We start from the raw sequence: 53804 nt of genomic DNA, 5'->3' as shown, positions 1-53804 counted from the left end.
CATCGATCGCCGCCCCGGCCTCCGTCGCTCAGTCCGACAGCACCGCCCGGTACCGACGCCCCGCCGCCCCCTCGGCCTCGATCGCACGGCGGACGCGCGGCGAGAGCCACCCCGGCACGAACCGCTCGTAGACGGGGAGGCGCTCCCGGAGGGGACGCCGGCCTCGTCGGCGATCGACTCGAGTTCCCGGAGGGCTGGCCAGGCGTACTCGGGGTTGATGTAGTCGTCGGTGACCGGCGACACCCCGCCGAGGTCGTCGATCCCGCAGTCGAGCAGGTCGCGGACGGGCGCGAGGTTCGGCGGGACCTGCACGCCCACCTCCTCGGGGAGCGCGACGCGGGCCATCGCGACGGCGCGGCGGAGCGCGTCGAGGGCGGGCGTATCGCCGCGCCAGCGCTCGTTCCCCACGACGGGCTGGACGATGACCTCCTGGACGTGGCCGTAGCGCTCGTGCATCGCGCGGATCGCGAGCAGCGACTCGGCCCGGTCGCGCCACGTCTCGCCGATGCCGACCAGGATCCCGGTGGTGAACGGCACCCCGAGTTCGCCCGCAGTGCGGATGGTGTCGAGCCGCTGGCCGGGGGACTTCCCGCGGGGGCCGGCGTGCGCTCGCACCTCGGCCGTGGTCTCCAGCATGACGCCCATGCTCGCGTTCACGTCCGCGACGAGCCCCATCTGCTCTCGCGTCTGATCGCCGGGGTTCGAGTGCGGGAGGAGCCCCTCCTCCAGGGCGATCTCGCACGCCTCGCGGAGGTAGGAGTGGATCGAGTCGTGACCCCACTCCGCTAGCTGGTCGTGTATCTCGGTGTACCGGTCGTCAGGGTCGTCGCCGAAGGTGAACAGCGCCTCCGTGCAGCCCGCGTCCGCGCCCGTCCGACAGACCTCCCGGACCTCCTCGGGGCGCATGAGCGAGGCCCGCCCCGGCGGGTCGTAGTAGGTGCAGTAGGTGCAGGTGTACCGGCAGGCGGTGGTGAGCGGGAGGAAGACGTTCCGCGCGAACGAGAGCTCGGGGGCGGGGTCGACGTCGGCGGGCGTCGCCGCGAGCAGGCGCTCGACGGCGTCGTCGTCGACGGCGAGGTCGATGCCGTACTCGTCCGCGTCGGGGATCACGACCGGACCTCGCCCGCCGACGGCAAAAAGCCTGTCACTCGCCCTCGCGGCGCACGCCGACGCGTCCCCCGTCGACCGCGAGGACGAACCCCCGGTCGCGGAGCCACTCGCCCGCGACACCCTCGCCGTGCAGGAGGACCTCCACGAGGTCCGCGGGTTCGTCCACGTCCGTTCCGAGCCGGTAGGAGTCTACCGTGACGGGGTGCGCCCCGATCGTCTCGCAGGCGGAGAGGTGGTCGCGATAGGACGCGCCGTGGTAGTCGACGCGGAACTGGGGGTGTCGGGCGAGGAGGGCGTTGGTCCCGCCGCCGCGACCAGGTGCGAGGACCACCTCCCCGGCGGCGTCGAACAGGCGCGCGAGGGCGGCGGGCGTCGCCAGCGCGAGGTCGGCCGCGACGACCGCCACGGGTTCCCCGGCGGCGTCGAGGACGGCGTTCACGGCGTCGGTGAGCGGGCGGGCGTCGACGGCGACGGGGTCGGGGAGATCCGCGTCGAGTGGCTCGGTCGCGAGGACCTCCGGGACGCGTCCGGCCCCCCAGACGGCCGCGAGCACGTCGTCGAGCATGGCGCGGCTGAACGCGACGCGCTCCTCGGGGTCGAGGACGGGCGCGAGGCGGGTCTTCGGGTCGCGGACTCGGTACGGGACGACGACGCGCATTCGGGGGAGAATCGGGCCGGAGTCAGAAGAGCGGTTCGAGTTCGTCCTCCTCGTCGGCGATGAGTTCCTGGAGGTTGGCGTCGCTCCCCGCGCGGATCTCCTCGATGTTCTCGCGGGTCTCGATGGCGACCCGCTGGAGCTCCTTTATCCGCGGGACGTTCGTCACACCCGCGAGCAGGACCACCGCGGCGACGAAGTCGGCGTCGCGGATGGGGTAGTCCCCGCCGCGGACCTCCATGCTCCCGGTCTGCTCCTCGAGCCACTTTCGGCCGCGCTCGATGCCCTTCCGGTTGAGATAGTGAGAGGGGCCGCTCAGGACGAGCAGGGCGCGCTCGGTGCCCTCGATCTCGCAGGGGAGCGTGAGCCGGCCGAGCGCCGCCTTGCGCACGAGGCTGGTGATGCGGTTCGTCGTCTTCGCGGCGTCGAGGTCGTCGCTCGCGCCGTTTCCGCGCAGGCGCGAGAGCAGGCCGGCGTCCTGTCGCTCGATCGTCTCCGAGGCGTAGCCGACGGTGGAGACGCCGCCGCCCGCGAGCGTGTTGATGATCTCGCTCGAATCTACCACCGACTCCGCGACCTCGCCGCCCCGCTCGACCTCGCCCGCGCCGAACAGCAGACCGAAGCGGGTGACGATCTCCTCGTTGATGCCGTCGTAACCCGCCTGGACCGACTCGCCGGAGCGCCGCCAGGCGTCGTTGTCGAAGACGAGCAGGTGGTCGCACTCGCGGACGTAGGTCTCGAACGAGCGCGCCGCGTTGAGCGTGTAGATACCCCCTCGTCCGCGCTCGGGAGGATGCCGAGGGCGTACACGGGTTCGGTGTAGATGCGCTTGAGGTGGCGCGCGAGGACCGGGCCGCCGCCGGAGCCGCTCCCGCCGCCGAGGCCCGCGATGATCAGGAAGGCGTCCACCTCGTGGGCAGGCACGTCGTCCATCGCCGCCACGAGTTCGTCGATGTCCTCCTCGGCGACCTCCGAGCCGAGTTCGTTGTCGGCACCGACGCCGTGGCCCTTCACCCGGGACTGCCCGATGAGCACGCGGTTCTCCTCGGGCACGTTCTCCAGGCCCACCAGGTCCGCCTTCGCCGTGTTCACCGCCAGCGCCGCCCGGACGATGTCCGAGCCGTTCCGACGGTCGTACTCCAGGAACTTGTCGAGGATCTTCCCTCCGGCCTGCCCGAAGCCCACCATGGCCAGTTTCATATCATCGGGAAGAGACTCACCAGAATTATAAGTCTTGCTACGGAGAATGAATCCGTTACGGGAACTAAATCGCTGGTTACGCCGGCTCCCCGCGCCCCTCGACGCCCAGGTACTCGGCGAGGGTGGTGAGGTCGGCCTCGCGCACGCCGAAGGCGGTCACGTCGTTGTCCGCGACGGTGTTGTCCATGCGCAGCGAGCGCGCCTGATCGGGACCCATCGGCCCGCCCACGGCCCCGAGCACGGAGAGGCCGACGTCCGCGAGCGCCATCGGGATCGGGATCGCGGTGAACGAGTGGCCGTCCGCGCGGTGGGCGAGCTTCGCCACCTCCTTCAGCGTGAGCACCTCCGGACCGCCCACCTCGTAGGTCTCCCCGGCGCGCTCGTCGTCCTCGACGGCGTCCGCCAGCATCGGGACGAGGTCGCCCACCCAGATCGGCTGGAACCGCGTCTTTCCCCCGCCGGGCAGCGGCGCGGCCGGGCGCGGCGCGAGCTTCTTCGTGAACGGGACGAACTCGCCGCCGTCCCCGAAGACGACCGAGGGGCGGAAGATCGCGTAGTCGAGCCCCGCGTCGCGGACGACCTCCTCCGCCCGCCCCTTCGCCCGCAGGTAGGCCGTCTCGCCCGCCGGATCGGCGTCGAGCGCGCTCACGTGCACGAGCCGGGGCACGTCGTGGGCCCGCATCGCCTCCACCACGTTCTCCGCGCCGCCGAGGTGCACCTCGAAGTGCGCCTCGTTCCCCCCGTCGGGCCGGAACAGCGGCGAGAGCGCGACGAGGTAGACGACGGCGTCCCGCCCCTCGAAGGCCCCCTCGATCGAGTCGTAGTCGGTGACGTCGCCCGCGTACGTCTCGACCTCCGCGGGGAGGTCGGGATCGTCGGGCGAGCGCGACAGCGTGGTGACGTCGTGACCGCGCTCCACGAGTTCGCGACAGAGCGCCGTCCCGATGAAGCCGGTTCCGCCGACGACGAGGACGTTCATACCGTACCTGTCGTCCCGCGAGAACGTAAAGCTAGTGCGCCGCCGGTAGAAGTCCGGCAACTCAAGACCCCTCGCCGGAAACTCGGGGTATGCTCATCACGCTGGAGGGGATCGACGGCTCCGGCAAGACCACCGCGTGGGAGGCGCTGCGCGACGTCTACCCCGACGCGGTGTTCACCCGCGAGCCGACGACGTCATGGTACGGCGAGGCCGTCCGCCGCTCGCTCGCCGACGACGACGCCGACCCCCTCGCCGACCTGTTCCTCTTCACGGCGGACCACGCCGACCACCTCTCGCGCGTCGTCCGGCCGGCGCTTGACGAGGGGCGACTCGTCGTCTCGGATCGCTACTCCGACTCGCGCTACGCCTACCAGGGCGCGGCGCTCTCCGGCGTCGTCGAGCGGCCCGTCGAGTACATCCGCGGGATCCACGGCCCCTTCACCCGGCCGCCCGACGCGACGATCTACCTCGACGTTGACCCCCGGGTGGGCGCGGAGCGGGCGGGCGCGAACGACAAGTTCGAACACGCGGGCTACCTCGCCGCGGTACAGGAGAACTACGAGCGACTCATCGGGTACGAGCCCGAGCGGTTCGTCCGCGTCGACGGCGAGCGGCCGCCCGAGGAGGTCCTGGAGAGCGTCGAGTCGGCCGTCGAGCGGATCCTGGACGCGGGAGAGGGGAGCGCCCGGGAAAACTAGCCAAATCAGCGCGGACTAGCGCGGATCGATCGTCCGCGGCCCGCGGACGTTGTCGGCGGTGAAGAATGCGGCACCGAGCAGCGTCGTGAGCGCGACGGCGACGGCGGCGTCGGGGGGAGCGATCGCCCCGGCGCCGACGGCGGTGTTCCACAGTGTGCCGGAGAGTAGAAACGACAGGAGCGTCACTTCCACGATCTCGAGGAGGTGGGTGCGAATCATGGGGATGCCTCGTTCGCCTGGAGGGAGGCGTCGGCCGCACTTGTGTCGTTCGAACCGCGACGCGATTCGCGGGCGTCGTCACCGTCGCGGGCTGTCCTCGCGGGCGTACTCGGCCGGTAGCTCGACCTCGTCGGGGGCTGGCATCCAGAAGTAGTCGAAGGCGGCCCCGAGCGCGAGCGGGAGGACGACGGCGACGGCGACGACGGCGTTCGTCGAGCCGAGGTTGAACCCGAGGCCGAGGACGCCGCTGAGAAAGAGCGTCGCGAGGACCAGCACGACCGGCGTGATGAGGAGCGTGAAGACGATGGGGCCCCACTGGGTGTCGAGGCGGACGCGGAAGAAGCGCGTCAGGAGGGCGGCGGCCGCCGCGTTCACCCCGAGGACGAACAGCAGGCCGACCACGTCGATGACCGAAACCATACCGCTCGTAGGGGCGGGAACCCCTTTGTGGTGTCGCTCCCGGGGGCGTTGCGGTGCCCCGCCCCGCCCGACCACCGGCGACACCGCGTGCACGCACCGGGTCATCGACGAGCGGGGTCTCTCCGACACGCGGTTCGGCGTCGACGAGGTCGAGGCGATGCTCGCCGACACGGTCCACGCTGGGCGACCGGTCGTCACTCGACGAACGTGCCGAGCCGTCCCTCGATGATCTGGATCAGGACGGTCGCGAACGCCGTGTCGGCGCTCCAGATGGCCATCTCCTCCGGCGCGCTCGTCTCGCCCGTCCCGCCGACGCTGAGCAGGATCGCCCGGCCGTCGACGATGAGCAGTCGCCCGCCCTGCCCCTCCCAGTCGCGCAGGTCGGGCACGTGGGCCGTGGTGACCGACCCCTCGAACCGGTCGAGCACGTCCCGCGAGGCGCTCACGGCGGAGACGGCGACGCCCCGGTCGGCCGCCTCGGCGAGCGCCGCGACGAGTCGCTCGTCGGCGAGCGAGGGGTCGCCGGTCGCGAGGAGCACGCTCGACCGCGCCTCCGCGACGAGCCGTTCGATGCGCGTCGAGACGGTGTCGAACCCCTCGACCGTCCAGACGCCGTCGCGCTCCTCGGTCGGTTCGACCTCCTCGCGGACGCGCTCGAGGTGGTCGAACGCCGTGTCGAGGTCGCGCTCGAACCGACCGCGCAGCTGTGTGCGCGCCTCCTCCAGATCGACTGCGCGGTACTGGATCGGCGAGGACTGACGGCTCGCGACGAGCCCGCGACGTTCGAGGCGGTCGGCCGCGCCGTACACCTGCGAGCGCGGAACGTCCACGACGCGGGCGACGTCGCTCGCCGACCCGACGCCGAGCGAGACGAGCGCGATGAACACCTTCGCCTCGTACGTAGAGAGGCCGAGGCGCTCTAACGCCTCGACGGCCGCCTGCTGGTCCATAGCCTCCTCTGATCCCCCGTCGGCTTATCCTCCACGATGCGTCTCGGGCGGCGTGGGTCAAACGGCGTCGGTCGGCGCGTGTCGATCCGCCATCCGCCGCACCTCCGCGGCGTAGCGCTCGCGCGTCTCCGGGTCGGCGACCGTCGCGGTGTCGTCGAGCGCCACGTCGAGGGCGGCGCGCGTCTCGCGGTGATCGCCGGTGAAACTCGTCAGCGCGCGCTCCTTGCGGAACTCGCGCGACCCGTCGGGCGTCGCGTAGGTGAGGATGATGAGGTTCTGCTCGTCGTCGGAGTAGGTCCGCTCGACCAGCCACACTCGGACCGCGTCCTCGCCATCGCCCGGATCTGCGACCATACCCCCGGTACTCCCACGCGACCCCTGAACCTGTCGCCGGTCGGCAGGAACCACCGGGAGGGGTAAGGTTATTGTAGCGTGTTCTCATACACGGGACCATGCGGTTTGTTATCGTAGGTGCTGGGCGGGTCGGTCGCCGGACCGCCCGCGTGTTAGAGGAGGAGGGTCACGACGTGACGGTCATCGAGGTGAACCCGGCGACCATCGACCGCGTCCGATCCGAGGGGTTCGACGTCGTCGAGGGCGACGGCTCGAACGAGAACGACCTGCTGGCTGTCGGACTGGAGGACGTGGACGCCCTCGGCGCGCTCTCGGGGGACGTGACGGTGAACCTCATCGCCTGCATGATCGCGTCGGCCCACGGCTGTCGGACCGTGCTGCGCGTGGACAGCGACTACCGCGAGTACGTCCTCGGGAAGTACGCCTCGGACGTGGACGAGGTGATCTACCCCGAACGCCTCGGGGCCATCGCGGCGAAGAACGCCCTCATGGGCGGGAGCGTCCGCGCCATCGCCGACGTGGCCCAGAACGTCCAGCTCCTCGAACTCACCGTCAGCGAGGACGCGCCGATGCGCGGGTACTCCCTCTCGGAACTCGAACTCCCCGCGAACGCGCGCCTCCTCGGATTCGGCAAGAAGGGGGAGTCGGTGGGCCTCCCCGACGCCGACGACTCGCTCGAGCTCGGCGATCGGGTCATCGTCATCGCCGAGTTCGACTCGCTGTCCGACGTGCGCCACCTCATCGTCGGCGACGCGCCGACCGCGACCGCCTGAGGTCGGACGGGACGGGGGAGCCGGGATCAGAGCGGCATCGGACCGCCGGCGTCGCCGCCGTCCCCGCCCCCGCCGGACTGCTGGGCGCGCGCGAGTAACTCCGAGACGGGCGGGCGGTAGGTGTACCCCGGGACGATCCCCTCGACGTAGGTCCCCTCGGCGTACTCGGCGAGCGCCTTCGCCACGTCGGGCGCACGCTCGGCGTCCTCGAACTCGAAGACGAACGTCGCCACGGCCTCCCCCTCGACCGCCTCGACGGTCAGCTCCTCCAGTTCGACGTCCGCCCGGACCGCACCGGGGGCGTCCTCGAGTCGGATCTCGTACGTCTCGAACCACCCCCGCCGAAGGTTCGGCCCGACGGCCTCCTCGACGGCGGCGTCGAGGGTCGGCGCGCGCACGGTGAGCACGTAGCGAAGCGCCCGGTCGTCCGTCCCGGCGGACCTGTCTGACTCCTCCGGGCCGAGGTCCTCGACGGTGACGCGCCCGTCGAAGGCGATCGTCTCGATCACGTACTCCCCGTCCGCCGCGGCGTAGGCGTCGTGGGCGTCGAACGCCCCCCGCGCCCGCTCCGGTAGCTCGTCGGTCATCACTCCGGCTAGGCGAAGCGACGGGAAAAGGCCAGCGCGTCGGCGTGACCGCTCGTGTTCGATGATGCCGGAGAGGTAGTCCGGTCTGCGATTCCCGCGAAAGCCCTCTCGCGGTGACTGGTCGAACCACCGCGGTGGGTGGGAGAGGAGGGGACGAGCCGCTGGCGTCGAATACTCGTTCGGATACGGTATAGAGCGTCGGCAGCGACAGCGAGGCTGCCTCGACAGCCCCCGCCGTCTCGACTCGGGCGACTCGCCGCGGTCCTCGGACTGCGTCCCGCGCTGCTTACGTCGGCGGCCGTCGCCGAGACGACGGCCCCTTTCAGTTCCGCCGCTCGTGACCGTACTCGCGACGCGGATGCGGGAGGGAGGATTTGAACCGAAACCGGACGGTCGCCCTCACCCCGCTCGGGCGCTGCGACCGGCAGGGTTCAAATCCACCTCGATCTATCCGCGCCGCTCGTGACCGTACTCGCGACGCGGATGCGGGAGGGAGGATTTGAACCCCCGAACCCCTACGGGAACGGATCTTAAGTCCGCCGCCTTTGGCCAGACTCAGCCACTCCCGCGCGAATCGACAGAGACGCCGGAGCGCCTAAAAGGCCACCCAAACGCCGCCGGACGCTCACCAGTCGACGCTGAGCGTCCCGTCGCCGTCCGGGTCCGGCGCGATCTCCTCGTTCGTCCGGCGGTCGACGACGTGGATGACGCCGCGGTCCTTCTTCGCCGGGCAGACCTCGGCCGCGCGGACGTTGTGTTCCAGTTCGTCCTCGCCGAAGAAGTAGGTCAGGGGCCTGGCGATGCCGCTCAGCAGGTCCATCTCCCAGTTGGCAGAGACCTCGGCGCACCGCCCCGCGGCGATGCACTTGTTCGCCTCGAAGACGATCTTGTAGGGCTTCTCCTCGACGGGCGGGGCGTCTCGCTCCCCGATCTCGCTCGGGTCGACGGGTCCGTCCTCGGCCATTGCCCGACGTTGCGCGCGCCGGACATTGGGGTTGTCGGTGTCCGCGCGCGACCACGGTTGTCAGAGCGGGCGGCTCAGCGCGCGTCCGCCAGCGGGACGAACGACCCCTCGCTCGCGGTCATCCACGCGGTGGTGATCTCCTCGGCCGTCGCGTCGGCCGGGTAGAGCGTGCACTCGTCGGGGGCGTCGGCGCGGCGCTCGACGCGGTGGAGCATCGTGCGCTCGCCGCGACGGGCGCGCAACTCCTCGACGATGCTCGGCGCATCACCGTCGGCGAAGTCGTTCCGGGACATGGTGAGCGGGACGCGACGAAACGCGCCTCCTAACCGAGAAGCTAGATCTATAGAACATAAGTCTTCTCAATAGCCCTCGCCGGAGGTACGGGGAGCGTCGGACGTGTCGGAGGTATCGGTGTGGGGGTTCCGGATGCGCTCCGAGCGGATCGTTACCTACCGGAAGATCTGGACGGACTCGATGACGGCCTCCTCCTGCGGGCGGTCCTGCCCGTCGGTCGGGAGCGAACCGATCTCGCGGACGACGTCCATGCCGTCGACGACCTGCCCGAACACCGAGTGCTTGCCGTCGAGGTGCGGCGTGGCGTCGAGCGTGATGAAGAACTGCGAGCCGTTGGTGTTCGGCCCGGCGTTGGCCATGGAGAGTTTCCCCGGCGCGTCGTGGGTCAGTTCGTCGTGGAACTCGTCGTCGAACTGGTAGCCCGGACCGCCACGGCCGGTCCCGGTCGGGTCGCCCCCCTGGATCATGAAGCCCTCGATGACGCGGTGGAAGGACACGTCCTGGTAGAGCGGATCAGTCCGCGTCTCGCCGGTCTCCGGGTCCTCCCACTCCCGCGAACCGGTGGCGAGGCCGACGAAGTTCTCCACCGTTCGCGGCGCGCGCCCCTCGAACAGCTCCAGTCGGACGTCGCCGCGGTTCGTCTTGAGAACGGCCTCCGGGTTGTCGTCGTCTGCCTTCTCGTGCATACGCCCGAGAGTGCCCCCGTCCCCAAAACCCTACTGGACGCCGGGCGGGAGACGACGGCGGGCGTCGCGTCCCCCTCTCGGCGGCTCCGGCCGAAGGAGACACGCTCAAATACGTGCGGTCGAGAGTGACGGACGATCCCATGTCGCTCACCGGACTCCTCCGTCGCGTCAGTCGGTTCGCGAGCACGTACTTCGTGATCTGGGTGCTCCTGTTCTCCGGCGTCGCCGTCGTCGAACCGTCGCCGTTCACGCCGGTCCTTCGGTACATCGCGCCGCTGCTCGGCGTCATCATGCTCGGGATGGGACTGACGCTCCAGCCCGTCGACTTCCGGCGACTCGTCGAGCGCCCGCGGGACGTGGCGGTCGGCGCGCTCGCCCAGTGGCTCGTCATGCCGGTCGCCGCCTACGGCCTGTACCTTGCGCTCGACCTCCCGCCGGCGGTTGGCGTCGGGCTCATTCTCGTGGGGGCCGCGCCGGGCGGCACCGCGTCGAACGTGATGACCTACCTCGGCGACGGCGACGTGGCGCTCTCGGTCGCCATCACCACCGTCACGACGCTCGCCGCGCCGCTGGTCATGCCCGCCTGGGTCGTCCTCCTGCTCGGCGAGCAGCTACAGGTGACGTTCCTCGACATGTTCCTGAGCATCGTCCAGATCGTGCTCGTGCCCGTGCTGCTCGGGTTCGCGATCCGCTGGCTTCTCGATCGCTTCGCCCCACGCGCGGCCGAGGTCGGCCTCGACGTGTTCCCGGCGGTGAGCGTGGCGGTCATCGTCGCCATCGTCGCCGGGCTGGTGGGCGCGAACGTCGAGACGATCCTCGCGGCGGGCGGCCTCGTCGCCCTCGCAGTGGTCGCGCACAACGCGATCGGCCTCGGCGGCGGCTACGCCGCCGGTCGGATCGCACGGATGCCGACCGAGCGCGTCCGGACGTGCGTCTTCGAGGTCGGGCTACAGAACAGCGGGCTCGCCGCGGCGCTCGCGGCGACGTTCTTCGGGGCCGAGGCGGCGCTCATCCCCGCGCTGTTCTCCGTCTGGCACAACGTCACCGGCCCGGCGCTGGCGAGCCTCTTCACGTGGCGCGACGAGCACCGGACGGGCGTCGACGCGGCGCGGGCGTCCGGCGCGACCGACGACTGAGAGGAGCGAGACCGAAACTCAGAACGCGCGCAGATCCTCGAGCCGCGCCTCGGCGCTCCCGTCCTCGATGACCGCGCGCGCCGCCTCCAGTCCCTCCTCCAGCGTCTCCGCGTCCCGGCGGGCGAAGATCCGCACGGCGGCGTTGACGGCGATCGCGTCCGCGAAGCGGTCCGTCCGCTCGCCGGCGAGCACCGCCTCGGTGATGTGCGCGGAGTCCGCGGCCACGTCGTCCACGGCGAGGTCATCGCCCGTGAAGTCCATGCCGTACTCCGCGGTCCGGACGTCGAAGTCGCTCAGCTCCCCGCCGTCCCACACGGCGACCTTGGTCGAGCCGGGTCGGATGTCGTCGTAGCCCTCCATTCCCTGGAACATGACGACCCGCGAGGGATCGTAGCGCTCGCTCGCCTCGAACGTGTCGATGATCCGCTTGGCGTAGGGCAGGTGATAGAAGCTCCCGAGATGGACGTCGGCGCGCGCGGGGTTCGCCAGCGTCTCTATGGTGTTGACGAACGTGCGCACGCCCATCTGGTCGCGGCGGTCCTCCAGCCCGGCGACGCCGGGGTTGAAGTTCGGCTGGTAGTAGAAGCCGAACCCCACCTCGTCGGTCATGTCGGCGGACTCGGCCGGCGAGCGGTCCGTCTCGACGCCGAGCTCGTCGAGGACGTGCCGGTACGCCGTCGCCCGCTGCGTGGGGACGCGGTCGCCGGAGTGGACGACGACCGGCGTGCCGGCCGCGGCCGCGACGAGGCCCGCCCCGACGCCGAGCAGCGCGGAGGTGTGCTTGCCGTCGTAGTTCGCGCCGCAGTCCACGGGGTCGCAGTCCGGTTCGGCGAACTCGACTGACTCCTCCGCCATCACGTCGACGTACGCCGCGAGCTCCTCGGGCGTGTTGCGCTTCCACCGGTTCGCCAGCCAGAACGCCCCGAGGGTGGTCGGGTCGGGTTCGAGCGCGAGGATGCGCCGAAACGCCTCCCGGGCCTGGTCGCGGGTCATGTCGTCCGCGGACTTGTGCCCGCTGCCGACGACCTCCGTCATCAGCCGCTTCAGCGGCCAGTCGCCGAAGGACCGCGTCGCTTTCGCCATGCGAGGGGGTCGGACCGCGCCGGGGAAAAACGTCCCGTTCGCGGCTCGACGCCGATTCAGGTCCGTGCGCAGGACGCGGGGAGCGACCGACCGCCCGACGCGATCGTCCCCGCGCCGTCACGGACGACCGCGACCGCGACCGCGACCGCGACCGACGGCCTGCGACCGCGAGGCCTGGGCGTCGAGCTGTCGCGAGATCAACTGACTCACCTCCTGCGGGTCGGTGACGTTGTGGAAGACGATCTCCGTCCCGCCGGAGCCTGCGGTGTCGATGTGGACGTCGCCGTAGGAGAGCAGCCGCTGCAGGAACGACTGCTCGTAGGTCGTATTCTGGACGCGATCCATGCGGAGGCTGGTGACCTGCCGCGAGAGGAGCCCGCGCTTCTCGTACACCTCGTTGCTCGTGATGACGTACCGCGTGCTCCGGTGACGGAAGTACGTCACGAGGGCGACGGCGATACCGGCGAGGAGCAGCCCGATCCCGATCAGCGACCACGGTTCGGGGAGGAGCGCGAACGAGACGGGGCCGAGCAGGAAGAGCACGGCCCCCGCGACGAGCGACAGCGCCGCGGGGTAGAGACTCGGGTGTCCGCTCCAGACTACCTGCTCGTTCGGACCGAGCGTGACCCAGTCCGGGACGTCACGTGCGGATGACATGCTCGCCGGGAGGTACGTCGCCGACGCATATCCATCTACCCCCGCTCGCCGTGTGCGCGTGATGCCGTCCCGTCCTCGCCCCTCCCGGAAACCGACAGCGTGTAAGTCCCGCCCTCCGTACCCCGACCAATGAGCGCACTGGAGGACGACTGGCGCGCCGACCTCGACGCCGTCGACGCGCGGCTCGTCGACGACTACCAGAGCGGCTTCCCCGTCGAGCCGCGGCCCTTCCGCGCCGTCGGCGAGGCGCTCGGCGTGAGCGAGACCGAGGCGCTCGCCCGCGTCGAGCGCCTCCGCGAGCGCGGGGTCTTCCGTCGGTTCGGCGCGGTCCTCAACCCGCCGGTCATCGGCAGCTCGACGCTCGCCGCCGTGCGAGCGCCGGAGGACCGCTTCGAGGAGATCGCCGGGGTGATCAACGGCTACCGCCAGGTGAACCACAACTACCGCCGCGACCACGAGTGGAACGTGTGGTTCGTCGTCACCGCCGGGTCGCGGGCGACACGCGACCGCATCCTCGCGGAGATCGAGGAGCGGACCGGCTGTGCGGTGTTGAACCTCCCGATGCTCACCGACTACTACATCGACCTCGAGTTCCCGGTCGTCAACGAGGACCGATTCGCCCGGGAGGCGCGAGCGGCGCGCGAGGTCCCGGCGGACGGGGAAGTCCCCCACGACGGGGCGGAAAACGCCCCGAACGGGCGAGCGGCGGAGGCGACGACGGTGACCGCGACGCGCATCTCCGAGGAGGCGACCGCCGACCTCACCGACCTCGACCGGCGGCTGCTGCTCGAGATCCAGTCGGGGTTCCCGCTCTCGCTCACCCCCTACGCGGACGTCGCGGACGCCATCGACGCCGACACGGGCGAGGTCGTCGCCGCCGTCCGCCGCCTGCTCGACGCCGGCTGCGTCAAGCGGGTCGGGTGCGTCGTCAACCACGTCGTCACCGGCTTCGACGCGAACTGCATGGTCGTCTGGGACGTGCCCGACGACGAACTCGACGCCCGCGGCGGGCGCGTCGGCGGGCTGCCGTACGTCACGCTCTGCTACCACCGCCCGCGCCGGCCCGAGCACGGCTGGCCGTACAACCTCTTCACGATGATCCACGGGCGCGACCCCGAGACGGTGGACGCGAAGATCGACGAACTCGCCGCCGACTACCTCCCCTTCGACCACGAGCGGCTCTACTCGACAGCGACGCTGAAGCAGACGGGCGCGCAGTACGAAGAACTGGTCGGGGAGTGAGCGTCAGAACCGGCGTCGCTGGCTCGTTCCGGCGTCTTCGGTCCCTCCGGAACCGAGGGCGGTTCCGGACGCCCGCGAGACGCGAAGCGTCCGACAGTGCGGATTTCTTACCGACTCCGCGCCGGGAAAGTCGGTTTCACTTGCTGGGGAGGACATCGGGGACGGTCACCGAGGCGGCGAGCGCGACCCGCCCGTCGCGCGCCGCGACGTAGCCGACGACGGCGACGCTCCCGATGAGCACGGCCGCGACCCCGACCAGGCCGGCCTCGGGGCCGAACGACCCCCCGGTGAGCACGTCGGGGCCGATCTCCTGCACGCGGACGAGCGACGGCGAGACGCGGTTGCCGCTCACCGGGAAGCCGTAGATCGGCCCGAGAAAGAAGTTCCAGGAGACGTGCGCCCCGATGGGGATGGCGAGTTCGCCGGTCAGGACGTAGCCGAGGGCGAGCCAGACGCCGGCCAGCGAGACCCCGAGGACGCTCACGACCGTCGCGCCGGGGTTGGCGGCGTGGAGCGCGCCGAACAGCCCCGAGGTGAGGAGGACGGCGACCGCGACGGCCCCCCGGTGGCCGAGGTACCCGCGCAGCCCCTCGGCGACGTTCGTCAGCTGGTACCCTCGCGAGAGTACCTCCTCGTAGACGCCGACGGCGACGAACATGGCGAGCGACGAGACGAACCCGGTGAGCAGCGCCGGGGAGGGGCTCGCGACATCGGTGACGACGACGAGACCGGAGACGACCTGCGCGGCGAAGACGAGCGTCTGGAGCCCCGCGCCGAGCGCGAGGCCGAACCCGCAGTCGAGCCACCACTGGCGGTCGATGTGCAGGCCGAGGTCGTCGAGCGGCCGGCGGTCGAACAGCCGCGCCGCGACGGGGACGGAGACGCCGACCGCGAACGCCATCACGAGGGTGTTGAGCGCGATCGGCGTCGCCCGGCCGACGAGCGGCGAGACGGCGACGAAGCCGACGACGGCGATCGCGAGGAGGAGACCGGTCTGCAGGAGGAGTCGCCACGGGGCGCGGAGGCGGCCTTCGCGGGGGTTTCGTAGGAGGCGCACGGATCGGGCGGGGGAGTTCGGTGAGGTGGGATAGGGTAGGGTGTTCGATCGGGTGCGGTGGGGCGCTATCGCCCGACGACCATGACCATCGGACCGATGAACACGAGCGCGAGGCCGATGGCGCGGTAGATGAAGTCGTTGTCCATCAGGCTGAGCGGCGTGAGCACGAGCAGGAGGCCGATCAGCACGATGTGCGCTCCGACGATCGTCTTGCTCTTCATCGGCAGGGTAGCCAGCAGTCCGACGACCAGCAGGAGGAGGAACACCTGCCCGATGTTGTACTGCAGCAGGAAGCTGTCGATGACCTGCAGTGGGAGCGTGAGCATTCTTACGTACCACTCGTTTCGTGTCGAATTTCAACTTTGCGTTACTCAATCGCCCCCGATGTCGAGCGGACGGATGAATAGAACGAACAGGACCACGACGGTCGTCCCGTAGCCGAGCGCCCAGACGATCCGCCCGAGGCCCGGAGCGCCGAGGGTCGTGAGCGCGTAGTCCGCGACGCCGGGAACGACGACGCCGAGCGTGGCGACGGCGGCCCCGAGCTTCATGCGATCGGAGACGAGCCCCGACTCCTCGGCGGACTCGGGGTCGGTCGAGTCGGTCGCGTGGTCGGCCATGGACGGCCTACGCGGCGCGCGCCCCTGAACCCCTCGGTCCGAACCGACCGGCCTTTGACGCTCCTCGAGAAGCACACCACGTGAACGTCGGACATCTCTACGCCGTCCTCGCCGCCCTCCTGTTCGGCGCGTACCTCGTCCTCTACAAGCGCTACTTCGGCACGTATCCGACGATGCCGTACATGGTTGGCGTGTACGGGTCGGCGCTGGCGTGGTACCTGCCGATCGGGGTGATCACGTGGCCGGACGGGCGGGCGCTCGCCGGGACGGTGACGTCGCCTGAAGCCCTCGGGGCGCTCGTCGCGGCGGCGCTGCTCACCGGCGTGGCCGTCGCAGTCTCCCTGCTCGCCGTCAACCGCGGGGAGGTCTCGTACGTCGCTCCGCTGAACAAACTCGTCCCCCTGTTCGTCCTCCCCATCGAGGTGCTCGCGCTCGGCCAGCACCTCGGTCCGCTACAGGTCGTCGGCGTTCTCGTCGCCACCGCGGGCGTCTACCTGGCTAACTACCACTCCGGCGCGCTCCTCGCGCCGTTTCGCCGCGCGCTCACCTACCCTCCCGCACAGCTAGCGCTGTTCGGTGCGGCGCTGTTCGGCGTCGTCGACGTGACGAAACGGGTCCTCCTGCAGGAACTCGCGCTCCCCGTCCCGCTGGTCGTCTGGCTCGGTCTGCTCGGTATCCTCGCCGTCTCGTTGCCGCTCGGCCGACGGCGCTTCGACGCGCTCCCCCGACGAGCGTATCCGGGGATCGTCGCGATGGGACTGCTCGTCGCCGTCGTGAATCACACCACCGCGCTCGCGTTTCAGACGATTCCCGCGAGCGTCGCCTCGCCCATCATCAACGCGCAGGCCGTCGTCGCCGTCGTCCTCGGCGGCCTGCTCCTCGACGAGGGGGCGTTCCCGCAGCGCCTCGCCGCCAGCGTCCTCGCGGCGGTGGGCGTCGGCCTCGTCGCGCTCACCTGACGCGCTCTAAACCTCTCGCTCTCACGATCGAACGATCGATGTCGAGATATTTGCCCCGTCCGAACGAAAACACGCGACGAGAGGGGAATCCAGCCGTCCATCTATATGTCCCCCGGCGAAGATAGTTCCGGTTATGTCAGACGGAGATATCGATGAGACGGTGCGGCGCTATCATCTACGAACTGTCGCATCTGCGGCGTTCTCCGACGGGCGAGCGGCGCACGGGCTCCGAGTGAGACGCCATCCTCCCTCCGGGGAGCCGACGGCGGCGAGCGCGAGCGTCGGGAGGCGGTCGGAGCGACGCGCGTGATGTACGACCTCACGCATCCGATCGAGTCCGGCATGCCGACGTACCCCGGCGATCCCATCGTCGAGAGCTGGCCGAACGCGACGATCGGGGCGGACGGCTATCGCGTGACGGCCTTCGGGATGAGCACCCACACGGGGACCCACATCGACGCCCCGCGCCACATCGAACCGGAGGGAAGGGCACTCTCCGCGTACCCGGTCGACCGCTTCCGCTTCGACGCCCGACTCGTGGACTGCGCCGTCGGCCCGAAGGAGTCCATCGAGGAGGGGTGCGTCCCCGACACCGACGCCGACCTCCTCCTGTTTCACACCGGCTGGAGCGACTACTGGGGCGAGGACGTCTACTACGACTACCCGCACCTCTCGCCGTCGGCGGCCGAGCGCTGCGCCGAGCTCGGCTGCGACGTCGGCATCGACACGCCGAGCGTCGACCCCATGGGGGCGGACCTCCTCGCCCACCACGAGCTGTTTCGCGCCGACCACCTCATCATCGAGAACCTGACGAACCTCGGGGCGCTCCCCGAACGCGTCACCGTCTACGCGCTCCCGCTCCCGCTCGCCGGTGCGGACGGCGCGCCGGCCCGCGTCGTCGCCCACGAGTGAGCCGCGGTCCGACGGTTTATATGCGATCGAGCGGGTAGACCCACCAGCGTGAACGACTCCGCCGAGCCCGGGTACGACGCCGACCAGCGGACGGTCCCGCGGTCCGACCTCGACGCCGCCTGGGGCGATCTCTTCCCGTTCGATCCCTACCCCCAGCAGGTCGACGGCGTCGAGCGGGCGCGCGAAGTGATGGGCGACGGCGGCTACCTCCTGCTGGAGGGGGCCTGCGGCACGGGCAAGACGCTCATCGCGCTCGTCGCGGGGCTCCAGGCGGTGCGCGACGGCGTCGGCGAGCGCGTGTTCGCCGTCACGCCCGTCAAGCAGCAGCTCAAGCAGTTCGTCACCGAGGTGCGCACGCTCAACGCCGAGCGCGACGAACCGTTCGCCGGGCTCGTGCTCGTCGGCAAGCGCGACCTCCTCCCCTACGCCCGCACGGACGCCCTCCCGACCGACCGCGGCGTCCACGACGCCGCCTCGGACATGCGCGAACTGACGGCGCGGCTCGTGAGCCGGGAGTCCGAGATGCCCCTCGACGTGTCGCCGGGGGCGCTCGACGGCCGTATCAACGTCTGCGGGGCTGACGGCTGCGATCGGCTCTCCTACTCCGAGGCGCGCTGTCCCGAGCACCGCGGCGAGCGCGACGAGGAGGCCCCGTGGTACGACCCGCTGCGCGCCGAGGTGCTCTGTCGGCTGGTCGAGGACCTCCCCGGCGAGCGCCTGGAGACGGCGGGCGCGACCGCGCCCTACCCGGCGGAGCCGCCCCACACCCGCGACGTGCTCGTCGACGCCGACGAGGCCGACCCCCTGGCCGACGAGTCGGGTCGCTTCGACCCGTTCTACGCCCGGTTCTTCGCCGACGAGGGGTGGGTCGGCTTCGACTTCACCGCGGGCGAGCGCCACGTCCTCGACGCGGAGGCGGTCGCGCGCGCCGCCGTCGGCCGCGGGACCTGCCCCCACGAGGCGATGGCGGCGCTGATGGCCGAGGCGGACGTGCTGATCGGCAACTACAACCACGCGTTCGACCCGAAGACGCGCCGCCTGACCCGCGAGAAGGCGGGCGTCCTCGACGACGGGACGCTCCTCGTGGTCGACGAGGCGCACATGCTGGAAGAGCGCGTGCGCGACCTCCTCTCGGAGACGCTCTCGCTGCACGCGATCCGCACCGCCCACCGCGACGTCGCGCTCGTCCGCGAGTACCTCTCCGGGACGGGTGGCGCGCCGGGCGCGGACCCCGAGACGCACCGGCGACACGCCCGGCGGACGATGTCCGAATTCTCCGGCGTCGACGAGCGGGACCTTCGGACCGCACAGTCGTTCCTGGAGTGGCTCGCGGCCGCCATCGACGACGAGGTCTCCGACTACCTCCGGGAGGAGTACGGCGACTGGCAGCGCGCGTTCCGCGAGGGGTCGCTCCCCGACGACGACCACGAGCTACCGCTCCGGGACCCCGAGACGGTCGAGGTGGACCGACTGACCGAGGCCGCGGGCGAGGAGTTCCCCGACGACGTCTGGTTGCGGCTGCGCGACGTCGGACGGGTCGCCGCCGCCGTCCACGAGAACGACGGACAGACGGACCGGACCCCCGTCTGCGACGCCGTCGGCACCCTCCTGTGGCGCTGGGGGACCGCCGGGCACGCGACGTACTTCCGGGAGATCGAACTGGAGTACGCGGAGAAGGCCGTCGAGGACACCACCCTCCCCGACTGGGCGAGCGCGTACAACGCCGCGCTCTCGCTCTACAACTGCATCCCGCAGGACCCCCTCGCCCGGACCTTCGACGACCTCGCCGGGGGCGTGCTCATGTCGGCGACGCTCGAACCCTTCGACGTCTACCGGCGGGTCAGCGGCCTCGACCTGCTCGCCGAGGGATCGGAGGACCGCGACCCGCGGCGCGTCGAGACCGCGAGCTACGGCCTCGCCTTCCCCGAGTCGAACCGGGCGAGCTGGGTCGTTGACCTGCCGCCCTTCACCTACCGCGAGCGCGGCCCGCCGGTCACCGACTACGACGAGATGACCCCCACCCGCCGGGCGTACGCGAGCGCGCTGGTCTGCCTCGCCCGGGGGCGGGGCAACGTCCTGCTCTGTCTGCCCTCCTACCGCGAGGCGGAGTGGGCGGTCGAGTACCTCCGCGAGCACGTCTCGAAGCCCGTCCTCCGGGACCGCTCGTCGGACAGCGCCGAGACCGACGCCATGCTCTCGCGGTTCTTCCAGGACGACGGCATCCACCGCGTGCTGGTCACGAGCGCGCGCGGCACCGTCACGGAGGGCGTCGACTACCGCGGCCACCGCCTCCACTGCGCCGCGGCCGTCGGCGTTCCGTACGCGAACACCGCCGCGCCCCGGATGCGGGCGGTGACCAACGCCTACGATCGGACCTTCGCCGACGGGTTCGAGACCGCCGTGCAGGTCCCCGCCGTCCGCAAGGCGCGCCAGGCGTTCGGGCGCGTCCTCCGCGGCCACGACGAGACGGGCGTGCGCGTCCTGCTCGACCGCCGCTACCTCCCCGACGCGCCGCGGTCGGTGAACGGCCTGCTGGGCGAGGCGGAGCGCGCGGAGTTCACTAGGGTGAGCCCCGACATGCTCGACCTCGGGCTCGCTCAGTTCTGGGACTCGAACGCCTGAATCGCCGCCCGCCAGTCGTCGGGCAGCGGCCGCGGCTCCCCGGTCTCGGGGTCGACGCTCACCTGCACCGTCTCGCCCGTGAGCGCGACGCCCTCGTCGGTGCGCACCCGGTAGGCGAAGGTGAAACTCGACGCCCCGAGGTCGCTCACGCGGACGTCCACCCGGGCCGTCTGCCCGAGGTGGATCGGCGCGCGGTAGTCGGCCTCGACGTGCACGAGCACCATCTGCGGCCCCGCGTCGATGCCGACGACCTCCTGGAGGTACTCGATGCGCCCCTGCTCGAGGTAGGTGCTGTAGACGGAGTTGTTGACGTGGTTCAGCGTGTCGAGGTCGCGGTAGCGGACCGGGATCTCGATCGTGAAGGGGAAGTCGTCGCCGTCGCTGTCGTCCATGGCGGCATCGAGGGGCGCGGACCCATTGCGGTTGCGGTCGCCCGAGTCGACGGTTCGGGCCGCTCCGACCGCGAGCCGCAGAAACGTTCGCCCGTCGAGAACCGGCGTCGGGGGCCGTTCGCCTACCCGTGCGCCCGACGGATCGCCCCACTCTAACGGCGCGCGCTCGGGGGAGAACGCGAGGTGCGAGTCGCACTCCCGGTCCTCGCCGTCGGTCGTGATGACCGCCTCGATCGACGCGGCGGGGTGCCCGAGGAGGTAACCGGCGTGCCAGTGGCGGCCGTCGGCAGGCGGACGAGGAGGGCGTAGGTGCCCCTCCCGTTCACGCGTCGCCGGCCTCCTCCCCGCTCCCGGCACCCTCCCCGTCGTCATCGAAGCCCAGCGCGACGGAGTTGATGCAGAAGCGCTTGCCCGTGGGTTCGGGCCCGTCGTCGAAGACGTGCCCGAGGTGACCGCCGCAGTTCGCACAGACGACCTCGGTTCGGACCATGCCGTGGCTCGTGTCGCGGCGGAGTTCGATCGCGTCCTCGTCCGCGTCGTAGAAGGAGGGCCACCCGGAGCCCTCGCGGTCGAACTTCGTCTCCGAGTCGAACAGCGCCGCGCCGCAGCCGGCACAGACGTACGTGCCCTCGTCGTCCTTGCCGATGAACTCGCCGGTGAACTTCGGCTCAGTCCCCTGCTCTCGCAGCACGCGGTACTCCTCGTCGGTCAGCACCTCGCGCCACTCCTCGTCGCTCCGGGGCAGGTCGCGCGTCTCGCGTTCGGACATAGGTGGCCGTAGGTACCGGGCGAATAAAGACCCAGTGCCCGACGGCGACGCGCCGTACGCAATCGTTCCTGCGCGAGGAGGCGGCGCGGAGCGCCCGTGAGAAGAGACCGAGGCACGGAGCGCCGAGGGAGTAGGGTGGGGTAGTTTACCCCTTGATGTTCGCCACGGGGCGCATCCGCGCGACCTTCGTCCCGATGCCGAGGCGGTCGCTGACGCGGACGACCTCGTCCACGTCCTTGTACGCGCCGGGGGCCTCCTCGGCGACGGTCGCGCCGGAGCGGGCCTTGACGTAGACGCCCTCGCCCCGGAGGCGCTGTTTGAGGTCGCCCGCGGTGTAGTCCTTCTTCGCCTGGGTGCGCGACTTCAGGCGGCCCGCGCCGTGGGCGGTCGAGCCGAAGGAGAGCTCCATCGAGCGCTCGCCGCCCGCGAGGACGTAGGAGTGCGTGCCCATGCTCCCCGGCAGGAGGACGGGCTGGCCCGCGTCGCGGTAGGCGGGGGGGACCTGCGGGTGTCCGGCGGGGAAGGCCCGCGTCGCGCCCTTGCGGTGGACGAGCAGGTCCTTCCGCTCGCCGTCGACCTCGTGGGTCTCCTCCTTTGCGATGTTGTGACAGACGTCATAGACGAGTTCGACGCTCTCCTCGGCGGTCCCGAACAGCTCGCGGAACGCCCGTCGGACGGCCTGGGTCATCGCCTGCCGGTTGGCCCACGCGAAGTTGGCCGCGCCGTACATCGCCCGGCGGTAGTCCTCGGCCGCGTCGTCCCCGATGGGCGCGTAGACGAGCTGACGGTCCGGCAGGGAGTCGACGAGGTCGGGGTACTCCCGCTCGAATCGGCGGATGTACTCCTGGCAGACCTGGTGGCCGAGCCCGCGGGACCCCGAGTGGATCATCACGACGACCCCGTCCTCGCGGAGGCCGTAGGCGGCGGCGGTAGCGTCGTCGTACACGTCGGTGACGCGCTGGACCTCGAGGAAGTGGTTACCCGAGCCGAGCGAGCCGACCTGCTTCACGCCGCGTTTCTTCGCGTTCTCGGGGACCGCGTCGGGATCGCCCGGGAGGCGGCCCCCCTCCTCGCAGTGCTCGAGGTCGGCCTCGGTCGCGTGGCCCTCCTCCAGCATCCACTCCATGCCGCGTTCGAGGATGCCATCCACGTCGTCGCGGTCGGTCCGGACGTACCCGCCCTTCCCGAGGCCGCAGGGGACGAGGTCGTAGAGGCGCTCGACGAGGTCCTCCTCGCTGCCGCGCACGTCCCCGTAGTCGAGCGGCGTGCGGAGGACGCGGACGCCGCAGTTGATGTCGAAGCCGATCCCGCCGGGGGAGATCGCCCCACCGTCCATGTCGACGGCGGCGACACCCCCGATGGGGAAGCCGTAGCCCAGGTGGCCGTCCGGGAGGACGACCGAGTACTTCTGGATGCCGGGCAGGGTGGCGACGTTGCGCACCTGCTCCAGGGTCTGTCCCTCCTCGCGCATCTTCTCGAGCAGCGGCTCGGAGGCGTACACGCGCGCCGGGACGCGCATGTCGCCGGAGCGCGGGATCTCGTAGACGTCTTCGGCGACTTCGGTGATTTCCATACCGACTAGTAGTCGGTCGAGGGGCAAAAAGTACCGCGAGAGCGGTCAGATGTCGAGGGTGGCTTCGAGGACCCACTCGGACGATCGATCCGCGGCTCGCGATGCGTCGTCCCCCGACGCGTCGCTCGCCCGTTCCGTCGAGCGCGTCGGAACGCGCTCGACGCGCATCTCGCTGTACGTCGGGCTCTTGACGTCGAACAGCGGTTCGCCGATGGGGCCCGCGAGGACCGTCGCCCGGAGCGCGTAGCCGTCGCCGGCCCCGCGCTCCTCGATCTCGACGCCCTCCGCGCGCGACACCGCCACCCCCTCTAGCTCCTGCAGGAGGACGAGTTCCGCGAGGTAGTCGAACAGGAGCGCCTGGCGGTCCTCCGACTCGACCTCGATCTCGAACCGCCGGGAGTCGTCGCCGCCTCCCTCCGAGATGGCGGCGAACGCGCGGGTCGACTCGGCGAACGCCTCCTCGAGCGTCGCGCCGGTCGCCCGGAAGCGCGCGTCGGCCGGGTGGCTGAGCAGTTCGAAGCTCACGGGGAGTCCTCCGGGAGGGTCATGTGCGACGATCGGCGGCGGGAGGGAAAGGGTTTATCGACGCGGACGGATCGCCGTCCGCGGGCGTCAGAGGTACTCGCCGAGATAGGGGCGGATCTCGTCGCGAGTGATGGTCTCGCCGCGCTCGACGTAGTAGGAGGCGCACGCGTTGCCGAGCGCGAGCGCCGACCGCAGGTCCCACCCGACCGCCAGCCCGTGGGCGAACCCGGCGGTGAATCGGTCGCCGCCGCCGGTCTCCCGCACGGTCCCCTCCGTGTCGAGGTTGGCGACGTGGACCACCTCGTCGGGCGACGCCGCCGTCGCCGCCGCGACGTCGTGGCAGACCACGCCCGCGAGGTCGGCGCGCTCGCGCACGGCGGCGAGGCCCTCGGCGAGGTCGGCGTCCCGCGCGCCGACCGCCGCGGCGAGGGCGTTCGTCTCGGCGCGGTTGGCGCAGAGGACGACGCGCGTCCACCCCGACGCGAGCGCGGCGAGGGCGTCGAGGAGGTCGAGGAGCGCGCCGTCGCTGCTCCCGGTGACGTCCCCGGGATCGAGCACGAACACGTCGGCCACGAGGTGGTCCGCGGCGGCGCGCAGCGCGTCGTCCATCCCCGGAATCGACACCCAGTTGCCGCAGCAGACCACGTCCGCGCCGAACGCGCCGTCGAGATCGGCGACCGCGCGCAGGTCCTCGAACGTCCAGTCCGCGAGGTCGCGCGACTCCTCGGAGAGGACGACGTCGCCCTCCTCGAACTCGCAGACGGAGACGCGCGCGGGGTCGCCCATCGAGACGGTGGCGAACGGAAACGCCGAGAGCGTCGGGTGATCGAGGTGGCCGTAGAGCGTCACGTCGTCGGAGAGCGCGTGGGCCTGTACGGCCATGTTGACGGCCTGACCGCCGGGCTCGGCCTCCCGCGGATCGAGACGGAACGCCTTCGACGCGCCCGCCTCGATGCGCCCGCCGAAGGTGGCGCGGTCGTCGATCGCGGTGTCAGCGCCCACGCGCACCCGGCAGCGCCTGTCGACGCTCCCGTCCGGGAACGCCGTGACGCTGACCGGGCTGTTCGCGTCGAGCGCGTCGGGGAGCGCCTCGTAGGTCGCTCGCGACGTGGAGTCCATGGCCGGCACTACGAGGGGCGGCGTAATTACTGTGCCAGTCGATGTCGCAGATCGGCGGATCGCCCGTCAGTCCCGCGAGTAGCTGGCGATGCGCCCCCACGTGGACTTCTTGCCCCACAGCCCCGAGCGCATGCACTCGCACTCGACGATCTGGGAGTTGTCGACGAACAGGTTCACGTTCGGGCCGAAGTTCTTGATGTACCACTCGAACACCTCCGGGTCGGCGGCCTCGAAGACGCAGTTCTCGACGCCGACCTCGTTGGCGATCGCGAACGCCACGTCCGTGCGCCACTCCCGGACGCGCTCGGTGATGCCCTCGGACTCGACCATGATCTTGTACGCGCCGGCCTCCAGGTGGCGGTGGGCCTCCTCGATGGCGCTCGCGGGGTCGATCGCGGCCTCGCTCTCCAGTTCCTCGACGCTCGACGCCCCGCCCGCGCCGAACTGGACGTTGATCTCGGGCTTCGCCTTCAGGCCGTGGTCCTGGACCATCTCGGTGAGCGCCACCATGTCGTCGACGTCGATGGCGAGGAAGCCCGAGGACACCTCGACGATGTCGAAGCCGAGTTCGCCCGCCTCCTCGACGTAGTCCTCCACCCTGTCGCGGTCCGCGATCAGGACGTGCTCGATGAACCCGCCCGTCGAGACCTCCACGTCGAACTCGTGGCAGGTGTCGATCAGCTCCCGGACGGCCTCCTCCGGCATCAGGGCGAACGAGCCGCCCGAGAACTTGTAGATGTCCACGTACCGCCCCATCGTCTCGAGGATGTCGCGGAGCTCGCGCGGCCCCATGGGATCGTAGTACGGCCCGCGGATCTCGGTGATCCCACGCTCGCGGGGTTTCTCCGGTCGATCGTTCACGCGCAGGAAGTCGAAGGCTCGGTCGGCCATGCGTGTGGCATCACCGGGATGTCGGTTAATCCTTTGTCACGAAATGCGGTACGTGAGCGGATCGTGAGAGTCCCGCCGGACGACGCGGAGGGACCGATCCCGACCGTCGTGATGGCACACGGGTTCTCCACCGTCAGGGAGAGCCTCGACGGTGGCTACTTCGACGCCTACGTCGAGGCCTTCGACGAGGCGAGCGGCGTGAGCCGAGCCCGGGCGCTCAGTCGACGAGCGCAACCAGGTCCGCCACGTCGTATTCTTCGAGCGAGCGCACGGCGTCCACGATCTCCCGCCGGCGGTCCTCGTCGTAGCGCCCGCGGGTCATCGCCTCGAACTTCTCCTCGATCTGCTCCCACGACATGGGGTTGTTCGGGTGGCCGTTGAAGTCGGCCTTCTCGACGTGGTAGCTCGTCCCGTCCTCGAGTTCGACGTCGATGACGGCGGGCATCTCGCCGTTCTCGAAGCGCTCGGTGAGCTCCGGGTCCTCCTCGACCTCGACGGTGCGCAGGAGCGTCTGCACGTCGTCGCTCCGGATGCGCTCCGGTTCGTAGGCCTCGTTGGTCATCTCGCGGTCGATGAGCGCCGCCGCGAGCATGTACGGCAGGGAGTGGTCGGCCTGGGCCTTCGTCTCCACCTCGTAGCGCGAGCCCTCGCCGCCGCCGATGATGAGCTTCGCGCCCGCGAACGTGTCGAGGTGGATCGAGTCGACGGCCCCCGGGTCGATGTCGTGCCCCGCCGCGAGTTCGATGATGCCCTCGACGGCGGACTGGGCGTACGTCTCGGCCACGTAGCGCTTCGTCATCGTGTCGAAGACGCGCGAACAGCCGGGGTCGAGGTCCACCTCGAAGTCGCCCGAGACGGTCTGCTTCCAGCCCTTCTGTCCCTCGAAGAGGTCCGTCGGCCCCTCCATGCCGTGTTTCGCGAGGTAGACCGAGTAGACGGCGTTGCGGGCGGCGTTGGCGCTGGCGACGCCCTTCCACTCGTTGATCCCCCCGGTCCGCGTCACCCGGAGGGCGTTGTGCGCCGTCCCGGCGATGCCGACGGCGTTGCGCACTTGCTCCTCGTCGAGGTCGGCGATCGCGCCCGCGCCGCAGGCGGCCGAGATGACGGTGTGGGTGACGTGGTCCCAGCCCCTGTCGCGGACGGGGGCGTTCCAGGCGAGTTCCCCCTGCACCTCGTAGGCCACCCCGATAGCCTCGATGAGGTCGCGCCCGCTCGCGCCGCGCGCCTCGCCGCAGGCGACGACGCCCGCGATGTTGTCGCTGGGATGGGGGGTCTCGCCGGGGGCGAGGAAGGAGTCCATGAAGTCGAGGTAACGGGTCAGCGTCGTGTTCAGCATGGCGGCGTCCGGCGGCGATCCGCGTCGGTCCGAACCCCAGAAGCGACACGGGCCGTCCGCGTTCAGCTCCTCGACGGTGGCGCGGACTCGCTCGGGCGGCTCCGCGTCCATCGCGCCGACGGCGATACCGACCGAGTCGAGGACGCGTTTCTTCAGCTCCTCGATCGCGTCCTCTGACAGCGCGTCGTACTCGACCTCTCGGGCGAACGTCGCGAGATCAGTCGTCGTGACCATACGCGCCGTACGCGGGCACGAGGGAAAGTCGTACGCCGACCGGTACGGGGCGGAGAGCGTTCGGGAGGGGAGACGGTACCGAGGTGCTCACTCGCCGTCGTAGATGAAGACGTCGCCGTCGCCGTGGACGACGATCTCGAGCCCCCGATACGAGAAGGCGACGTAGTCGATGACGGGCGTTTCGCTCGATTGGGTGGTGAGCAACTGCTCCAGGGCGTCCCACTCGGCGACGCTCGCGAGCGGGGGTTCGAGGAGCATCGGGTCCTCGTCGAGCACCTCGCTGATCGCGACGGTGACCGTAGCCAGTAGGGATCCAGCATCGGTAGCGTCATACCGCGCCCGGTTCAGCGCCTCCCGGTCCGACGGCCCGATGTCGTCTCCCGAACCCGTACCTTGCGACATACGCCTCGTCCTTCGTGGCCACGACAGTAAAACCAACGTAATAATTACGGTTTATACGATATGCTCTCGAAAAAGATACAGTTAGGTATTGAATGATAACGTTTCGGATCATATAATATAGTTGAGAAAATTTAAGGGAAGGGGCGAGAAATGACGGTTGGATGAGCGAGAGGACGCGGTGGGCGGTCCGGTGCACGGTGTGCGACTTCCGCGGACGCGCACCCACGCGTGCGCTCGCCAACCGGCTCGCCGAGATACACCAGTCGGCGTCCGGACACGACGTCGACGTCGCCCGCGACCGGGGGCACTGACGGCACCGAACCGGTGTCCGCGCCGTGGGCCCCGAGAGTCGGAACGAACCGTCGGACTCCGCGGCGCTCACGATCGATCGGGGGTCGCACACACCGTCGCCGTCGTCAGGGCCTTCACCGCGCGACGGAACCGCTGGGAGGCGGCGTTGTCGGAGACGCCGAGTCGCTTCGCCAGGTCCGCGAGCGTCCTCTCCCGGGGGACCTCGAGGAAGCCGATCTCCAGCGCGGTAGCGAGTACTTCCCGTTGACCGGCGGTCAACCCGTAATCGGACGCCTCCCCGTCGCCTCGCTCCTCGTACACGCGGTGGACCTCGAACCGAAATCCCCGTTCGGAGCAGAAGCCGAAGAATCGATCGAGGGATCGCTGCGTGGGAAACAGGACGCGAAACTCCCACCCCTCGCGGGTCGCCGTGAGATCACGGATGATGCCCCCCTCCTCGACGATCAGGGGGTAGACGCTGGCCCGTAGCCCCTCGCCGCGCAGTTCCGTCAGGTAGAGGCGACGTCCGCCGATCTCGACGATCCGCGAGGGGGCGGCGACCGTCGGGTCGTCCGCGAGCGCCGCCTCGAACGCGTCCAGATCGTCACCCTCGGCCCAGACGAGAACTCGGACGCGTCCCCCGTCGACGGCGTCGGACCGTTCCCACTGAACCGTGGTCTCGGGGACCCGGTCCAGGGCGTCTCTCAGGATCGGATGGTCGAGCGCGAACTCCACGATGATCATCGACTCGAACTGGCGGTCCACACCGAGTAAGAGTGATCGACGGCGGCGAGTACTGTCACCCGGCGGCGACGGCGGAACGACCGCGGCTCGCGTCCGTCGCCGCCGGCCGAGCGTGACGCGGTGGAGGTGTACTCTCGGCCCTCGCACCGCGGTCAGCGGCGCGCTTCGCATCCCCACGATGCGTGAGTCGACCGCGTGCCCCGTCCGATCGCCGCGAACGGCGTCTCGCCGTCCGGTTTCGGGGGAGGCGGTCCCCGATCGCACGGGTGAGCGTCCGGCCGACCCGTCGGAGGATCGGACCGCTATCGCCTGAAACCGCCCCTTCGCGCTCGAAGGTGTTTATTACGACGTGTCGTTGGAGAGCGACGGATCACGGACAGAGACATAGGGTGTGCTCGGTATCGCTCATTCGAATCCAATCCGGCACGCGTTTTTCCTCCCGTCCATACCACTACTCCTCGGTTAATATAACCATTATAAAGCTATTTTATAATCCGAAAAGACACCCTAATCGACCATGGAATTTACCAGACGGAGGCTGATGGAAACGTCGGTGGCTGCCGCGCTCGGTGCGAGCGTGGTCGGAGTGGCGAGCGCCGAGCACAGCGAGGAGGTGGAGGAGACGGACACGCCGGGCGCTCCGAGCGTCAAGGGGAGCATGAAACGGTTCTCGACGACGGCGTACGGTGCCGAGGTGACGGGTCCGTTCGTGTTCGAGGACGGCGGACTTCTGTACAGCCTCCAGCACCCGAGCGAGGACAACCCGGAACCATTCGACAGGGCGGGCGTCGGCTACTTCAGCGGCTTCCGGTTCGACCTGGACGGCGACAACGACGACTTCACCGAGGTGTCGACGCCACAGACCAGGGACGAACAGGGAGTCGTCCGCTCCGGCAACGGCGAGTACGTGCTGCTGGCGCAGGGGCGAGAGCCGATAAACGGCGGCGCGGAGCGCCTCGGCGTGACACAGACGCCCGACGGCACTGACATCACGCAGGAGAACTTCGCGGGGACCCAGTACGGAGGCGCCGCGACCAACCCCGACTGCAACCAGTTCGTCGCCACCAACGACGAGGGCACCGAGGGCTATCTGTTCACGAACTGGGAGAACAGCCCCGGAAACGTCTCCCGGATCCCGATACGGCAGACCGACGACGGCGAGTGGGAGGCCGACCTGGAGAACGCGCTCAACCTCGCCAACACCGAGCCGCTTCGTTCCCTCGGCGGCACGCGCATCAACTGCTACGGCAACCTCACGCCGTGGGGGACGATGGTCTCCTCCGAGGAGAACTACGCCCATCCGCGCGTCTCGCTCACGCACACGGTGGGCGACATCGAGGAGGCCGGAACCGGAAAGGGCCTCCTCGCCGCCTGCCAGTTCTGGAACCGCCCGAATCCGAGCGAGATCGCGGACGCCATCGAGGAGTACTACGACGACCCGTTCGAACCCCAGGGGTTCTGGGCGCTGACGGGCGTCGAGTTCCTCGCGTACTACCTCGGGGCGGAACCGGTCGACCAGGCCGACGACGGGACGAACGACACGACCCCGATCGGCGACGTCTACCCGAACCCGTACCGCTACGGCTACCACGTCGACTTCCGCGAGCCGGCAGCCGACACGCCGCAGCCGATCAAGTACTACGTGATGGGGCGGGCCTCCTGGGAGGCCCCGGACTTTCTGGGCGACGAGCGGACCGTCTACGGCTGCTCGGACGGCGACAGCAAGGGGATCTACAAGTTCGTCGCCGACGAGCCCATCCCGAGCTACGACGATCCGATGGACGTGGAGGGGACCCTCTACGCGCCGAAGATCACCAACGACGAGGCGTCCGTCGCGGACTCCGGCGAGCGCAACTCCCCCGCGGACGTGAACCTCGAGATCGAGTGGATCGAGCTGGGCCACGCGAGCAACGCGGAGGCCGAGCGGTGGATCGCCACGTACGACGACGTCACCCAGGTGCACTACCTGGAGACCCACGCCGAGACCGACTGGCGGGAGGATCTCGGCGCGGCGCTGGAGGAAGCCGACCGTGAGGTCATCGAGAACGGTAATCAGAACTACGTCACGAACGAGGAGATCCTCGAGTGGGCCGAGCAGTGGGAGGAGAACGGTCCGCGGGGCGTCGACGAGGAGCTCCGCAAGGTGCCGTTCCTCGAGACTCGCGCGGCCGCGAAGGAGATCGGCGCGTCGATCGAGTTCAACAAGGCCGAGGGCGTCGACAGCGTCGACGGCGCCGGTCCCGGCGACTTCGTCTACTTCGGCATCTCCGAGTTCAACGACGACATGGCCGACGACACGGGCGACGTCCGGATGGACCGCGTCGACGGCGGCGTGGTCTACCGCGCCGAACTGGAGCCGGACTACAACGTCTCGACGCTCGAACCGGTCATCGTCGGCCCCGACTTCACCGACCCGCCCGCGGACGCCGACGACGCGCTCCGCAACGTCGACAACGTCTACGTGATGGACGACGGCCGCGTCCTCTGCTGTGAGGACGGCTTCGGCGGCCCCGCGCGGTCGTACCCCAACGACGGGCTGTACGTCTACCAGCCGAACGTCCTCGTCGACGTCGACTCGGTGGCCGTGGCCCGCGGCGGCACCGCGCGTACGGACCTGCGCGTTTCGTCCCTGCCGGCCGGCCTCTCCGGCGGCCGGATCACCGTCTCCGTCTCCGACCCCGCGGTGGCGGCGATCACCGACGTCTCCTTCCCCGACGCCCTGACGCCCACGGAGAGCACCGTCTCCGAGGACGGCTCGTCCGCGACGCTCCGCTTCGCCGACGCCGGCGAGAACGTCCAGCCCGGCGCGATGGACGTCGTCGTCGCGTCGCTCGAGGTCCGCGCCCGCGGGGCGGGGACGGCAGCCCTCGACGTCGACGTCCATCGGCTGGACGACGAGAACGGCGACGCCATCGACGCCGAGGGGCGAACCGGCACGGTCACCACCGGCCCGCCGGCGGTCGAGGGCGGGAACGCACCCGCCGACCCCGACGGCGACGGCCGCTACGAGGACGTCGACGGGGACGGGGACGTCGACCGCGACGACGTCGTCGCGCTGTTCGAGAACTTCGACGCCGACGGCGTCCGCGGGAACGACGCCGCGTACGACTTCAACGGGAACGGCCGCCTCGACTTCGACGACCTCGTCAGCCTCTCCGAGGACCTCGGCTGAGGCGGGCCGGCGTCACTCAACGAACCACACGACACATGTCACGATCCGACCATCCGACCGAGAACGGGCGGAGCGAATCGACGTTCCGCGAGTACATCCTCGGCGTGCGAGTCGTCGAGTGCGAATCACCGTCCGGCGACGTCGTCTATCGGTTCGAAGCGCCCGAACACGAGGGGCGCACGTTCGAGGACCCCGACCTCGCGGAGCTCTACGCCGACGTCTACTTCGACGTCAACGGCTTCGAGGAGGCCGGCACGGGGGAGCGTGGCGTCCCCCCGACGATCATCCAGGCCGGGCGGGACACGCTGGTCGCGTACTTCCTCACCCAGCCCTACACGGACGTCTACTGGGTCGCCTCGTTCTACGGGGAGAAGCCCGAGAAGATCGAACGGTACGCCTCACGGGTCCGCAAGCGCGCGCGGGCGATCCGGGAGGGAGCCAGGGAGCGCGGCATGGAGTGAGGCGGACGACGCCGACCACGGACCGCACGTCGACCGCGGCCGCCAGCTCCGCGGGTTCGAATCCGGGTCCGGGACCGAGCGAGAGCACGGACCCGCCGCCGCCGAGGTCGAGCGCCTCGCGGGCGCGACGGCGGCGTTCCGCGGCCGCCGGCGTGCGGTAGACGGCCTCCTCGCGGCGGGCCGCCGCCTCGTCGTACGCTCCGTCCACGCACGCCGATGCGTCCGTATCCGATGTGAACTACCCCACCCTACTCGCTCACGGCTTGCGCCGTTCGCTCCTTGAGGGTGGGGCTTCCTGTTTCCACGACGCGCTTTGCAGATACGGACGTATCCACAGGGAGCGCAGTCTCCACAGGCGTTGATTCGGAGGGAACCACTCCTACCTTTTCCAGACCACGAGAAAGAATATTCCACGCCGCATTCGCGTCTCTGTCCGCCTCGAACCCACACGAGGGACAGGAGTGTTCACGAACCCACAGCGGCTTGTCAGTCTTGACACTGCAGGACGCACACTCTTTCGTCGTATTTTTCGGGTCAACTGCGACGAAGTGCGTCCCCTCACGCTCGCACTTGTATTCGAGCATCCGTAGGAACGCCCCCCACGCCGCGCCTGCGCGGTTCCGTGAGTTGCCCGGCAGTTCGACCAGTCCCTTCGCATCCAAGTCCTCTACAGCCACCAAGTCGTACTCAGTGGCGTAGTAGTTCGAGAGTTTGTGAAGGAAGTCTCGCCGGTTCCGCCTGAGGTCGGCGTGTCGTTCGGCCACGACCTGCCGTTGTTTCTCCCAATTCGCAGAACCGTGTTCCTTCCGAGAGAGGTCACGCTGGGCGCGTTCCAACCGTTCGCGCTCGGCGCTGAAGTCGGGACTTTCGATGGCATACCCGTCGGTGTCGTGGGCGTACTTGAGAATCCCCACGTCGATACCAACGACCTTCTCGGGAGTTTTTGGCTTCTCAGCCGTGGCTTCGTCCACGTCGATACCGAACGTAGCATACCACTCGCCCGTAGGTTCTTGTTTGACCGTGACCTGTTTGATGGTCGCGCTCTCGGGGATGTCACGGTGGAGATGAATTGGGATTTCACCGATTTTGCTCAACCACAACGTAGGCCGACCACTCGTATTCTTGAGTTTGAAGCCGGACTGGTTGTAGGTGAGCGACCGATACTCCCGAGGAGGTTTCCACTTGAGCATCCCCACGGCGCGTCCGTTTTCCTTCTGCGCTTTGAGCGTAGAGAGGTTGTCGTAGACGCGCTTGACGACCATCTGGAGAACTTTCGAGTGAACGTCTCCGAGGTCGTTCCACCACGTTTTGAGGTCGGGAAGTCGTCCCTGTATCTCGTAGCGGGCGGGAATGTCGTCTGCCTCGTTGAGTAAGTAGAGGACGTGGTTGTACAGTTGCCTACAAGCATCGACGTGGTGCAGAAGCGTCTCAGCGATGTCTTCTGGCGGGTTGATTCGATACTTGTAGTTGTACTGCATATCCTATTCGTCTGAGGTGGATTCGGAGATGCGGACGACTTTCACGTCGGCTCCGCGCCAGCGTTTGGGAACGATGACGTGGGCGCTGTTCCCCGACGGTTTTGCAGTCCCGTCGAGGACTTCCTCGCCTTCGATTTCAAACCTATCCATCACCCGTGTATAGACTATGAATAGACATAAAATAGCGGTGGGCCTGTGGGCCGAGCGGCGAACGTGTTTGAGAACCGTGCGGCGTTGACGAGACGCAAAGCGTCTCGTTCGCGCACAAGAGCGAAGCTCTTGTGAACGCTGTATCCCCTCCCTACTGCGCTACTCGGTCGCTTCGCTCCCTGCGTTGCTCCTTAAGGAAGGGGACTTAGCGCCTAATTCCAGTTAAAGGTACGCCGACCCGTGAGCGGGACCGACCCCGTGGGGCTCCCGCCCGCGCCGACGCGGCCGAGCCGCCCTCAGCGTTCGTCGTCGCCGGGACGGTCGCGCTCGACGACCGGGTGCATCTCGACGTCGAGCCGCCACGTGACGACGGTCGGCGTCCGAGCGGCGAGCGCGGGCGTCCGAGCCGCGACGGCCGATGTTCGCGCGGCGACGGCCGGCGTTCGACCCGCGACGGCGGGCGTTCGTGCGGCGCTTCCCGGCGTCAGTCCGGCGACGGAGTCCATACGCGCCGTAGCAGTCGGACGGCCATCAGCGTTCCTCGCGAGCGCGTGATCGTCCTCGTCGCGGGGACGACGGCCCCGTCGCTCGGGGCGCAGGTCGGTGCACGGCGACGCGCGTTCGGAGTCCCGCCGAAGCACCGCCGTCGGAAGCGCGGTCGGACAGGACCGATCGAGCGTTCCGGGACCCCGTGCTAGACGCGGCTTATTGGGCAGGATCGCCACATCGCTGTATGGCAGAAATCGCTTTCGAGGGGCCTGACGGAGTAACCGAGGAGACCGTAGACGCCAAGAACATCTCCGACTCCGGTAGAGTGTACGGCGTCCGGATCAAGCGAGAGGACGGGAGTTACCTCCACCTCCCGTACTCACGAGTGTACTGGATAACGATGACCGAGGAGGAGGGGAAAGCGGGTTATTCTTCGCCGTGACCTCCCGAACCCGACGGCGAAGTGCCGTCGCTCGGGGGGGTAGTTCCGTCGAGATGAGGTGGCTGGGGAGGTCGCGTCCGTGTGTTCGGTCGGTAACCGACCGGTTAGTGGATGGGTCGACGCGGATTTGAACCGCGGACCTCCCGGTTATCAGCCGAGCGCTCATACCTGGCTGAGCTATCGACCCATCGGACGCATCTCCCCGTACTGCCGTTGCACAATTAAGGGTTTCTCTTCGGCAGTGGAGGCTGTCGGACCGACGGCGTCACGTGCGTCAATTGTCGCTGCCGGAACCCCGGTCGACGCTGTACTCGTCGTCGCCCATGTCGTAGGTGTCGTAGTCGCCGTCGGGATCGTCCTCCGGGAATCCGGCTGTGTAGACGCCGCCCGTGTAGATCCCGCCCGTCTTCGAATCCACGTATGGGGTGACGACGAACTTCTTCACCGCGAGGCGGACGGGGTAGCGCGTCGGCGGGAGCGCGAGCAGGAGGCCCACGAGGTCGGTCACGATCCCCGGCGTGAGCAGGAAGGCTCCCGCGGCGATGAGCAGGCCGCCGTCCACTACCTCGTCCTCGGGGATCTCGCCGCGCTGGAGCTTCTCCTGTATCTTCCGGAGGGTGTGGCGGCCCTCCGCCCGGACGAGCAGGAGACCCAGGAGCGCCGTCAGCACGACGAGCGCGACGGTCGCCACCGCCCCGATCCGCGTCGCGAGGGCGACGAGCACCAGGATGTCGAAGAGGGGAATGAGCAGCAGGAGCCCGATGACCCGGAGCATACCCCACCTACACGATCCGACGGGAAACGTGTTCCGGCATCTCACGCACGAGTCGTAACACGCTTTCGCCCGTCGCTCCACCCACTACCATGAACGACGAGACGCTGGTCGAGTGGCGCGAGTGGGGTCCGGCCCCCTTCGAGGAGGCCCGGGCCGCCGACCGCCCCGTGTTGCTCACGCTCACCGCGCCGTGGTGTCACTGGTGCGATCGGATGGACGAGGAGGCCTACGCCAACCCGAGCGTCGCCGCCAACGTCCACGACGACTTCCTCCCCGTCCGGGTCGACATCGACCGCCATCCGCGGGTCCGCGAGCGCTACCAGATGGGAGGCTTCCCCTCGACGGTCTTTCTCACGCCGGGCGGCGACATCATCACCGGCGCGACGTACATGAGCACCGAGAGCCTCCGGCAGGTGTTAGACCGCGTCCGCGAGACGTGGGACGAGCGCGGCGAGGCGGCGGGGCGCGTCCCCCGCGCGCTGCAGGACCCCGACCCCCCGCGCGGCGAGCTAGACGGCGAGGTCGAGGGGCACATGCTCGAACAGGTGCGCGACGCCTTCGACGAGGAGTACGGCGGCTGGGGCGTCGACGCGAAGTTCCCCCTCCCGAGCGCCGTCGGGTTCGCGCTCAAGCGCGACCGCGACCGCGCCACCCGGACGCTCGACGCCGTCTACACCCACCTCTACGACACCTACGGCGGCGGCTTCTACCGCTACGCGACCGAGCGCGACTGGGGCGACCCCCACCGCGAGAAACTGCTCGACGAGAACGCCGCCGTCCTTCGCGCGTTCGCCAACGCCTACCTCTACACCGGCGAGGAGGCCTACCGCGACCCCGCGCTCGGCACGCGCGACTACCTCACGACGACGCTCTGGACGGGCGACGCCTTCGCCGGAAGCCAGGCGGGCGGCGACTACTACACGCTCGAACCGGCCGAGCGCGAGTCGGCCGACCCGCCGCGCGTGGACGGGACGGTCTTCGCCGACCGCAACGGCCTCGCGATCGACGCCCTCCTACGCCTGCACGCCTACACCGACGACGAGGCGGCCGGTCGCTACGCCGAGCGCGCGCTCGACCACGTCCGGGAGACGCTCGTCGACGGGGGCGAGGTCGCACACTACGACGGCGGCGCGACGGGGCTGCTCTCCGACGGGGCGCGACTCCTCGGCGCGCTCGCGACCGCCGCGCAGGTGCTCGATCCGTCGTACGTGGACGACGCGCGCGCGGTGGCCGACCGCACGATCGAGCGGCGACTCGAGGACGGCACCTTCGCCGACGGACCGGCCGACGGGCCCGGCCTGCTCTCACGCCCGCTCCGTCCGCTGGAGACGACGGTCGAACTCGCGGACGCGCTGGTCGACCTGTCGCTTCTCACCGGTCGGGCGGAGTATCGGACCGTGGCGCGCGAGGCGCTCTCGGCCTTCGCGGGCGCGCGCCACCGCATGGGCGTCGAGGTGGCCGCCTACGCGACCGCCGCCTCGCGGATCGTCCGCCCGCCGCTCGTGATCGAGGTGGCGGACGACCCCGGAAGCGACCTCCACCGCGCGGCGTGGCGCGTCGCCGACCACGAGAAGGTGGTGGTGCCGAACGCCGACGGCGAGGCGGGCACCGCGCGCGTCCTCGTGGACGGCGAGCGCTCTGCCCCCGCCGAGACGCCCGAGGAACTCGGACGTCGCGTCGGCGAGTTTTCGTAAACTCCCGATGCGTTTTTACTCTGTGCGTGTGACGGCCACTCAATGGCAAGTCTTCGAGACCTCGGGTTGTCCGAATACGAGGCTCGGGCGTACCGGGCCCTGCTGACGACCGGCCCCACAACCGCGAAGGAGTTGTCGGGGGTCAGCGACGTCCCGATGGGGCGCATCTACGACGTGCTGAACAGCATCGAGCAGTACAACCTCGTGCGCTCCCAGAGCGCCTCGCGGCCGAAGAAGTACGCGGCTGTCGAACCGGAGACGGCGCTCAACCGCCTGCTCGAGGACAAGAGGCGCGAGCTGACCGAGAGGGAGTCCCAGTACGAGAACATCGTCACCGAACTCGTCGGCGAACTCGACGCCACCGAGCGGGTCGACGAGCGGTTCTGGACCGCCGCGGTCGGGCCGGGCGAGACCACGGACCTCCTCGTCGAGCGCATCGCCGCCGCCGACGAGAGCATCGAGATCGTCGCCTCGACCTTCTCCCAGCAGTTCGACATTGACGACCTCGGCGAGCGCGTCGCGGTCGAACTCGAACGCGCGCTCGGCCGCGGCGTCGAGGTCTCGCTCCTGATGCGCCCGGAACTGGTCGACGAGCTTCCCACCTCCGTCGGCCGCCGCTATCGGACGGTCCTCTCGCCGCACGACCGCTTCGACTGTCGCACGAGCGACGACGTCAGCGGGAGCTTCAGCATCATCGACGACAACGAGGTGTGCATCGAGGTCGCCCACCCGCTCCGCGACGCCGACTCGCTCGCGATGATCGACCTCAAGGACCGGGAGTTCGCGGCCGACGTGCGCGAGGAGTTCGCCCCGCGCTGGGAGGAGGCGACCCCGCTTTCCTTCTAGAACAACCACCTTTTGCTGCGTTCACGAGAGCGAAGCTCTCGTGCAGCCAACCAGAACGCGGAGCGTTCTGGTGACGGTCGTGTGGCGGCGACACGCTCCGCGGTCGCCGCCGACTCCCTGGCAAAAACTGGAGCAAAAGCACAGCGTCACCCCCTCGCTCCGCTCGGGGGTTCCTTGGCCCGCTCGCTCACTGCGTTCGCTCGCGGTGAGTGCGCTGGTAATGACAGGGAAAGCTCGCACGTCGTCGGACTTTCATCGTTGCACTCCGATTCCCACCGCAACCGAGCGAACGCAGTGAGCGAGGGAGCGGGCCGACGACCGAACGGAGTTCCCGTGAGCCGGAGGCGAGCGGGAGCACGGAAGACTCGCACAGCGAGTCTGCCGGAGGCGCGGCTTGGCGCGCCGAAGTAAGGGAGGAGTGTTCTCGTGAGCGGAGCGAACGAGGGCTCGTCGGAGCGGGACTCCGACGGTGCTTTTGCTCGACCTTTTACAGAGGAGACGCCGTCAGGCGTCTCCTCGTCGTAAAAGGTCGTGGTCGCCGTTCAGCTCCGCCCGGAGCGTCTCCATCTCGGCGACGCGCTCGGCGTGGGCGTTGTGCTGGTGGATGGACTCGTCGTTCGACTGCTTCATCGTCACGACGGCGTCGTCGGGGAGGTTCGGGAAGCGCTCGACGACGCCCTCGGCCATGGCGCGGACGCAGTCCTCGACGAACTTCGCGTCGGCGTGGGACTCGTAGGTCATGTGGTCCTCGTCGGGGCGCTTTGCGAGGTTGTAGATGCGGGCGCTCATCGAGTCGCGCGCGACGTCGATGACGTCGTGGAGGTCGACGTCGGGCGACCCCTCGCTCTGGACGGTGAGCGTCGCGTGGCCGCGCTGGGAGTGACCCGGCTGGGGGACGCGTTCGAGGAACGTCTCGACGGTGTCGTCGTCGACGCCCAGTTCGCGCAGCGTCTCGCGGGCGCGGGCGGCGGACATCCCCTGCGAGCAGGGACAGACCGTCATCCCGACGACGCGCGCGCCGATGGCCTCCCGCGTCCCCTCGTCGGTCGCGGTCGCGCTGGCGATGATGTCGGCCGTGGACTGCGTGGGGCGGTCCGACGCGGGCGTGCGGTCGTGGACGACGTACGTCGCCTCCATGCGCACCTCCGCCTCCGTGGTGTACTCGTGCTTCGCCAGGAGGCGCTCGGCCGCGTCGCCGCAGACGTCCTCGACGCGGTAGGCGGTCTGGCTGACGGCCGCCTCCAGCGTCTCGTCGATGACCTCCATGTTGCGGCTCATGTCCGCACCCTTGCGCCACGCCGGGAGGTCGACGTACACCTCGAACTCCGCCATCAGTACGATCGGCCGGCGCTCCTCGCGGTCGATCTTGACGAGCTTCTCCACGCCGGTGACGCCGACGCGGTTCAACCCGACGGTCACCTCCGGACTCGACGCCTGTACGTCCGGCAGCTGCTTGCTCATTGGCGGTTCTAAGGCACGGTCGTCGGTTATGCGTTCCGAAAGGGGCATCGAGGCCCCTACTCCCCCGCTCCAGCCCCCGTTCCCGTCGGCTCGACGTCCGCCGAGCCGCACTCCGGACACCGCTCGCGCTGTCCCTCGAAGCGGGCGTCACACGCCGCGCACCGATGGTCTCCGCTCCCCTCGGCGGCGGCCGTGGCGCTCGCCTTCAACTGTTCTACCTGCCGCCCGAGTTCCCTGAAGATCCCCATGTGCTCCCCTGAGCGAAGTGGACACGTCGGGATAAACGTTGGCAGCGCGCCCGACCCCCGGACGGTCAGTCGAGTTTCCCGAGCGCGGCGAAGAAGTCGAGGTCCGGCCCGGCGATGCGAAGCGGCGTGTCGGCCCGCCGGATCGTCACCTCGGCGGGCGGTTCGATCTCCCGAGTGAGGCGGCCGTCCCCGACGACGACCGCCTCCGACGCGCCGCCGACGCCCACGGTCACTGCGCGCTCGGTGTCCACGACGAGCGGGGGCATCCGCCCCGCGGCGCACATCCCCGTGACGACGAGCGCGTCGGCCGACGGGTGGACGAGCGGCCCCCCCTCGCTCAGGTTGTAGGCGGTGCTCCCGGTGGGCGTCGAGACGAGGACGCCGTCGGCGCGCCCGTCCGCGTAGCGCGCGCCGTCGACGCGCACCTCGAGGTCGACGCCGTTGCCGTGGCCGCGCTGGCCGCCCATCACGACCACCTCGTTGAGCGACGGCGGGAGCGTCCAGCCCTCGCCGGTCGCCTGCACGCGCGGCATCGTCAGCACGTCCATCGACCCGTCCTCGTACGCCGCGACGACGCCCCGGACCGTCTCGACGCTCTCCCCGGGTGAGGTGGCGTTCAGAAAGCCCACCTCGCCGAGGTTCACGCCCATGATCGGGGTGTCGCGCGCGCCGCGGGCCGCGAAGAGGAACGTGCCGTCGCCGCCGATGCTCACCACGAGGTCGCACGTGTCCATCTCGTCGACCGGGATCCCGTCGAGGCCGATCGCGGCCGCCGTCGCCGAGTCGAGCACGACCTCGGCGGACACCGCGTCGTGGATGTCGCTCGCGAGATCGGCGGCCCGGGCGTTGTCCTTCTGCGCGACGATACCGACTCTCATCGACTCGCAGTACCATCCGACGGACAAAAAGGGACGTCGTTCCGGCCCGTACTGTCGGACGTACCGGGGTGGCGAGATTCTCGACGGGCGTACGTCCGACAGTATCAGCCCATCGGCGAGTACTCCTTCGCCTCCGCCAGCCGCCGGAACTGCTCGTCGGACAGCGAGACCTCGTCCGCGGCCAGGTTCTCCTCCAGTTGCTCGACGGTCCGCGCGCCGACGATCGGCGCGGTGACCCGCGGGTGGTGGGCGAGCCACGCGATCGACACCTGGGCGGGGCTCGCACCCACCTCCTCGGCGACTGCGCGGACCTCGTCGAGGGCGTCGAAGTTCGCCCCCGTCAGGTAGCGGTCGGCGAAGCGGTCGTTCTCGGCTCCGCGGGTCCCCTCGGGCATGTCGCGGTCGCGCTCGTACTTCCCGGTGAGGAAGCCGCCAGCGAGCGGCGACCACGGACAGATCCCCATTCCGTAGGCCTCGCACATGTCGGCGTAGTTCCCCTCGACCTCCCGGTTGACGAGGTTGTAGCGCGGCTGTGCGATCGTGAACGGTTCGTAGTTTCGCCTGTCGGCGATCTCGTTCGCGCGGGCGACCTCCCAGGCGTTCGGCTCGAAGGTCGAGGCCCCGAGGTAGTTCACCCTCCCGTCGTCGACGAAGCCGTCGAGCGTGCGCATGAACTCCTCGGGCGGGGTCTGGTCGTCGAAGCGGTGGCAGTAGAGGAGGTCGAGGTAGTCGGTGCCGAGGCGGTCGAGGATGCGGTCGATCTGTCGGCGGAGGTGCTTGCGGCCGATGCCCCGGCCGTTGGGGTCGTTCTCGCGGGTGGGCCAGTACACCTTCGAGGCGACGACGAAGTCCTCGCGGTCGCGGTCGGCGAGCCAGTCGCCGATCCACTCCTCGCTGAGGCCGTCGCCGTACATGTCGGCGGTGTCGACGAAGTTGCCGCCCGCCGCGGCGTAGGCGTCGAGGAGTTCGTGCGCGCGGTCGCGGTCGACCTCGACCTCGCCGGCGTCGGTCTCGCGGCCGAAGCGCCACGTCCCGAAGACGATGCTGCTCACCGTCGTACCGGTTCGTCCGAGCGGAACGGTGCTCAGGGACATGTCCGAACCGTCCACCGGCGGGGGCTTAGTCGCGGCGATGCCCGTGTCCGACGACGAGCGCGAGGACGTTGAGCGCGATGAGGAGGACGCTCGACGCGCGCACCGTCGGCGCGTCCGGCACGAAGACGAGCAACGGGACGTAGAGGGCCGGGAGGAAGACGGCGAGCCAGAACGCGACGGCGCGGACGGACCCGAGGACGGCCGCGCGATACTGCGCCGCCAGGGAAGGGAGGTCCGACACCTCCGAGGCGGCCGGGCGGTCGGTCGAGAGCGGGGTGTTCGTCGACATGGTCGTTCGTCGATAGTGTCGATAACCCGTATTGTCATATAGACGTGAGAACTTTCGCGCGGGTTCGGACGTTTCATCGACGACGTAACCGGGATATGAGCGCCAGCGAGACGCCCCCAGAGTCGACGAGACCTTTTATCGAGTCGTCTAACGTTGTATCATCGATCGAATCGACGCCCGCCGACGCGCCCCGCGCCCACTCCGCTGACGAGCGCGCGGCACGTGACAGGTAATCGTGAGGTCGACTACGGGGACTCGCACAGTCGGTCGCGCACCGTCGCGCGCGTCTCCTCGTCGAGCGCGGCCGCCGCGGCGGCCGCGAAGGGGCTCTCCGCGAGTGTGATCAGCGCGCGCTCGGTCTTCTCCTCGATGCGGGAGATCGCCTTCTCGACCGACTCGACGGAGGTCCCTCGCTCGGCCGCGATCTCCTCGGGGCTGTCCCCGTCGGCGAGGCGGCGGGCGACCTGGCGTTCGCCGGAGCTGAGGATGGAGCGCATACCACAGCAACCGACGGGAGGCGTATCAACGTGGCGGCTACGATCCCCCGACATCGAGCGGTTTGACGGTCACGCGGTGGGAGCCCTCGGGCGTCTCCAGTTCCACCTCGTCGACGACGTGCTCGCGGATCGCCTCACGCCACGCGGCGACCGCCTCGACGTGCAGGTCGTGGTGCGCCTCGGTGGTGTACCCGCGTCCGGACTCGCGGAGTCGGTCCTCGGTCCCCTCGGGCGTCGGGTAGGCGGGCGCGTCGTCGTCGAGGAGACGCGCCGGATCGACGTGGAGGGCGTCGGGGTCGCCGCGCTGCTCGACGTGGAGCCGGGCGCGCATCCGGGCGTGGTACGGCGGCGTGACCCGGAGCACCGTCGGGCGGCCCGCGCGGCTGTTCTCGTAGGCCGCCACCAGGTCGTCCACCGTGACGGCGAGCGACCGGACGACCGTCGGGTCCTCGCTCACGATCCAGCCACGGGCCGGGATCGACTTAACCTCCGCGCCGCTCTCGCCGACATGGACTGGACGGAGACGACCGATCGGGGACGACGCGGTGGACGCGCGCGGACGGAACCGTCGTCGTCTCGCTCCGGGAGACGGCCGACACCCGCTGGGCGGTGACGCTCGACCGACTCGAACAGGCACCCGAGGGATCGGGCTACGAGCGCGAGACCGTCCCGACGCGGGAGGACGCGCTCGCCGTCGCCGCGCGCCAGCGCGCGGCGCACGACGGGGAGTGACGGTCGCCGAAGGTCTGACCGATCGGTCAAGTACGGGACGCGTGGTCGCGTCGAGTGGTTCACCGCACGTCTCGAGGGGCGCGACCCGAATGTGAGAGGCGATGATCCGACGATCTGCGACCGACCAATTAGTTCCGATTCGATGAATTATCCTCTAGATTGAGAGATCGGACGATTTATCATAGTTACCTGTTACGAACGAGACGGATGGACGCTCGTGCTGTTCGCGGCGACGGGGAGGACGAAGCGGCGCGTTTCGCGGCCGAACTGACCGATCTCAAGCGACGCGGTTGTCACCTCCTGGTGACGGGTATCGTGAGCGACGCCGTCCGCGCGCGACAGACGCGCAACCTGATGGGCTCGCCGCGGTTCCCCCGCTGTCGTCTCCTCGCGCTCGTCGACGGCGACCTCTCGCGTGCGCGAACGTACCTACCCGGCAACCTCGACGCGCAGAGTCCCCGCGTATCGGTGCTCGACTTCTCGACGACGCGAGCGAGCGGCGGGACGGTGGGGGAAACGACGTCGCCGTGGCCCTCGACGCCGGGCGGCGACGCTTCGGTACCGGGCGACGAACTGTCGGTGCTCCGAATGGCGATAGAGCGGGAGATCGTCGACGGCCTCCCGGCAGCCGGTCCGGTCCCCGGTCGTCTTCGCGTCGGCGTCCTGACGCTGGGCGCGCTGCTCGACACGTACGGCGTCGAGCGAATCCGGTCGTTCGTCGGGGCGCTCGGCCGATCGGTTCGGGCCGCGAGCGGGATGGGCCACTGCCAGCTTCCGCTCGCGCCGGACGCCGCCGAGACGGAGGCCCTCCTCCCCGCGTTCGACGCGCGCGTCGACCTGCGACACCGGGACGGCTGGCCACCGGAACAGCGATGGTACCTGACGACATCCGGCGAGACGACGGAGTGGATGCTCCTCTAGGACCGTGAACGTACGCTCGCTCACGATCACCGGAACGGACGATCCCGTCGGCGTGGAGATCGCCGACGACATCCAGGGAGTGACGACGGTGCTCCGGACGACCGTCCCGGTCGAACCGATCCCCACGACGACCGACGGGTTCGTCTTCCCGGTCGACACCGCCGTCCGCCTCGACGTCACCGAGATCCGCATCCCGCAGTACGTCAACGTCATCGTCCGGGACGCCGACGGGCGGACCGTCGCCGAGGGGACGAACCGGACCGCGGCCCGGGTGCCCCCCGGAACGTACATCGTGGAGATCGTCTCGCTTGCGGTGAAGACCTACCTCGCCGTCGAGGGGGGCGTCGAGACGACCACCGACGACGTCGGGCGGCGCATCGTCGTCCGCGACGCCGATCACGTCCGCCTGGGCGTGCGCTCGCGCCACGAGTACCCGGCGGCGACGATCACGACGACCGGGGAACCGCGGGACGTGATGCGGGCGATCTCCTGTCTCGGGTCGTCGCTCAAGACGACCTCGCCGGAGCGGTCGTGGCCGACCCTGCGCGGACACCCGCCGCTCGTCGAACTCGGCGAGCGGTTCGCCGCCCCCGACGGGTTCGAGCCCCGGGACGCCGACGTGTGCATCGAGGTCCCTCCCGAGTTGGAGTACGTCGTCCCCGTCACGTCGCTGGCGCACTACCTGAACGCGCTGGTCCGTCCGGGAGCGACCCCGCGGCTCGTCGTCGACGGAACGGGTTACCCGCTCGGCGGAGAGACGGACGACGGGCGGCGCGAGTTCGAACGGGCCGTCCACCGGACGCTCGCGCAGGTGTTCACCCTCGACTGCGTCGCGCGCACGGAGGGACTGTACCCGGTGCAGTGTCACGAGCGGACGGCGGTCGCCGGTCGGGTCGACCTGGACTTCGCCGACCTCTACGCTCAGTCGCCCGCGGAGCGGCTCCGCGCCTATCTAGGCGTGCCCTACGCGGCCGTCGAACCCGCGGTGCCGACCTGGAAGCAGACCGTCGACGTCGTCCCCGCGGCCGAGAACGTCGCGTACCTCCCCTTCGCGGCCGCCGACCTGGCGCGGGTGCGTTGCCCGAGGCCCGCCGTCGCCGCCAACCCGCGTAGCCCCACCGTCGAGGAGTTCTGTCGCTCGGACGTCGACGGCTCGGACGACTGCGCGTCCGTCCGCGCGCAGCTGGCGATCGGCGACGACGATCAGACGGTCGTCCAGCTCGATCGAGCCGACAGCATCGAGCAGACGTGGGTCGGCGGGGGGGTCCCCGTGGGCGCGTCGAAGCCCACGCTCGCGGCGTGTAAGCGACGGCTCGACGCCCAACCGAGCGGCCCCATCGAGGTCGCTGTCGTCAGCAACTCGCCGGAGATGCGCGCGGAGACGGACGTGAAGGACCTCTACGGGCTTCGGGAGTTCGTCGCCTTCGACGTGGAGATGTACGAGGACCTCACCCGCGCCGAGCTGCGCGACGTCCTCGCCGAGGAGCGCGACTTCGTCCACTACGTCGGGCACGTCGATCACCGCGGGATGCAGTGTGCCGACGGGTGGCTGGACGCGGTGACGCTCGACGCCGTCGGTACGCGCGCGTTCGTTCTCAACGCCTGTCGTTCCTACGCCCAGGGGATGGGCCTCGTGCGGGCGGGAGCCATCGCGGGCGTGGTCACCCTCGTCAACGTCGGCAACGAACCGGCGACGCGCGTCGGGCGAACCCTCGCTCGCCTGCTCAACTCGGGGTTCTCGCTCGCTGGCGCGCTCGACATCCTCGGTACGGACACGATCACCGGACGACAGTACACGGTCGTGGGCGACGGACAGGTCGTGCTGGCGGAGGGGAAGGGAGGGACGCCGGTGTACGCGGAGATCGAGCGAACGGCGGCGAGGCGGTGTCTAATCCGGTTGTACGGTTACCCCAACACCGGCTGGTCGGGGATGGGCGCGTTGTACATGCCGATCATCGAGGACAACGAGAGCGGTTACCTGAACGTGGGTGAGATAGGCGAATTCGTGATCGGCGCCGAAGAATTGAGCCGCGTTCTCGACAGCGAACGGTTTCCAGTACGTCTTCAGGACGATCTGAAATGGAGTGACGCGCTCTCTATCGAGGACGTTCTTGGATAGTTACGGCCCGCCGATAGTGCATCCGACCGCCGCCGCCGCGCTCCCCGTCTGCGTGAGCAGCAACAGGAGCGTGAACAGGACGCCGGTCTTCTTCGGATTCTCGGCCAAGTACCGCTTGATGCCGTATTCGGACATGACAATTTACGAGTTGCAGCCACCAGGATTAAACTTATTTTAATATATTTTATATAAAATTTCCTGCGTTAACGGGCTATGCGGTGTGGGGCGGGCGTCGCACCGTCTCGGTCGCTCGGACGTTCCCCGCGCTCGCCGTTGCCGTCGCGCAGAAGTAGGCACCGCGATCGTTCCGCTCGACTCTCCCCGAACAGGGCTATCTCGCTCGCAGAGAGTGGAGGGAGCAGGACACTGATGTGTCGAAGACTGACACGTCAGGCTACTCCTCGGGGGCGGTGGCGACCCACGAACGAGGGGAGAGACGACATATTCCGTATGAGTAATTTAACGACGCTGATGGCTAAGGAACCCGAGATTCGGATCGAAGGGCGGGCGTTTCGATCGGCCGCCTGCGAGCGTTCGTCGTGCACACCGTGCGACCGTCCGACTCGCGGCTGAACCGGGTCGGCCGGCAGGGCGAGTCGCCCTCGACCGCACCCCTGTAAGGGGGGATTAACGGGCGGTGGCGGACAAGTTTCGCCCTCGGTCAGCGGCGGAACCCGATCGGTCGACCGGCGGCACTATCCCGTCGTTCCGACGGACGCCGATTCGGAACTGTTGTGACGCTGCACGTTCAGCCGAGCGTACACAGCAGTTGGGCGGTATGTGTGAATCGCATACTAACAATAGCGGTCGATGCCAAAGCACTACGGCGATGGCGCTCTTCGACCTGACCGGATTCCAGCGCGACCTCCTGTACGTGATCGCCGGGTTCGATCGTCCCTCGGGGCAGCAGATCAAATCCGAACTGGAGGCGGTGACCGACCGCGAGATCACCCACGGTCGCCTCTATCCGAACCTCGATACGCTCGTCAACGCGGGGTACGTCGAGAAGGGACAGATCGATCGCCGCACCAACTACTACGCGCTGTCGGACGAGGGGCGCGAGGCCCTCGAGGCACGTCTCGACTGGGAGGACAACTACCTCCCGCGGGAGGGCACTGCGTCCACCTGAGAACGACCCGAAGGGCTGACGAGCCCCCGCCGCGCGGGACGACCCGCGGGAGTACCGACTCCGACGACCGTCCGCGAACCGGGCCTTCGGAGTCGAAGAGCACCGAAACCACAGCCGCTCGCTAACGGTCGCCCGACTTCCGTCGTGACGACCCGAAACCGCGAGGCTCCACCCCGGCCGCTGAGTACCTATTACGGTCACCACACCGCGACGGCGTGGATGGGTGTACGTACGGCTCGGTCGCACCACGCCCACTACTCCCCCGGTCGGGGACGGGTATCACGGTAGAGCGTGATACGTGCGACCGGCCGTACACCGCGCTCTCGTCCGGCGGTCCGACGCGCGGAGACGTCCCTCGGAGGGGAGCGCGATCGTCATAAGCGAAGTGCCCGGGGTGGGCTCCGAACCCACGATCTCCGCATGTCCCAGGTCCGAGGCGAGGCGTGCCTCGATGGGTGCGGCGAATGCCGCAAGGTGAAACCCTATGAGTGCGGCGCTATGTCCAGCTAAGCCACCCGGGCTCAGTCACCCGTTTCGGCGTACGGCACTTGACTCTTCTCATCTCATCCCGCAGGTTTATGCCGTTCGGCGGGCAGTCCGGGGCATGGAGCTACCCGATTCGATGACAGTCACCCTCGGTGATGAGACGCCCACCGCCGTCGTCCCCCTGGGCGGCGATGACGCCGCCGCCGTCACGCCGACGCGCACGCTCGTCTACCGCGCCGAGGGGTTGCTGCGCGACGAATCCGTCGAGGAGTTTCCCCACGCCGTCGAGCGGATCGACTGCACCGTCGGGCGACGCGAGGCGACGCTCGAATTCGTCTACCTCGACGACGAGCGCGACCTGCGCGTCCCGAAGGATCGACTCGACGACGTGCTCGAACCGCTCCTGGGCGGCGTCCTCCTCGCGGCGGGGGGCGCCGACCCCGACGAGCGCGTCCTCGCCGTCCACCGGTTCAGCGAACTCACGCTCGCGATCACCGACCGTCGCGTCGTCGAGCACGTCGGGACGGCCCTCTGGAGCCCCGAGTTCGAGACCTACCGCTACGACGACGTTACCGCCCTCGCGGTCGAGGAGGGGACCGTCGCCGCGCAACTCGTCCTCACCGTCGATGGGCGGCCTCGGCGGATCAAAACCCCGGTTGACGCCGCAGAGCGCGTCCGTCGAACGCTCGAAACCGCGCTGCTCGACCACCACGACGCGGCGTCGCTCGACGCGCTCGGAGCCTCCGACGAACGGACGGACGCGGACGGAGGGGACAGCGAAGGGACGGACGACGGAGGGACCGGAATCGCCCCGAACGGTGCGACGGCCGACCTCCGTGCGCTCCTCCGCGGGGACGAGGACGACGCCGGGAACGAGGACGACGCCGGGAACGAGGACGACGCTGGGAACGAGGAGGGAACGACCGGCGACGACGGCGGGTTCACCTTCGGCCGCGGGAGCGTGTCGGCCGATGGAGAGCGGGAAGGTGACGGGCAGGAGGAGGGGGAGAGGGAGGCGGGAGACGTGGCCTCGGAACTCGCCGCGCTGCGGGCGGCCGTGGAGCGCCAGAACGAACTCCTCGAACGGCAGGGGGCCGCGCTCCATCGGCTCCTCGGGCTCGCCGACGAACCGGATCGAAAACCCTGACCGGTATCTCCGATCACTCCCGCCCGGTCACCTTCCGGATGCAGGACGACCCGAAGGGACCGTGCTCGCCGGCATCGAGGCGCATGAAGTAGCCGGTCGTCACGCTCGCGCCGCAGCGCTTGCAGGTGAACTCCCCCTCCTTCGTGATCACCTCGCTCTCGAAGCGGAGGAACCGGCCGCCCCTCGGCCGGATGATCCCCCCCTCGCGTCGGATGACGCCCCGTCTCTCCGCCTCGTCGAGGATGGTCCGCGTCGTCGTCGGGCTGGTGGTGATGGTCTCGAGGCGGTCCACCGCCTCCGCGAGCGACAGCTCCTCGTGTTCGAGGCGTTCGAGTAGCTGCACCCCGAGTTCGACCGTCTCGTCGGTCACGCGAGGGGATACAGGGGCCGAGCGAATAATCCTTTGCGAGCGGAGCCGCGACCAGAAAGCGTTTGCCGGCCCGCGGAAAGCTCAGGTTATGGACCGCGCGACGCGACGACAGCTCCTCGGGGTCGTCCCCCTGGCGGCGGTCGCCCTCGTCGCGGCCGCCGTCTCGCCGGAGCGTGCCCTCGCGCTGCTCGACGGGCTCGCCGCGCGACCGGCGGCGTTCGCGCTCGCGCTCTGTCTCGTCTACCTCTGTCGCTCGCTCGTCGCGTGGCCCATCGGCCTCGTCTCCGCGCTGGTGGGATTCGTCTACGGCCCCGCGGGCCTCCCGATCGCGCTCGTCGGGGCCGTTCTCACGACGCTACCGCCGTACGCCCTCGCGCGACGGTACCGCCCGACCGCCGGACCGCTCGCCTGGACGAGCGCGCGGAGCGCCGACCTCTTCGAGACGACCGGCGACGCGCGCGGCGTCCTCGCCGCGCGCCTCGCGCCCGTCCCCACGGACGTCGTCTCCGCCGCGGCGGGACTCGCGAGGGTGGACCTCCGCGCGTACGTCCTCGGCACCGCCGTCGGGGAGGTCCCGTGGGTCGTCGCGAGCGTCCTCGCGGGCAGTTCGATGGACGCGCTCTCCGCGCAGGGCGCCCACGTCGGCTGGCCGCTGGTCGTCGCGGGGGTCGCCGCGGCTGCGGCGCTGATGGCGGGGCCGATGTACCGGCTGGCGGCCGGGACGCCGCCCCTCGCCGACTAGTTGAACGGATCGGCGCAGTCGAAGATCACGCCGTGCTGCGGACAGACGTACTTGCAGTGCCGGCGGTACATCGGGGCCTCGCAGATCGGACAGGGCCGACCGGCACGCACCTCGTCCATGATCGAAGCGTGGCGCGCCACCGACATGGACGTTCCCCTCGCGGCGCGACGTTTCCCGCCGCACGACCTCCTCGCACACAACCGGACAACGAGTATGTGAGTGCGCGCCTACTGTACACCATGGCAACACTTGGCGCTCGATTGCGAGCGGCGAGCGCGCCGCTCGTGCTCGCGCTGGCCGCGGGGGTCGCGGGGGTCGCGGGGTCGTACCTGGTCGCCGGGTTCGCGCAGGGGTTCGTCGCCGCGCCCGTCGAGTCCGCGCTCTCGCGGGCGATGCCGGGCGTCGTCGTCACGTACGCGATTCTCGTCCTGGGGAGCCTCGGCCAGCAGCTCAACCTGCTCGCGGCCGTCGGCCTCGCGGTGGGATTGTTCGCCGTCGTCGCGTGGTTCGCGCTCGGCATCGGCCGGCAGCTCGCCGCGCCGTTCGTCGGTCCCGCCCTCGCGGGGACGGTCGTCTGGGGGACGACGGCGGCGCTGACGGGCGATCCCCTGCTCGCGCTCGGCGCGGCCGTCCCGGCGGCCGCGGTGCTCGCCGTTCCGGCGATCGTCTCGCGCCTCGCCGGGGGCAGTGCCGACGCGGGCGGCGTCGACGGGGAGCGGCGCTCCGCGCTCGGGGCGCTCGCGGGCGCGCTCGGCTTCGGGCTCCTCGCGTTCGTCGTGGGCGGCCGGTCGGGGGACGCCGGCGGCGAACTGGAGGGGACGGGGGAGCGGCGCGCGAGGACCGAGCGGCTCCTCTCGGAGGCCCGGGAGAAGTCGCTCGACATCGCAGGTCTCGAACCGCTCGTCAGCGATGACTTCTACGAGGTGGACATCAACAGCGTCGACCCGCAGGTGGACGCCGAGGGCTGGTCGCTGCGCGTCACCGGCGCGGTCGAGGCGGAGATCGACCTCTCATACGGCGAACTGACGTCGATGCCCTCCGAGTCGACGTTCGTCTCGCTGCGCTGCGTCGGCGAGGGGCTCAACGGGGAGAAGATGGACAACGCCCTCTGGGAGGTCGTCCCGATCGACGACGTGCTCGACCGGGCGGGCCTCTCCCTCGATGAGTGCTGCGTGATGCTCCGGGCGGCCGACGACTACTACGAGGAGTTCCCCGCCGAGGCGCTGAAGCGGGGGTACCTCGCCTACGGCATGAACGGCCGGCAACTACCGCGGGCACACGGCTCCCCCGTCCGCGCGCTCATCCCGGGACACTGGGGGGAGATCAACGTCAAGTGGCTCACCGAGATCGAGGTGCTCGAACGGCCGGCCGACGGTTACTGGGAGGAGCGCGGCTGGCACGGCACCGGTCCCGTCACCACGGTCGCGAAGCTCCACGTCGTCAACCGCCTCGACGACGGGCGCGTACAGGTCGCGGGACACGCCTACGCAGGGACGCGCGGCGTCAGCCGCGTCGAGGTCTCGACCGACGGCGGGGAGAGCTGGACCGACGCCCGCCTCTCCGAGCCGCTCCCCGGCGAGGACGTCTGGCGGCAGTGGGCCCACGAGTACGACGCCCCCGAGGGGGAACACGAGGTCGTCGTCCGCGCCTACGAGGCCGACGGGACGCGCCAGCCCGGAGAGCGCCGCTCGCCCTTCCCGAGGGGGGCGACGGGCTGGGTGACGCGGACGATAGAACCATAGCCTGGTCGACACGTTGATGCGTCCGGGGGGAGCAGGTGACGTATGGCCGACCTCCTCCCGCTCTTCGTCCTCGGGGCCGTCGGGGTGACGGCGTTCGTCGTCGCGCGCACGCGAACGGAGCGGTCGCTCGATCGCAACCGCGGCATCGGCTGCGTCCTCGCCGCGGTGCTCCTGCTGTTCGGCACCGACGTCGCCGCGGTCGTCGACGTCAGGCTTCCCGAGACGGTCGGCCTGTCGTTCTCGATCGGGAGCCTCCTGCTGCTCGGCGCGCCGCTCTACTACTTCGTCGTGCAGGACCCGCCGGCCGGCGAGGCGACGGCGGCGGACGGGCCCGACGAGTGACGGGGACGATCCACGGAGACGGTGGGGGAAACGGGAGAAACGGGAGATGCGGGAATCGACGTCCGTTCGACGCAACGGTCAGTTCCACGCAGTACGGGCCGCTAGCACTCAGACCAGCCGCAGGACTCGCAGGTCTTGCAGCCCTCGCTGTAGTAGAGCGTCATCGACCCGCAGTCGGGACACTCGGGGCTCTCGCCGGCGTCGATGAGCGACTGCGTGGCGTCCGCGTCCGACGCGCCGTCGGACTGCGACGCGTCGCGGTTGGGATCGGCGTCCGTCGCCGACGCGTCGGTCGCATCGGTCACCTCCCCGCCGGCGGATCGGGACTCCGCGTCGCCGAGTTCAGTGAGGCTCTGCTGGCGCGGATACGGTTTGTCGATGTCGCCGTCGAGGTAGCGCCGCATCGCCGTGCCGATGGCGTCCGGGATGGAGTTGATCTGCTCGCCCTTGTCCCAGGCGACCTTCGGGCTGCGGATACCCCGGAGGTCGTCGGCGATCTCGTAGGGATCGACGCCGGAGCGCAGCGAGTAGCTGATCACCTTCGCCAGCGCCTCCGTGAACGATCCGGTGAAGCCGCCGGAGTTGCCGATGGTGGCGAACAGCTCGAACGGCTCGCCCTCCTCGTCCTCGTTGATGTTGACGTACATCTTCCCGTACCCGGTGTTGATGCGCTGGGTGACGCCGTAGAGGACGTCCGGGCGCGGACGCTCCTTCGCGTACGCCCCGCCGACGCCGAGCTCGCCGGACTCGACCAGCGTCTCGAGGTCGTCGCCGAGGGCCTCGCGGACCTCCTCGCTGTCGAGGAAGCCCTCGATGCCGCCGAAGATCTCCCGGATCTGCTCGACGATGACCGCCGCGGCCTCCTCCTCGTCGGCGAACTCCGCGTTGTCGGCGCGGGTCGTGAGCACCTGCTTCGAGCGCGTCCCGTCGCGGTAGACGGTGACGCCCTTCCCGCCGTGGTCGTAGATGTACCGGTAGACCTCGTCCATGTCCTCCTTCGTCGCGGAGTTGGGGAAGTTGCAGGTCTTCGAGATGGCCGAATCGACGCCCGCCTGGCAGGCGCACTGCACGGCGGCGTGGTCCTTGCCCGTCAGGTCGGCGGTGACGACGAACAGCTCCGAGATGGCGTCCGGCACGGTCGAGAGGCTGGAGACGCCCTCGAACTCGTTGTTCGCCATCTGCTCCTGGGCCTCCCGCTTCACCTCATCGACGTCGATGTCGTTCGCCTCCAGCACGCGCAGGAAGTAGTCGTCGAACTCGACGAGCATCTCGTCGCCCTGCACGTCGTCTGAGACGTTCTTGTAGTAGGCGACGTTGTAGATGGGCTCGCAGCCGCCGGTGGTGTTGCCGACCATCGAGGTCGTCCCCGTCGGGGCGATGGTCGTCGTGTTGTGGTTGCGGATCGGGAAGCCGTCGGCCCACTCGTCGGCGTCGAGGCCGGTGTGGTGCTCGAACCACTCGCGGTACTCCGTGGGGGTCGCGTACTTCGAGTCGTCCCAGTCCTCGAACGAGCCGCGCTCGAGCGCCAGTTCGTGGGAGGTCCACTTCGACCCGTGGTTGATGTGGGTCATGAGCTGACGGGCGACCTCGTTGCCCTCCTCGCTCCCGTAGCGGATGCCGAGCTGGATGTAGAGCTGCGCGAGGCCC

60 protein-coding genes, 3 tRNA genes and 2 pseudogenes (1 of these 65 running past the window's edge) are annotated in these 53804 nt (G+C 69.7%); 21 read left to right on the top strand and 44 right to left on the bottom strand.

Going from position 1 to position 53804, the window contains the following annotated elements; genetic code table 11:
- Window positions 1-28: 28 nt before the first annotated feature.
- From cofG to P1K31_RS14825, 4 genes and pseudogenes are all read right to left on the bottom strand, one after another.
- Window positions 29-1110 (bottom strand): annotated as a pseudogene (cofG, locus tag P1K31_RS14840) (7,8-didemethyl-8-hydroxy-5-deazariboflavin synthase subunit CofG).
- A 34-nt stretch (window positions 1111-1144) separates the two neighbouring features.
- A complete protein-coding gene (cofC, locus tag P1K31_RS14835; RefSeq protein ID WP_276304103.1) occupies window positions 1145-1768 on the bottom strand; it encodes a 2-phospho-L-lactate guanylyltransferase in 624 nt (207 codons plus the stop codon).
- Between the two features lie 22 nt (window positions 1769-1790).
- A pseudogene (locus P1K31_RS14830) lies at window positions 1791-2965 on the bottom strand (tubulin/FtsZ family protein).
- Window positions 2966-3041: 76 nt separating this feature from the next.
- Entirely contained in the window at window positions 3042-3944 is a 903-nt protein-coding gene (locus tag P1K31_RS14825) for a complex I NDUFA9 subunit family protein (protein ID WP_276304102.1), read from the bottom strand.
- A gap of 89 nt (window positions 3945-4033) precedes the next feature.
- On the opposite strand from P1K31_RS14825, the gene tmk reads away from it, so the two are divergent.
- Window positions 4034-4642: a dTMP kinase gene (gene tmk / locus P1K31_RS14820; RefSeq protein WP_276304101.1), complete on the top strand. Its 609-nt coding sequence runs from the start codon at window positions 4034-4036 to the stop codon at window positions 4640-4642.
- A 15-nt stretch (window positions 4643-4657) separates the two neighbouring features.
- Here tmk and P1K31_RS14815 read toward each other — a convergent pair whose 3' ends face one another.
- From P1K31_RS14815 to P1K31_RS14800, 4 genes are all read right to left on the bottom strand, one after another.
- Window positions 4658-4861, bottom strand: a complete 204-nt coding sequence (locus P1K31_RS14815; protein ID WP_276304100.1) for a hypothetical protein — start codon at window positions 4859-4861, stop codon at window positions 4658-4660.
- Window positions 4862-4939: 78 nt separating this feature from the next.
- Window positions 4940-5281, bottom strand: a complete 342-nt coding sequence (locus tag P1K31_RS14810) for a DUF7991 family protein (protein WP_276304099.1) — start codon at window positions 5279-5281, stop codon at window positions 4940-4942.
- Window positions 5282-5475: 194 nt separating this feature from the next.
- Complete coding sequence (locus tag P1K31_RS14805; protein WP_276304098.1) at window positions 5476-6231, bottom strand: TrmB family transcriptional regulator; 756 nt, start codon at window positions 6229-6231, stop codon at window positions 5476-5478.
- A 57-nt stretch (window positions 6232-6288) separates the two neighbouring features.
- Window positions 6289-6585, bottom strand: coding sequence for a DUF7967 family protein (locus tag P1K31_RS14800; protein ID WP_276304097.1), 297 nt, complete (start codon window positions 6583-6585; stop codon window positions 6289-6291).
- A gap of 98 nt (window positions 6586-6683) precedes the next feature.
- On the opposite strand from P1K31_RS14800, the gene P1K31_RS14795 reads away from it, so the two are divergent.
- On the top strand, window positions 6684-7358 hold the full coding sequence (locus P1K31_RS14795) for a potassium channel family protein (RefSeq protein ID WP_276304096.1): 675 nt from the start codon (window positions 6684-6686) through the stop codon (window positions 7356-7358).
- A gap of 26 nt (window positions 7359-7384) precedes the next feature.
- On the opposite strand, the gene P1K31_RS14790 is transcribed toward P1K31_RS14795, so the two are convergent.
- The 5 genes from P1K31_RS14790 to P1K31_RS14770 all read right to left on the bottom strand — a co-directional run bounded on the left by P1K31_RS14790 (window position 7385) and on the right by P1K31_RS14770 (window position 9889).
- Window positions 7385-7945, bottom strand: coding sequence for a DUF5813 family protein (locus tag P1K31_RS14790; RefSeq protein WP_276304095.1), 561 nt, complete (start codon window positions 7943-7945; stop codon window positions 7385-7387).
- Window positions 7946-8429: 484 nt separating this feature from the next.
- Window positions 8430-8514, bottom strand: a tRNA-Leu gene (locus P1K31_RS14785).
- Window positions 8515-8570: 56 nt separating this feature from the next.
- Window positions 8571-8909 (bottom strand): ferredoxin, encoded by a 339-nt coding sequence (locus P1K31_RS14780; RefSeq protein WP_276304094.1) that lies wholly within the window; start codon window positions 8907-8909, stop codon window positions 8571-8573.
- Window positions 8910-8983: 74 nt separating this feature from the next.
- Window positions 8984-9202 (bottom strand): DUF7511 domain-containing protein, encoded by a 219-nt coding sequence (locus P1K31_RS14775; protein ID WP_276304093.1) that lies wholly within the window; start codon window positions 9200-9202, stop codon window positions 8984-8986.
- 156 nt (window positions 9203-9358) lie between these two features.
- On the bottom strand, window positions 9359-9889 hold the full coding sequence (locus tag P1K31_RS14770) for a peptidylprolyl isomerase (RefSeq protein ID WP_276304092.1): 531 nt from the start codon (window positions 9887-9889) through the stop codon (window positions 9359-9361).
- Window positions 9890-10029: 140 nt separating this feature from the next.
- Between P1K31_RS14770 and P1K31_RS14765 the strand changes: the two genes are divergently transcribed.
- Window positions 10030-11025, top strand: a complete 996-nt coding sequence (locus tag P1K31_RS14765) for a bile acid:sodium symporter family protein (RefSeq protein WP_276304091.1) — start codon at window positions 10030-10032, stop codon at window positions 11023-11025.
- Window positions 11026-11043: 18 nt separating this feature from the next.
- On the opposite strand, the gene P1K31_RS14760 is transcribed toward P1K31_RS14765, so the two are convergent.
- Together P1K31_RS14760 and P1K31_RS14755 are read right to left on the bottom strand one after the other, a co-directional pair.
- A complete protein-coding gene (locus P1K31_RS14760) occupies window positions 11044-12108 on the bottom strand; it encodes an anthranilate phosphoribosyltransferase (protein WP_276304090.1) in 1065 nt (354 codons plus the stop codon).
- A 117-nt stretch (window positions 12109-12225) separates the two neighbouring features.
- Window positions 12226-12765, bottom strand: a complete 540-nt coding sequence (locus tag P1K31_RS14755; protein ID WP_276304089.1) for a PH domain-containing protein — start codon at window positions 12763-12765, stop codon at window positions 12226-12228.
- Between the two features lie 129 nt (window positions 12766-12894).
- Between P1K31_RS14755 and ahbB the strand changes: the two genes are divergently transcribed.
- Window positions 12895-14007, top strand: coding sequence for a siroheme decarboxylase subunit beta (ahbB, locus tag P1K31_RS14750; protein WP_276304088.1), 1113 nt, complete (start codon window positions 12895-12897; stop codon window positions 14005-14007).
- Between the two features lie 136 nt (window positions 14008-14143).
- Here ahbB and P1K31_RS14745 read toward each other — a convergent pair whose 3' ends face one another.
- From P1K31_RS14745 to P1K31_RS14735, 3 genes are all read right to left on the bottom strand, one after another.
- A complete protein-coding gene (locus tag P1K31_RS14745) occupies window positions 14144-15064 on the bottom strand; it encodes a CPBP family intramembrane glutamic endopeptidase (protein ID WP_276304087.1) in 921 nt (306 codons plus the stop codon).
- A 65-nt stretch (window positions 15065-15129) separates the two neighbouring features.
- On the bottom strand, window positions 15130-15390 hold the full coding sequence (locus tag P1K31_RS14740; protein ID WP_276304086.1) for a DUF8006 family protein: 261 nt from the start codon (window positions 15388-15390) through the stop codon (window positions 15130-15132).
- A 45-nt stretch (window positions 15391-15435) separates the two neighbouring features.
- Window positions 15436-15684, bottom strand: coding sequence for a DUF7996 family protein (locus P1K31_RS14735; protein WP_276304085.1), 249 nt, complete (start codon window positions 15682-15684; stop codon window positions 15436-15438).
- A gap of 80 nt (window positions 15685-15764) precedes the next feature.
- Between P1K31_RS14735 and P1K31_RS14730 the strand changes: the two genes are divergently transcribed.
- The 3 genes from P1K31_RS14730 to P1K31_RS14720 all read left to right on the top strand — a co-directional run bounded on the left by P1K31_RS14730 (window position 15765) and on the right by P1K31_RS14720 (window position 20177).
- Window positions 15765-16643 (top strand): EamA family transporter, encoded by an 879-nt coding sequence (locus P1K31_RS14730; protein ID WP_276304084.1) that lies wholly within the window; start codon window positions 15765-15767, stop codon window positions 16641-16643.
- Between the two features lie 309 nt (window positions 16644-16952).
- Window positions 16953-17555 (top strand): cyclase family protein, encoded by a 603-nt coding sequence (locus tag P1K31_RS14725; RefSeq protein ID WP_276304083.1) that lies wholly within the window; start codon window positions 16953-16955, stop codon window positions 17553-17555.
- A 48-nt stretch (window positions 17556-17603) separates the two neighbouring features.
- Window positions 17604-20177, top strand: coding sequence for an ATP-dependent DNA helicase (locus P1K31_RS14720; RefSeq protein ID WP_276304082.1), 2574 nt, complete (start codon window positions 17604-17606; stop codon window positions 20175-20177).
- On the opposite strand, the gene P1K31_RS14715 is transcribed toward P1K31_RS14720, so the two are convergent.
- From P1K31_RS14715 to P1K31_RS14680, 8 genes are all read right to left on the bottom strand, one after another.
- Window positions 20153-20941 (bottom strand): thioesterase family protein, encoded by a 789-nt coding sequence (locus P1K31_RS14715; RefSeq protein ID WP_276304081.1) that lies wholly within the window; start codon window positions 20939-20941, stop codon window positions 20153-20155. The two genes, P1K31_RS14720 and P1K31_RS14715, sit on opposite strands and share 25 nt — an antisense overlap.
- On the bottom strand, window positions 20892-21338 hold the full coding sequence (gene msrB, locus P1K31_RS14710) for a peptide-methionine (R)-S-oxide reductase MsrB (protein ID WP_276304080.1): 447 nt from the start codon (window positions 21336-21338) through the stop codon (window positions 20892-20894). The genes P1K31_RS14715 and msrB overlap by 50 nt, the downstream gene beginning before the upstream one ends.
- Before the next feature lie 145 nt (window positions 21339-21483).
- On the bottom strand, window positions 21484-22911 hold the full coding sequence (locus P1K31_RS14705; protein WP_276304079.1) for an RtcB family protein: 1428 nt from the start codon (window positions 22909-22911) through the stop codon (window positions 21484-21486).
- A gap of 45 nt (window positions 22912-22956) precedes the next feature.
- Window positions 22957-23436, bottom strand: coding sequence for an archease (locus P1K31_RS14700; protein ID WP_276304078.1), 480 nt, complete (start codon window positions 23434-23436; stop codon window positions 22957-22959).
- Between the two features lie 87 nt (window positions 23437-23523).
- Complete coding sequence (locus P1K31_RS14695; protein WP_276304077.1) at window positions 23524-24555, bottom strand: PfkB family carbohydrate kinase; 1032 nt, start codon at window positions 24553-24555, stop codon at window positions 23524-23526.
- A gap of 66 nt (window positions 24556-24621) precedes the next feature.
- Window positions 24622-25446, bottom strand: coding sequence for a phosphosulfolactate synthase (locus P1K31_RS14690; RefSeq protein ID WP_276304076.1), 825 nt, complete (start codon window positions 25444-25446; stop codon window positions 24622-24624).
- Window positions 25447-25663: 217 nt separating this feature from the next.
- Window positions 25664-27016 (bottom strand): MmgE/PrpD family protein, encoded by a 1353-nt coding sequence (locus P1K31_RS14685; RefSeq protein WP_276304075.1) that lies wholly within the window; start codon window positions 27014-27016, stop codon window positions 25664-25666.
- Between the two features lie 87 nt (window positions 27017-27103).
- A complete protein-coding gene (locus P1K31_RS14680) occupies window positions 27104-27418 on the bottom strand; it encodes a HalOD1 output domain-containing protein (RefSeq protein WP_276304074.1) in 315 nt (104 codons plus the stop codon).
- Window positions 27419-27579: 161 nt separating this feature from the next.
- On the opposite strand from P1K31_RS14680, the gene P1K31_RS14675 reads away from it, so the two are divergent.
- Window positions 27580-27729 (top strand): hypothetical protein, encoded by a 150-nt coding sequence (locus P1K31_RS14675; RefSeq protein ID WP_276304073.1) that lies wholly within the window; start codon window positions 27580-27582, stop codon window positions 27727-27729.
- Window positions 27730-27796: 67 nt separating this feature from the next.
- On the opposite strand, the gene P1K31_RS14670 is transcribed toward P1K31_RS14675, so the two are convergent.
- Window positions 27797-28474: a helix-turn-helix domain-containing protein gene (locus P1K31_RS14670; protein ID WP_276304072.1), complete on the bottom strand. Its 678-nt coding sequence runs from the start codon at window positions 28472-28474 to the stop codon at window positions 27797-27799.
- A gap of 520 nt (window positions 28475-28994) precedes the next feature.
- Here P1K31_RS14670 and P1K31_RS14665 point away from each other — a divergent pair.
- Both P1K31_RS14665 and P1K31_RS14660 read left to right on the top strand, forming a co-directional pair.
- On the top strand, window positions 28995-31625 hold the full coding sequence (locus P1K31_RS14665; RefSeq protein WP_368410868.1) for an alkaline phosphatase PhoX: 2631 nt from the start codon (window positions 28995-28997) through the stop codon (window positions 31623-31625).
- Window positions 31626-31660: 35 nt separating this feature from the next.
- Window positions 31661-32086 (top strand): hypothetical protein, encoded by a 426-nt coding sequence (locus P1K31_RS14660; protein ID WP_276304070.1) that lies wholly within the window; start codon window positions 31661-31663, stop codon window positions 32084-32086.
- Between the two features lie 248 nt (window positions 32087-32334).
- Here the strand turns inward: P1K31_RS14660 and P1K31_RS14655 are convergent, their stop codons facing one another.
- The 3 genes from P1K31_RS14655 to P1K31_RS14645 form a co-directional block, all read right to left on the bottom strand.
- Window positions 32335-33564: an RNA-guided endonuclease InsQ/TnpB family protein gene (locus P1K31_RS14655; RefSeq protein WP_276304069.1), complete on the bottom strand. Its 1230-nt coding sequence runs from the start codon at window positions 33562-33564 to the stop codon at window positions 32335-32337.
- A gap of 3 nt (window positions 33565-33567) precedes the next feature.
- A complete protein-coding gene (locus P1K31_RS14650; protein ID WP_379794097.1) occupies window positions 33568-33714 on the bottom strand; it encodes a DUF2080 family transposase-associated protein in 147 nt (48 codons plus the stop codon).
- Window positions 33715-34010: 296 nt separating this feature from the next.
- A complete protein-coding gene (locus P1K31_RS14645; RefSeq protein WP_276304067.1) occupies window positions 34011-34220 on the bottom strand; it encodes a hypothetical protein in 210 nt (69 codons plus the stop codon).
- 227 nt (window positions 34221-34447) lie between these two features.
- Between P1K31_RS14645 and P1K31_RS14640 the strand changes: the two genes are divergently transcribed.
- Entirely contained in the window at window positions 34448-34645 is a 198-nt protein-coding gene (locus tag P1K31_RS14640) for a hypothetical protein (protein WP_276304066.1), read from the top strand.
- Window positions 34646-34757: 112 nt separating this feature from the next.
- On the opposite strand, the gene P1K31_RS14635 is transcribed toward P1K31_RS14640, so the two are convergent.
- Window positions 34758-34832 (bottom strand) — tRNA-Ile (locus P1K31_RS14635).
- 87 nt (window positions 34833-34919) lie between these two features.
- On the bottom strand, window positions 34920-35420 hold the full coding sequence (locus P1K31_RS14630; protein WP_276304065.1) for an FxsA family protein: 501 nt from the start codon (window positions 35418-35420) through the stop codon (window positions 34920-34922).
- Window positions 35421-35509: 89 nt separating this feature from the next.
- Here P1K31_RS14630 and P1K31_RS14625 point away from each other — a divergent pair, with 89 nt between their 5' ends.
- Both P1K31_RS14625 and P1K31_RS14620 read left to right on the top strand, forming a co-directional pair.
- On the top strand, window positions 35510-37114 hold the full coding sequence (locus P1K31_RS14625; protein ID WP_276304064.1) for a DUF255 domain-containing protein: 1605 nt from the start codon (window positions 35510-35512) through the stop codon (window positions 37112-37114).
- A gap of 42 nt (window positions 37115-37156) precedes the next feature.
- Entirely contained in the window at window positions 37157-37960 is an 804-nt protein-coding gene (locus P1K31_RS14620) for a TrmB family transcriptional regulator (RefSeq protein ID WP_276304063.1), read from the top strand.
- A gap of 504 nt (window positions 37961-38464) precedes the next feature.
- Here the strand turns inward: P1K31_RS14620 and mptA are convergent.
- From mptA to P1K31_RS14585, 7 genes are all read right to left on the bottom strand, one after another.
- On the bottom strand, window positions 38465-39421 hold the full coding sequence (mptA, locus tag P1K31_RS14615; protein WP_276304062.1) for a GTP cyclohydrolase MptA: 957 nt from the start codon (window positions 39419-39421) through the stop codon (window positions 38465-38467).
- Window positions 39422-39477: 56 nt separating this feature from the next.
- Complete coding sequence (locus tag P1K31_RS14610) at window positions 39478-39669, bottom strand: hypothetical protein (RefSeq protein ID WP_276304061.1); 192 nt, start codon at window positions 39667-39669, stop codon at window positions 39478-39480.
- A gap of 65 nt (window positions 39670-39734) precedes the next feature.
- The gene (locus P1K31_RS14605) at window positions 39735-40547 is read right to left on the bottom strand and encodes an NAD(+)/NADH kinase (protein ID WP_276304060.1); all 813 of its coding nucleotides are present in this window, start codon (window positions 40545-40547) and stop codon (window positions 39735-39737) included.
- 104 nt (window positions 40548-40651) lie between these two features.
- Window positions 40652-41641, bottom strand: coding sequence for an aldo/keto reductase (locus P1K31_RS14600; RefSeq protein ID WP_276304059.1), 990 nt, complete (start codon window positions 41639-41641; stop codon window positions 40652-40654).
- Between the two features lie 25 nt (window positions 41642-41666).
- Window positions 41667-41930, bottom strand: coding sequence for a DUF8028 family protein (locus P1K31_RS14595; protein WP_276304058.1), 264 nt, complete (start codon window positions 41928-41930; stop codon window positions 41667-41669).
- A gap of 245 nt (window positions 41931-42175) precedes the next feature.
- Window positions 42176-42427, bottom strand: coding sequence for a hypothetical protein (locus P1K31_RS14590; RefSeq protein ID WP_276304057.1), 252 nt, complete (start codon window positions 42425-42427; stop codon window positions 42176-42178).
- A gap of 37 nt (window positions 42428-42464) precedes the next feature.
- Window positions 42465-42884 carry a DUF8009 family protein gene (locus P1K31_RS14585; RefSeq protein ID WP_276304056.1) on the bottom strand — a complete coding sequence of 140 codons (420 nt, stop codon included), beginning with the start codon at window positions 42882-42884 and terminating at the stop codon, window positions 42465-42467.
- A 56-nt stretch (window positions 42885-42940) separates the two neighbouring features.
- On the opposite strand from P1K31_RS14585, the gene P1K31_RS22095 reads away from it, so the two are divergent.
- From P1K31_RS22095 to P1K31_RS14570, 3 genes are all read left to right on the top strand, one after another.
- The gene (locus P1K31_RS22095) at window positions 42941-43159 is read left to right on the top strand and encodes a DUF7543 family protein (RefSeq protein WP_438268322.1); all 219 of its coding nucleotides are present in this window, start codon (window positions 42941-42943) and stop codon (window positions 43157-43159) included.
- 207 nt (window positions 43160-43366) lie between these two features.
- Window positions 43367-44080, top strand: a complete 714-nt coding sequence (locus P1K31_RS14575) for a DUF7504 family protein (protein WP_276304054.1) — start codon at window positions 43367-43369, stop codon at window positions 44078-44080.
- A 4-nt stretch (window positions 44081-44084) separates the two neighbouring features.
- A complete protein-coding gene (locus tag P1K31_RS14570) occupies window positions 44085-46199 on the top strand; it encodes a CHAT domain-containing protein (RefSeq protein WP_276304053.1) in 2115 nt (704 codons plus the stop codon).
- On the opposite strand, the gene P1K31_RS14565 is transcribed toward P1K31_RS14570, so the two are convergent.
- Complete coding sequence (locus P1K31_RS14565; protein ID WP_276304052.1) at window positions 46200-46334, bottom strand: DUF7503 family protein; 135 nt, start codon at window positions 46332-46334, stop codon at window positions 46200-46202. It lies immediately after the preceding gene.
- Between the two features lie 694 nt (window positions 46335-47028).
- On the opposite strand from P1K31_RS14565, the gene P1K31_RS14560 reads away from it, so the two are divergent.
- Window positions 47029-47328, top strand: coding sequence for a PadR family transcriptional regulator (locus tag P1K31_RS14560; protein WP_276304051.1), 300 nt, complete (start codon window positions 47029-47031; stop codon window positions 47326-47328).
- Window positions 47329-47714: 386 nt separating this feature from the next.
- Here the strand turns inward: P1K31_RS14560 and P1K31_RS14555 are convergent.
- Window positions 47715-47849: transfer RNA gene (locus tag P1K31_RS14555), tRNA-Met, on the bottom strand.
- A gap of 83 nt (window positions 47850-47932) precedes the next feature.
- On the opposite strand from P1K31_RS14555, the gene P1K31_RS14550 reads away from it, so the two are divergent.
- On the top strand, window positions 47933-48961 hold the full coding sequence (locus P1K31_RS14550) for a DUF7115 domain-containing protein (RefSeq protein WP_276304050.1): 1029 nt from the start codon (window positions 47933-47935) through the stop codon (window positions 48959-48961).
- Between the two features lie 13 nt (window positions 48962-48974).
- On the opposite strand, the gene P1K31_RS14545 is transcribed toward P1K31_RS14550, so the two are convergent.
- Window positions 48975-49361: a DUF5830 family protein gene (locus P1K31_RS14545; protein WP_368410867.1), complete on the bottom strand. Its 387-nt coding sequence runs from the start codon at window positions 49359-49361 to the stop codon at window positions 48975-48977.
- A 58-nt stretch (window positions 49362-49419) separates the two neighbouring features.
- Between P1K31_RS14545 and P1K31_RS14540 the strand changes: the two genes are divergently transcribed.
- Window positions 49420-50073, top strand: a complete 654-nt coding sequence (locus P1K31_RS14540) for a TVP38/TMEM64 family protein (protein WP_276304048.1) — start codon at window positions 49420-49422, stop codon at window positions 50071-50073.
- On the opposite strand, the gene P1K31_RS14535 is transcribed toward P1K31_RS14540, so the two are convergent.
- Window positions 50070-50192, bottom strand: coding sequence for an HVO_2523 family zinc finger protein (locus P1K31_RS14535; RefSeq protein ID WP_276304047.1), 123 nt, complete (start codon window positions 50190-50192; stop codon window positions 50070-50072). The genes P1K31_RS14540 and P1K31_RS14535 overlap by 4 nt on opposite strands.
- A 120-nt stretch (window positions 50193-50312) precedes the next feature.
- Between P1K31_RS14535 and P1K31_RS14530 the strand changes: the two genes are divergently transcribed.
- Both P1K31_RS14530 and P1K31_RS14525 read left to right on the top strand, forming a co-directional pair.
- Entirely contained in the window at window positions 50313-51815 is a 1503-nt protein-coding gene (locus tag P1K31_RS14530) for a molybdopterin-dependent oxidoreductase (RefSeq protein WP_276304046.1), read from the top strand.
- A gap of 42 nt (window positions 51816-51857) precedes the next feature.
- Window positions 51858-52157, top strand: coding sequence for a hypothetical protein (locus P1K31_RS14525; RefSeq protein ID WP_276304045.1), 300 nt, complete (start codon window positions 51858-51860; stop codon window positions 52155-52157).
- Between the two features lie 101 nt (window positions 52158-52258).
- On the opposite strand, the gene P1K31_RS14520 is transcribed toward P1K31_RS14525, so the two are convergent.
- Window positions 52259-53804: the end of a ribonucleotide reductase barrel domain-containing protein gene (locus P1K31_RS14520; RefSeq protein WP_379801553.1), read on the bottom strand. 3482 nt of this gene lie beyond the right edge of the window; the window shows 1546 of its 5028 coding nt (coding positions 3483-5028); its start codon lies off the right edge, out of view; its stop codon occupies window positions 52259-52261.

Origin of the sequence: Halomarina halobia, from assembly GCF_029338575.1 — an archaeon.
GTDB lineage: Archaea > Halobacteriota > Halobacteria > Halobacteriales > Haloarculaceae > Halomarina > Halomarina halobia.
This window is presented reverse-complemented; position numbering and strand designations above follow the sequence as displayed.

Bases quoted from the DNA above. Each gene is read 5' to 3' on its own strand.
- cofC (WP_276304103.1), bottom strand. From the start codon at position 1,768: ATGCGCGTCGTCGTCCCGTACCGAGTCCGCGACCCGAAGACCCGCCTC.
- P1K31_RS14825 (WP_276304102.1), bottom strand. From the start codon at position 3,944: ATGAACGTCCTCGTCGTCGGCGGAACCGGCTTCATCGGGACGGCGCTC.
- tmk (WP_276304101.1), top strand. From the start codon at position 4,034: ATGCTCATCACGCTGGAGGGGATCGACGGCTCCGGCAAGACCACCGCG.
- P1K31_RS14815 (WP_276304100.1), bottom strand. From the start codon at position 4,861: ATGATTCGCACCCACCTCCTCGAGATCGTGGAAGTGACGCTCCTGTCG.
- P1K31_RS14810 (WP_276304099.1), bottom strand. From the start codon at position 5,281: ATGGTTTCGGTCATCGACGTGGTCGGCCTGCTGTTCGTCCTCGGGGTG.
- P1K31_RS14805 (WP_276304098.1), bottom strand. From the start codon at position 6,231: ATGGACCAGCAGGCGGCCGTCGAGGCGTTAGAGCGCCTCGGCCTCTCT.
- P1K31_RS14800 (WP_276304097.1), bottom strand. From the start codon at position 6,585: ATGGTCGCAGATCCGGGCGATGGCGAGGACGCGGTCCGAGTGTGGCTG.
- P1K31_RS14795 (WP_276304096.1), top strand. From the start codon at position 6,684: ATGCGGTTTGTTATCGTAGGTGCTGGGCGGGTCGGTCGCCGGACCGCC.
- P1K31_RS14790 (WP_276304095.1), bottom strand. From the start codon at position 7,945: ATGACCGACGAGCTACCGGAGCGGGCGCGGGGGGCGTTCGACGCCCAC.
- P1K31_RS14780 (WP_276304094.1), bottom strand. From the start codon at position 8,909: ATGGCCGAGGACGGACCCGTCGACCCGAGCGAGATCGGGGAGCGAGAC.
- P1K31_RS14775 (WP_276304093.1), bottom strand. From the start codon at position 9,202: ATGTCCCGGAACGACTTCGCCGACGGTGATGCGCCGAGCATCGTCGAG.
- P1K31_RS14770 (WP_276304092.1), bottom strand. From the start codon at position 9,889: ATGCACGAGAAGGCAGACGACGACAACCCGGAGGCCGTTCTCAAGACG.
- P1K31_RS14765 (WP_276304091.1), top strand. From the start codon at position 10,030: ATGTCGCTCACCGGACTCCTCCGTCGCGTCAGTCGGTTCGCGAGCACG.
- P1K31_RS14760 (WP_276304090.1), bottom strand. From the start codon at position 12,108: ATGGCGAAAGCGACGCGGTCCTTCGGCGACTGGCCGCTGAAGCGGCTG.
- P1K31_RS14755 (WP_276304089.1), bottom strand. From the start codon at position 12,765: ATGTCATCCGCACGTGACGTCCCGGACTGGGTCACGCTCGGTCCGAAC.
- ahbB (WP_276304088.1), top strand. From the start codon at position 12,895: ATGAGCGCACTGGAGGACGACTGGCGCGCCGACCTCGACGCCGTCGAC.
- P1K31_RS14740 (WP_276304086.1), bottom strand. From the start codon at position 15,390: ATGCTCACGCTCCCACTGCAGGTCATCGACAGCTTCCTGCTGCAGTAC.
- P1K31_RS14735 (WP_276304085.1), bottom strand. From the start codon at position 15,684: ATGGCCGACCACGCGACCGACTCGACCGACCCCGAGTCCGCCGAGGAG.
- P1K31_RS14725 (WP_276304083.1), top strand. From the start codon at position 16,953: ATGTACGACCTCACGCATCCGATCGAGTCCGGCATGCCGACGTACCCC.
- P1K31_RS14715 (WP_276304081.1), bottom strand. From the start codon at position 20,941: ATGACGACGGGGAGGGTGCCGGGAGCGGGGAGGAGGCCGGCGACGCGT.
- msrB (WP_276304080.1), bottom strand. From the start codon at position 21,338: ATGTCCGAACGCGAGACGCGCGACCTGCCCCGGAGCGACGAGGAGTGG.
- P1K31_RS14705 (WP_276304079.1), bottom strand. From the start codon at position 22,911: ATGGAAATCACCGAAGTCGCCGAAGACGTCTACGAGATCCCGCGCTCC.
- P1K31_RS14695 (WP_276304077.1), bottom strand. From the start codon at position 24,555: ATGGACTCCACGTCGCGAGCGACCTACGAGGCGCTCCCCGACGCGCTC.
- P1K31_RS14690 (WP_276304076.1), bottom strand. From the start codon at position 25,446: ATGGCCGACCGAGCCTTCGACTTCCTGCGCGTGAACGATCGACCGGAG.
- P1K31_RS14685 (WP_276304075.1), bottom strand. From the start codon at position 27,016: ATGGTCACGACGACTGATCTCGCGACGTTCGCCCGAGAGGTCGAGTAC.
- P1K31_RS14680 (WP_276304074.1), bottom strand. From the start codon at position 27,418: ATGTCGCAAGGTACGGGTTCGGGAGACGACATCGGGCCGTCGGACCGG.
- P1K31_RS14675 (WP_276304073.1), top strand. From the start codon at position 27,580: ATGAGCGAGAGGACGCGGTGGGCGGTCCGGTGCACGGTGTGCGACTTC.
- P1K31_RS14665 (WP_368410868.1), top strand. From the start codon at position 28,995: ATGGAAACGTCGGTGGCTGCCGCGCTCGGTGCGAGCGTGGTCGGAGTG.
- P1K31_RS14660 (WP_276304070.1), top strand. From the start codon at position 31,661: ATGTCACGATCCGACCATCCGACCGAGAACGGGCGGAGCGAATCGACG.
- P1K31_RS14655 (WP_276304069.1), bottom strand. From the start codon at position 33,564: ATGCAGTACAACTACAAGTATCGAATCAACCCGCCAGAAGACATCGCT.
- P1K31_RS14650 (WP_379794097.1), bottom strand. From the start codon at position 33,714: ATGGATAGGTTTGAAATCGAAGGCGAGGAAGTCCTCGACGGGACTGCA.
- P1K31_RS14645 (WP_276304067.1), bottom strand. From the start codon at position 34,220: ATGGACTCCGTCGCCGGACTGACGCCGGGAAGCGCCGCACGAACGCCC.
- P1K31_RS14640 (WP_276304066.1), top strand. From the start codon at position 34,448: ATGGCAGAAATCGCTTTCGAGGGGCCTGACGGAGTAACCGAGGAGACC.
- P1K31_RS14630 (WP_276304065.1), bottom strand. From the start codon at position 35,420: ATGCTCCGGGTCATCGGGCTCCTGCTGCTCATTCCCCTCTTCGACATC.
- P1K31_RS14625 (WP_276304064.1), top strand. From the start codon at position 35,510: ATGAACGACGAGACGCTGGTCGAGTGGCGCGAGTGGGGTCCGGCCCCC.
- P1K31_RS14620 (WP_276304063.1), top strand. From the start codon at position 37,157: ATGGCAAGTCTTCGAGACCTCGGGTTGTCCGAATACGAGGCTCGGGCG.
- mptA (WP_276304062.1), bottom strand. From the start codon at position 39,421: ATGAGCAAGCAGCTGCCGGACGTACAGGCGTCGAGTCCGGAGGTGACC.
- P1K31_RS14610 (WP_276304061.1), bottom strand. From the start codon at position 39,669: ATGGGGATCTTCAGGGAACTCGGGCGGCAGGTAGAACAGTTGAAGGCG.
- P1K31_RS14605 (WP_276304060.1), bottom strand. From the start codon at position 40,547: ATGAGAGTCGGTATCGTCGCGCAGAAGGACAACGCCCGGGCCGCCGAT.
- P1K31_RS14600 (WP_276304059.1), bottom strand. From the start codon at position 41,641: ATGTCCCTGAGCACCGTTCCGCTCGGACGAACCGGTACGACGGTGAGC.
- P1K31_RS14595 (WP_276304058.1), bottom strand. From the start codon at position 41,930: ATGTCGACGAACACCCCGCTCTCGACCGACCGCCCGGCCGCCTCGGAG.
- P1K31_RS14590 (WP_276304057.1), bottom strand. From the start codon at position 42,427: ATGCGCTCCATCCTCAGCTCCGGCGAACGCCAGGTCGCCCGCCGCCTC.
- P1K31_RS14575 (WP_276304054.1), top strand. From the start codon at position 43,367: ATGGACGCTCGTGCTGTTCGCGGCGACGGGGAGGACGAAGCGGCGCGT.
- P1K31_RS14565 (WP_276304052.1), bottom strand. From the start codon at position 46,334: ATGTCCGAATACGGCATCAAGCGGTACTTGGCCGAGAATCCGAAGAAG.
- P1K31_RS14560 (WP_276304051.1), top strand. From the start codon at position 47,029: ATGGCGCTCTTCGACCTGACCGGATTCCAGCGCGACCTCCTGTACGTG.
- P1K31_RS14550 (WP_276304050.1), top strand. From the start codon at position 47,933: ATGGAGCTACCCGATTCGATGACAGTCACCCTCGGTGATGAGACGCCC.
- P1K31_RS14540 (WP_276304048.1), top strand. From the start codon at position 49,420: ATGGACCGCGCGACGCGACGACAGCTCCTCGGGGTCGTCCCCCTGGCG.
- P1K31_RS14535 (WP_276304047.1), bottom strand. From the start codon at position 50,192: ATGGACGAGGTGCGTGCCGGTCGGCCCTGTCCGATCTGCGAGGCCCCG.
- P1K31_RS14530 (WP_276304046.1), top strand. From the start codon at position 50,313: ATGGCAACACTTGGCGCTCGATTGCGAGCGGCGAGCGCGCCGCTCGTG.
- P1K31_RS14525 (WP_276304045.1), top strand. From the start codon at position 51,858: ATGGCCGACCTCCTCCCGCTCTTCGTCCTCGGGGCCGTCGGGGTGACG.